This is a genomic window from Sphingobacterium sp. 18053 (assembly GCF_902706145.1).
Lineage (GTDB): Bacteria > Bacteroidota > Bacteroidia > Sphingobacteriales > Sphingobacteriaceae > Sphingobacterium > Sphingobacterium paramultivorum.
Map to the genome: position 1 here is coordinate 1 of NZ_CACSJW010000009.1, position 57,671 is coordinate 57,671.

At 39.0% G+C, this 57,671-nt stretch carries 52 protein-coding genes and 1 rRNA gene (1 of these 53 running past the window's edge); 31 read left to right on the forward strand and 22 right to left on the reverse strand.

The window, feature by feature from the left end; genetic code table 11:
* The first annotated feature begins 43 nt into the window (after positions 1 to 43).
* From rrf to GVK91_RS20275, 3 genes are all read left to right on the forward strand, one after another.
* Positions 44 to 155, forward strand: a 5S ribosomal RNA gene (rrf, locus tag GVK91_RS20265).
* A gap of 139 nt (positions 156 to 294) precedes the next feature.
* Positions 295 to 1,086: a hypothetical protein gene (locus tag GVK91_RS20270; protein ID WP_159731094.1), complete on the forward strand. Its 792-nt coding sequence runs from the start codon at positions 295 to 297 to the stop codon at positions 1,084 to 1,086.
* Between the two features lie 16 nt (positions 1,087 to 1,102).
* Complete coding sequence (locus GVK91_RS20275) at positions 1,103 to 2,044, forward strand: TIGR01212 family radical SAM protein (RefSeq protein ID WP_120333202.1); 942 nt, start codon at positions 1,103 to 1,105, stop codon at positions 2,042 to 2,044.
* 150 nt (positions 2,045 to 2,194) lie between these two features.
* Here the strand turns inward: GVK91_RS20275 and GVK91_RS20280 are convergent, their stop codons facing one another.
* Both GVK91_RS20280 and GVK91_RS20285 read right to left on the reverse strand, forming a co-directional pair.
* A complete protein-coding gene (locus tag GVK91_RS20280; protein WP_159731096.1) occupies positions 2,195 to 2,662 on the reverse strand; it encodes a nucleoside triphosphate pyrophosphohydrolase family protein in 468 nt (155 codons plus the stop codon).
* Positions 2,663 to 2,756: 94 nt separating this feature from the next.
* Positions 2,757 to 4,448 carry a pseudouridine synthase gene (locus GVK91_RS20285; protein WP_159731098.1) on the reverse strand — a complete coding sequence of 564 codons (1,692 nt, stop codon included), beginning with the start codon at positions 4,446 to 4,448 and terminating at the stop codon, positions 2,757 to 2,759.
* Positions 4,449 to 4,690: 242 nt separating this feature from the next.
* Between GVK91_RS20285 and GVK91_RS20290 the strand changes: the two genes are divergently transcribed.
* Complete coding sequence (locus GVK91_RS20290) at positions 4,691 to 5,503, forward strand: lytic transglycosylase domain-containing protein (RefSeq protein ID WP_153847293.1); 813 nt, start codon at positions 4,691 to 4,693, stop codon at positions 5,501 to 5,503.
* A gap of 110 nt (positions 5,504 to 5,613) precedes the next feature.
* On the opposite strand, the gene GVK91_RS20295 is transcribed toward GVK91_RS20290, so the two are convergent.
* Both GVK91_RS20295 and GVK91_RS20300 read right to left on the reverse strand, forming a co-directional pair.
* On the reverse strand, positions 5,614 to 6,267 hold the full coding sequence (locus GVK91_RS20295) for an outer membrane lipoprotein carrier protein LolA (protein ID WP_153847292.1): 654 nt from the start codon (positions 6,265 to 6,267) through the stop codon (positions 5,614 to 5,616).
* A gap of 1 nt (position 6,268) precedes the next feature.
* Positions 6,269 to 9,004, reverse strand: coding sequence for a DNA translocase FtsK (locus GVK91_RS20300; protein ID WP_153847291.1), 2,736 nt, complete (start codon positions 9,002 to 9,004; stop codon positions 6,269 to 6,271).
* Positions 9,005 to 9,276: 272 nt separating this feature from the next.
* Between GVK91_RS20300 and GVK91_RS20305 the strand changes: the two genes are divergently transcribed.
* Positions 9,277 to 9,786 (forward strand): GNAT family N-acetyltransferase, encoded by a 510-nt coding sequence (locus GVK91_RS20305; RefSeq protein ID WP_120333207.1) that lies wholly within the window; start codon positions 9,277 to 9,279, stop codon positions 9,784 to 9,786.
* Positions 9,787 to 9,907: 121 nt separating this feature from the next.
* Here the strand turns inward: GVK91_RS20305 and tyrS are convergent, their stop codons facing one another.
* Positions 9,908 to 11,191 (reverse strand): tyrosine--tRNA ligase, encoded by a 1,284-nt coding sequence (gene tyrS, locus GVK91_RS20310; protein WP_153847290.1) that lies wholly within the window; start codon positions 11,189 to 11,191, stop codon positions 9,908 to 9,910.
* 103 nt (positions 11,192 to 11,294) lie between these two features.
* Between tyrS and GVK91_RS20315 the strand changes: the two genes are divergently transcribed.
* On the forward strand, positions 11,295 to 11,978 hold the full coding sequence (locus tag GVK91_RS20315; RefSeq protein WP_153847289.1) for a hypothetical protein: 684 nt from the start codon (positions 11,295 to 11,297) through the stop codon (positions 11,976 to 11,978).
* Between the two features lie 80 nt (positions 11,979 to 12,058).
* Positions 12,059 to 13,753: an amino acid permease gene (locus GVK91_RS20320; protein WP_159731100.1), complete on the forward strand. Its 1,695-nt coding sequence runs from the start codon at positions 12,059 to 12,061 to the stop codon at positions 13,751 to 13,753.
* Positions 13,754 to 13,841: 88 nt separating this feature from the next.
* On the opposite strand, the gene rlmF is transcribed toward GVK91_RS20320, so the two are convergent.
* Positions 13,842 to 14,753, reverse strand: coding sequence for a 23S rRNA (adenine(1618)-N(6))-methyltransferase RlmF (gene rlmF, locus GVK91_RS20325; RefSeq protein WP_153847287.1), 912 nt, complete (start codon positions 14,751 to 14,753; stop codon positions 13,842 to 13,844).
* 77 nt (positions 14,754 to 14,830) lie between these two features.
* Positions 14,831 to 16,777, reverse strand: coding sequence for a KUP/HAK/KT family potassium transporter (locus GVK91_RS20330; protein ID WP_153847286.1), 1,947 nt, complete (start codon positions 16,775 to 16,777; stop codon positions 14,831 to 14,833).
* A gap of 259 nt (positions 16,778 to 17,036) precedes the next feature.
* On the opposite strand from GVK91_RS20330, the gene GVK91_RS20335 reads away from it, so the two are divergent.
* A complete protein-coding gene (locus GVK91_RS20335; protein ID WP_153847285.1) occupies positions 17,037 to 17,471 on the forward strand; it encodes a T9SS type A sorting domain-containing protein in 435 nt (144 codons plus the stop codon).
* 116 nt (positions 17,472 to 17,587) lie between these two features.
* Here the strand turns inward: GVK91_RS20335 and ispG are convergent, their stop codons facing one another.
* Together ispG and GVK91_RS20345 are read right to left on the reverse strand one after the other, a co-directional pair.
* On the reverse strand, positions 17,588 to 19,597 hold the full coding sequence (gene ispG, locus GVK91_RS20340; protein WP_200845670.1) for a (E)-4-hydroxy-3-methylbut-2-enyl-diphosphate synthase: 2,010 nt from the start codon (positions 19,595 to 19,597) through the stop codon (positions 17,588 to 17,590).
* 45 nt (positions 19,598 to 19,642) lie between these two features.
* A complete protein-coding gene (locus GVK91_RS20345; protein ID WP_075994184.1) occupies positions 19,643 to 20,590 on the reverse strand; it encodes a DUF5668 domain-containing protein in 948 nt (315 codons plus the stop codon).
* Positions 20,591 to 20,836: 246 nt separating this feature from the next.
* Between GVK91_RS20345 and GVK91_RS20350 the strand changes: the two genes are divergently transcribed.
* The 3 genes from GVK91_RS20350 to GVK91_RS20360 all read left to right on the forward strand — a co-directional run bounded on the left by GVK91_RS20350 (position 20,837) and on the right by GVK91_RS20360 (position 23,352).
* The gene (locus GVK91_RS20350; RefSeq protein WP_046671950.1) at positions 20,837 to 21,571 is read left to right on the forward strand and encodes an ABC transporter permease; all 735 of its coding nucleotides are present in this window, start codon (positions 20,837 to 20,839) and stop codon (positions 21,569 to 21,571) included.
* Between the two features lie 9 nt (positions 21,572 to 21,580).
* Positions 21,581 to 22,339, forward strand: a complete 759-nt coding sequence (locus GVK91_RS20355) for an ABC transporter ATP-binding protein (RefSeq protein WP_088162946.1) — start codon at positions 21,581 to 21,583, stop codon at positions 22,337 to 22,339.
* Positions 22,340 to 22,446: 107 nt separating this feature from the next.
* A complete protein-coding gene (locus GVK91_RS20360; protein WP_088162945.1) occupies positions 22,447 to 23,352 on the forward strand; it encodes a class I SAM-dependent methyltransferase in 906 nt (301 codons plus the stop codon).
* Positions 23,353 to 23,431: 79 nt separating this feature from the next.
* Here GVK91_RS20360 and GVK91_RS20365 read toward each other — a convergent pair whose 3' ends face one another.
* From GVK91_RS20365 to GVK91_RS20375, 3 genes are all read right to left on the reverse strand, one after another.
* Complete coding sequence (locus GVK91_RS20365; protein ID WP_159731105.1) at positions 23,432 to 25,210, reverse strand: hypothetical protein; 1,779 nt, start codon at positions 25,208 to 25,210, stop codon at positions 23,432 to 23,434.
* 83 nt (positions 25,211 to 25,293) lie between these two features.
* Positions 25,294 to 26,136, reverse strand: coding sequence for a formyltetrahydrofolate deformylase (gene purU, locus GVK91_RS20370; RefSeq protein WP_153847280.1), 843 nt, complete (start codon positions 26,134 to 26,136; stop codon positions 25,294 to 25,296).
* Positions 26,137 to 26,173: 37 nt separating this feature from the next.
* Complete coding sequence (locus GVK91_RS20375) at positions 26,174 to 28,027, reverse strand: DNA topoisomerase IV subunit B (RefSeq protein WP_120333218.1); 1,854 nt, start codon at positions 28,025 to 28,027, stop codon at positions 26,174 to 26,176.
* A 166-nt stretch (positions 28,028 to 28,193) separates the two neighbouring features.
* Between GVK91_RS20375 and GVK91_RS20380 the strand changes: the two genes are divergently transcribed.
* Complete coding sequence (locus tag GVK91_RS20380; RefSeq protein ID WP_159731107.1) at positions 28,194 to 29,348, forward strand: SPFH domain-containing protein; 1,155 nt, start codon at positions 28,194 to 28,196, stop codon at positions 29,346 to 29,348.
* A gap of 23 nt (positions 29,349 to 29,371) precedes the next feature.
* A complete protein-coding gene (locus GVK91_RS20385; protein WP_153847278.1) occupies positions 29,372 to 30,481 on the forward strand; it encodes a hypothetical protein in 1,110 nt (369 codons plus the stop codon).
* A gap of 72 nt (positions 30,482 to 30,553) precedes the next feature.
* On the opposite strand, the gene GVK91_RS20390 is transcribed toward GVK91_RS20385, so the two are convergent.
* From GVK91_RS20390 to GVK91_RS20405, 4 genes are all read right to left on the reverse strand, one after another.
* Complete coding sequence (locus tag GVK91_RS20390; RefSeq protein WP_159731109.1) at positions 30,554 to 31,549, reverse strand: hypothetical protein; 996 nt, start codon at positions 31,547 to 31,549, stop codon at positions 30,554 to 30,556.
* 35 nt (positions 31,550 to 31,584) lie between these two features.
* Complete coding sequence (locus GVK91_RS20395) at positions 31,585 to 32,694, reverse strand: hypothetical protein (RefSeq protein ID WP_088162938.1); 1,110 nt, start codon at positions 32,692 to 32,694, stop codon at positions 31,585 to 31,587.
* A gap of 10 nt (positions 32,695 to 32,704) precedes the next feature.
* The gene (locus GVK91_RS20400) at positions 32,705 to 33,451 is read right to left on the reverse strand and encodes a hypothetical protein (protein WP_159731111.1); all 747 of its coding nucleotides are present in this window, start codon (positions 33,449 to 33,451) and stop codon (positions 32,705 to 32,707) included.
* A 237-nt stretch (positions 33,452 to 33,688) separates the two neighbouring features.
* Positions 33,689 to 34,186, reverse strand: coding sequence for a cupin domain-containing protein (locus GVK91_RS20405; protein WP_046671961.1), 498 nt, complete (start codon positions 34,184 to 34,186; stop codon positions 33,689 to 33,691).
* Between the two features lie 196 nt (positions 34,187 to 34,382).
* Between GVK91_RS20405 and GVK91_RS20410 the strand changes: the two genes are divergently transcribed.
* The 9 genes from GVK91_RS20410 to atpG all read left to right on the forward strand — a co-directional run bounded on the left by GVK91_RS20410 (position 34,383) and on the right by atpG (position 42,590).
* On the forward strand, positions 34,383 to 36,608 hold the full coding sequence (locus GVK91_RS20410) for a helix-turn-helix domain-containing protein (RefSeq protein ID WP_159731113.1): 2,226 nt from the start codon (positions 34,383 to 34,385) through the stop codon (positions 36,606 to 36,608).
* Positions 36,609 to 36,691: 83 nt separating this feature from the next.
* On the forward strand, positions 36,692 to 36,907 hold the full coding sequence (locus tag GVK91_RS27780; RefSeq protein WP_075994172.1) for an AtpZ/AtpI family protein: 216 nt from the start codon (positions 36,692 to 36,694) through the stop codon (positions 36,905 to 36,907).
* Positions 36,904 to 37,290: a hypothetical protein gene (locus tag GVK91_RS20420; RefSeq protein ID WP_075994171.1), complete on the forward strand. Its 387-nt coding sequence runs from the start codon at positions 36,904 to 36,906 to the stop codon at positions 37,288 to 37,290. The genes GVK91_RS27780 and GVK91_RS20420 overlap by 4 nt, the downstream gene beginning before the upstream one ends.
* Positions 37,291 to 37,395: 105 nt before the next feature.
* The gene (gene atpB / locus GVK91_RS27535; RefSeq protein ID WP_227550270.1) at positions 37,396 to 38,592 is read left to right on the forward strand and encodes a F0F1 ATP synthase subunit A; all 1,197 of its coding nucleotides are present in this window, start codon (positions 37,396 to 37,398) and stop codon (positions 38,590 to 38,592) included.
* A gap of 34 nt (positions 38,593 to 38,626) precedes the next feature.
* Entirely contained in the window at positions 38,627 to 38,815 is a 189-nt protein-coding gene (gene atpE, locus GVK91_RS20430; RefSeq protein WP_021188666.1) for an ATP synthase F0 subunit C, read from the forward strand.
* A 96-nt stretch (positions 38,816 to 38,911) separates the two neighbouring features.
* On the forward strand, positions 38,912 to 39,412 hold the full coding sequence (locus GVK91_RS20435; protein WP_046671966.1) for a F0F1 ATP synthase subunit B: 501 nt from the start codon (positions 38,912 to 38,914) through the stop codon (positions 39,410 to 39,412).
* 29 nt (positions 39,413 to 39,441) lie between these two features.
* Positions 39,442 to 39,984 carry an ATP synthase F1 subunit delta gene (gene atpH / locus GVK91_RS20440; protein WP_159731115.1) on the forward strand — a complete coding sequence of 181 codons (543 nt, stop codon included), beginning with the start codon at positions 39,442 to 39,444 and terminating at the stop codon, positions 39,982 to 39,984.
* A gap of 54 nt (positions 39,985 to 40,038) precedes the next feature.
* On the forward strand, positions 40,039 to 41,613 hold the full coding sequence (atpA, locus tag GVK91_RS20445) for a F0F1 ATP synthase subunit alpha (RefSeq protein WP_153847274.1): 1,575 nt from the start codon (positions 40,039 to 40,041) through the stop codon (positions 41,611 to 41,613).
* Between the two features lie 77 nt (positions 41,614 to 41,690).
* Entirely contained in the window at positions 41,691 to 42,590 is a 900-nt protein-coding gene (atpG, locus tag GVK91_RS20450) for an ATP synthase F1 subunit gamma (protein ID WP_153847273.1), read from the forward strand.
* A gap of 73 nt (positions 42,591 to 42,663) precedes the next feature.
* Here atpG and GVK91_RS20455 read toward each other — a convergent pair whose 3' ends face one another.
* On the reverse strand, positions 42,664 to 43,710 hold the full coding sequence (locus tag GVK91_RS20455) for a 3-oxoacyl-ACP synthase III family protein (protein ID WP_159731117.1): 1,047 nt from the start codon (positions 43,708 to 43,710) through the stop codon (positions 42,664 to 42,666).
* A gap of 78 nt (positions 43,711 to 43,788) precedes the next feature.
* Here GVK91_RS20455 and GVK91_RS20460 point away from each other — a divergent pair, with 78 nt between their 5' ends.
* The 3 genes from GVK91_RS20460 to GVK91_RS20470 all read left to right on the forward strand — a co-directional run bounded on the left by GVK91_RS20460 (position 43,789) and on the right by GVK91_RS20470 (position 47,487).
* Entirely contained in the window at positions 43,789 to 44,070 is a 282-nt protein-coding gene (locus GVK91_RS20460) for an ATP-dependent Clp protease adaptor ClpS (RefSeq protein ID WP_046671971.1), read from the forward strand.
* Between the two features lie 98 nt (positions 44,071 to 44,168).
* The gene (locus GVK91_RS20465; protein WP_159731119.1) at positions 44,169 to 46,610 is read left to right on the forward strand and encodes a TonB-dependent receptor; all 2,442 of its coding nucleotides are present in this window, start codon (positions 44,169 to 44,171) and stop codon (positions 46,608 to 46,610) included.
* 67 nt (positions 46,611 to 46,677) lie between these two features.
* Positions 46,678 to 47,487 carry a DUF1080 domain-containing protein gene (locus GVK91_RS20470; protein ID WP_083663849.1) on the forward strand — a complete coding sequence of 270 codons (810 nt, stop codon included), beginning with the start codon at positions 46,678 to 46,680 and terminating at the stop codon, positions 47,485 to 47,487.
* Between the two features lie 32 nt (positions 47,488 to 47,519).
* Here the strand turns inward: GVK91_RS20470 and GVK91_RS20475 are convergent, their stop codons facing one another.
* Complete coding sequence (locus GVK91_RS20475) at positions 47,520 to 48,224, reverse strand: YjjG family noncanonical pyrimidine nucleotidase (RefSeq protein ID WP_159731121.1); 705 nt, start codon at positions 48,222 to 48,224, stop codon at positions 47,520 to 47,522.
* Positions 48,225 to 48,435: 211 nt separating this feature from the next.
* On the opposite strand from GVK91_RS20475, the gene GVK91_RS20480 reads away from it, so the two are divergent.
* The 6 genes from GVK91_RS20480 (at position 48,436) to GVK91_RS20505 (ending at position 53,248) form a co-directional block, all read left to right on the forward strand.
* On the forward strand, positions 48,436 to 49,311 hold the full coding sequence (locus tag GVK91_RS20480) for a sensor histidine kinase KdpD (protein ID WP_088162930.1): 876 nt from the start codon (positions 48,436 to 48,438) through the stop codon (positions 49,309 to 49,311).
* Entirely contained in the window at positions 49,301 to 50,008 is a 708-nt protein-coding gene (locus GVK91_RS20485; protein WP_070563139.1) for a response regulator transcription factor, read from the forward strand. The genes GVK91_RS20480 and GVK91_RS20485 overlap by 11 nt, the downstream gene beginning before the upstream one ends.
* A gap of 10 nt (positions 50,009 to 50,018) precedes the next feature.
* The gene (locus tag GVK91_RS20490) at positions 50,019 to 50,537 is read left to right on the forward strand and encodes a hypothetical protein (protein WP_227550269.1); all 519 of its coding nucleotides are present in this window, start codon (positions 50,019 to 50,021) and stop codon (positions 50,535 to 50,537) included.
* Positions 50,537 to 51,574, forward strand: coding sequence for a uroporphyrinogen decarboxylase (hemE, locus tag GVK91_RS20495; protein ID WP_153847269.1), 1,038 nt, complete (start codon positions 50,537 to 50,539; stop codon positions 51,572 to 51,574). The genes GVK91_RS20490 and hemE overlap by 1 nt, the downstream gene beginning before the upstream one ends.
* Positions 51,575 to 51,745: 171 nt before the next feature.
* Positions 51,746 to 52,285 (forward strand): CopD family protein, encoded by a 540-nt coding sequence (locus GVK91_RS20500; RefSeq protein ID WP_159731123.1) that lies wholly within the window; start codon positions 51,746 to 51,748, stop codon positions 52,283 to 52,285.
* 75 nt (positions 52,286 to 52,360) lie between these two features.
* Positions 52,361 to 53,248, forward strand: a complete 888-nt coding sequence (locus GVK91_RS20505; RefSeq protein ID WP_159731125.1) for a DUF4476 domain-containing protein — start codon at positions 52,361 to 52,363, stop codon at positions 53,246 to 53,248.
* A 22-nt stretch (positions 53,249 to 53,270) separates the two neighbouring features.
* On the opposite strand, the gene GVK91_RS20510 is transcribed toward GVK91_RS20505, so the two are convergent.
* The 4 genes from GVK91_RS20510 to GVK91_RS20525 all read right to left on the reverse strand — a co-directional run.
* Positions 53,271 to 54,704: an NAD-dependent succinate-semialdehyde dehydrogenase gene (locus GVK91_RS20510; protein ID WP_159731127.1), complete on the reverse strand. Its 1,434-nt coding sequence runs from the start codon at positions 54,702 to 54,704 to the stop codon at positions 53,271 to 53,273.
* 77 nt (positions 54,705 to 54,781) lie between these two features.
* Positions 54,782 to 55,177, reverse strand: a complete 396-nt coding sequence (locus GVK91_RS27785; protein ID WP_153847265.1) for a thiol-disulfide oxidoreductase DCC family protein — start codon at positions 55,175 to 55,177, stop codon at positions 54,782 to 54,784.
* Positions 55,178 to 55,319: 142 nt separating this feature from the next.
* A complete protein-coding gene (locus GVK91_RS20520; protein ID WP_075994158.1) occupies positions 55,320 to 56,534 on the reverse strand; it encodes a bifunctional 3,4-dihydroxy-2-butanone-4-phosphate synthase/GTP cyclohydrolase II in 1,215 nt (404 codons plus the stop codon).
* Between the two features lie 71 nt (positions 56,535 to 56,605).
* A protein-coding gene (locus GVK91_RS20525) for an LptF/LptG family permease (RefSeq protein ID WP_159731129.1) crosses the window boundary here: on the reverse strand, positions 56,606 to 57,671 show its 3' portion. 419 nt of this gene lie beyond the right edge of the window; the window shows 1,066 of its 1,485 coding nt (coding positions 420-1,485); the start codon falls outside the window, past its right edge; it ends in the stop codon at positions 56,606 to 56,608.

A 57,671-nucleotide genomic window follows, 5' to 3' on the forward strand; every position in this document is an offset into this window, starting at 1 on the left:
GAATAAGATGATATGAATATCATAGATCAGCCAATAAAGATTTTTAGGTGCCTATATCGGCGGTGTCTACCTCTTCCCATTCCGAACAGAGCAGTCAAGCCCGCCAGAGCCGATGGTATTGCCGTAACAGGTGGGAGAGTAGGTCGGTGCCTTTTTTTACACGGAAGCCCTTGCTGGAAACAGTCAAGGGCTTCTTTCGTTTAAGTACTTCCATGTGAAGCAGCATCTCGCCTGTTCTAGAACTCCCGTATCTAGGTTTTTTGTATATTGCTGTAAATATTACTTACTGGCCATATGAGAAATTGTTTGATCATCGTCTGCCTTCTCTTGTTTAATTTGAGATCAGGTATTTGCCAAGACGGACAGGATTACATTTTTGTTTCTTACGAAAACTATCTTCCAACCCCCAAGATAGGTATTGTTGATTTTTATAGGCAGTTAAATGAAAAATGGAAACGTGATAAGAATATGCTTAATGATGAAGGACATGTGGGATTCGAGGTTAGTAAGGATAGCACTGTCAGAGTTGTTTCTAGCAATTTTGGCCATGTAGATAAGACTGAAGAAATGAATCAAAAATTTTCATCCATATCAAAGTGGATACCGGCAAATAAAGATGGTAGATCGACCAATATAGCTCGCCAGTATATCATTAATCTTGGGGAAAGATCTTCTATAGGGGAATTGGGGACATATACAGGGAGTAGGGATACAATGGTCGTCATCGATCCTGGTCATATCCAATTTATTGGCGGTAAATGGTTGAATGCACTGTATTATAAAACACTTGATTATTTTTATACAAATGGCAGACTAAAAAAAATTGAGATATTAGTTTCAAGAAATAGGAATAGGTTTTATAGCTATTTGTCATTTAAAGAATTTGAACAATTTTTCGTATTCTATTACGGTTTACCTACTTATTATGATAATTCCCCCAATTTAGCCATTAAAAGAAATTACTTCGATTTGGAGAAAACAGTTAAGGATAGTTCGTATAAATTATCTTGGGAAGATTTTCGTGATGGCCATATCAGTTTAACATTTGATCCTGAGAAAGTAATGGTCACATATGATTTTTATTGAGTAACTTTGCAGCGCAATGGGTACATTATTGGACAACGGAATTAAACCGTATAATCATTACGGGGCTTATTTAAAGCAAAAGTATAACGGACAGAAAGTGTTTAAAGTGATTGTGGATGGTAATTTTACTTGTCCCAATCGTGATGGTAGTAAGGGTTATGGTGGTTGTACTTACTGTAATGTAGATTCTTTTACACCGGATACTGCCCGGAAAATTCCTTCGATACGGGAGCAGGTGGAATCGGGTATTGAAAGAGCACGTAATAGCTATGGCGCCGAGAAGTTTATTATTTATTTCCAACCAAATACAAATACATATGCGCCGACTCATCTACTGAAAATGATGTATGATGAGGCCTTAAGTATTGATCCTGAAAATACTTTGGGGCTTTCTGTTGGCACACGTCCTGATTGTTTGGATTTTGAAAAGATTGCATTGTTGGAGTCTTATACAGATCGTTACGATGTGGATTTGGAAATGGGTATGGAATCTATCTACAACGATACATTGGAGCAGATCAATAGAGGCTGTTCTCACGACGAATTTGTTCAGGCCATGGATATGCTGAAAGATACCCCTTTGGAGCTTTGTGTGCATACAATCTTTGGCTTCCCATGGGAATCTGAAGAAATGATGTTGAAATATGCAGATGAAATCAACCGGTTTCCACAGATTAAATTTGTGAAGTTGCATCACCTACATATTGTAGAGGGATCTATTATGGGGGTTAAGTTCAAACGTGAGCCCTTTGAACTTTTTTCGATGGAAGGTTACACCGAGTTCTTAGCGAAGTTTATTCCTCGATTGCGTCCTGATCTGATCATTCAACGTATTTTCGGGATTGCAGATAAAGAATTGTTAATTGCCCCGAACTGGGGCTTACCGAAATCAGGTATTCAAACATACATCGATAAGGGATTGGAAGCGCGTCAGGTCGTGCAGGGAAGTCTTTTTTAGTCGCCCCTAATATTTTCTACTCTTTTGATAGATCATTGTATGCTATCGCGTTTAATGAATATATTTCGCCCTATAAAAACAGCAAAGGCTTCTCTAAAGAAGCCTTTGCTGTTTACCTGCAAAAAATAGCGTACGATCACCATCTTTTATTTAGCCTTCAATAATCGTTTTTAGATCGGCTGGAGAATAATTGATAGATTTTAACGTTTTATTGTCGGCTGTTCTGAATACCAGAAATTTGCCATCAACTTCTTTATAATAGGATTCTACACCTTTTAATTTATAGTGCTCCTGTGTAGCGATGGCTTCTGCTTCGTCTTTACATGCCTTGCTCATATTGGAACGTTGAACTTCATCAAAAAGAGCGGAGAATTTATCTTTTAAACCAAATTCTAATACCGCTCCAGCAAGTACATATTGAATGTCACATAGTGCGTCTGCAATCTCTACCAAATCCTTATCCTGGATGGCTTCTTCTAATTCTTTTAATTCCTCAGCGATCAATGATACCCGTAAGGCACATCTTTGTTCAGATGGAATAGTAGGGGTGTCTAGGATTGGATGTTGGAATGTTTTATGGAATTCCGCAACGGATGAAAGTGTTTTCGGATCAGTCATATTCTTTGTTGTTTTATTTGAAAGAGCAAATATAAAAAATAAAGGACGGTTAACTGAATGACCGTCCTTTATTTTTATTTATCTTCTTAAGCGATTAAATCAGGTGCTTTAATTGCACGATTTCACGCTCCTCTAAATATCTCCAACGGCCACGTGGAAGATCTTTTTTCGTTAGGTTTGCATAAACCACGCGGTCCAATTTAACGACTTCATATCCTAGTGACTCAAAAATACGACGTACGATACGATTTTTTCCCGAGTGGATTTGGATGCCAACTTCACGTTTTGATCCACCTTGGACATAGCTCAAGTCATCGGGTTTGATTACACCATCTTCTAATTCGATACCAAAGTTGATTTTGTTAAAATCGCCTTGTGTAAGGCTTTTGTTTAACTCGACATTATAGATTTTGCTGATGCTGTTGCGCGGGTGTGAAAGTTTTTCAGCAAGACTACCATCATTTGTCATTAAAAGTAGCCCCGTTGTGTTTCTGTCAAGACGACCAACAGGATAGATTCTTTCTTTTGTCGCTTTAGAAACTAGTTCCATTACGGTATGACGCTCCTGAGGATCATCTGTAGTCGTGATATAATCTTTTGGTTTGTTCAACAAAACATAAACATTTTTTTCACGTTTTAATCGTTCGTTATTGTAACGGATTTCATCTGTTGCAGGATCTACCTTAGTACCCAATTCTGTAACAGGTTCTCCATTTACCCAAATGACACCAGCAGTGATAAGCTCATCAGCTTTACGTCTTGAACAAATACCAGCATTGGCGATGTAACGATTTAAACGAACTAAGCCGTCATCCTCTGCATCCTCTGCTTTTTTCTTTGGACGTTTAATATATTGTTTATCACCAAAGTTTTTGTTGTCATCAAAATTTCTACTTCTTTCGCCATCAAACTTTCTGTTAGAAGGTCTTGAAGAGTCATTTCTGTCTGAACGTTTGAAGCTATCTTTTTTATCGGAAGAACGTTCTGATCTATCAAAAGATCTTGGAGAATCACTTCTGTCTGAACGTTTGAAATTATCTTTTTTATCGAAAGAACGTTCTGAACGGTCAAAAGATCTTGTGGAATCATTTCTGTCTGTACGTTTGAAGTTATCCTTTTTATCGAAAGAACGCTCTGAACGGTCAAAAGATCTTGTGGAATCATTTCTATCTGTACGTTTGAAGTTATCCTTTTTATCGAAAGAACGCTCTGAACGGTCAAAAGATCTTGAAGAGTCATTTCTATCTGAACGTTTGAAGTTATCTTTTTTGTCAAAAGAACGCTCTGAACGGTCAAAAGATCTTGAAGAGTCATTTCTATCTGAACGTTTGAAACTATCTCTTTTATCAAAAGAACGTTCTGAACGGTCAAAAGATCTTGAAGAGTCATTTCTATCGGAACGTTTGAAGTTATCTTTTTTGTCAAAAGAACGTTCTGATCTATCAAATTTATTGAAGGAATCTTTTTTGTCAAAAGATCTTGAAGAATCATTTTTATCAAATGAACGGCTTCCTCTACCAAAGGATTTTTCTGAATTATCTTTTGAACGAAAGGAATTGTTCTCTCCTCGGAAGGGAGGTTTGTCTGAGAATTTTTTAGATCCGAATGATCTGTTCTCACGATTATCATCTTTTCTGAAAGAGCCTCTTTCAGATTGGTCATTTGACCCATATGATTTTTTTCCGAAACTATTATTATTATCGCCTCTAGATTTGAAGCTATCTGAGTTGCCTCGTGACTTTCTGGAGTTGTCATCACGACTGTTCCTTTTATTGCTGAATGGCATTGTGTTTTGCTAAAATGTGAACCACAAAGTTAGGTATAATTTTGGGTTTTGCGAAAAAATCCTTATCTTTTTGTCTTTTCTTGAATTTACTGCGTTTTTACGCTAAAAAAGCCGCTTTAAATTGTCTGTATTGTAACTATTTGTTTTTTAAATAAATAGTGTTTACCTTTGTACCCTTGAATTTGAACCAAGCTATTTTTTGATCGATTAGAGTCGTGGATAGGATAGCATTAAGGGAGTGAATGATAAGAAAGAAAGTTTTATGTAGTAGTTTGATTTTGTTTGCTTTATTGCTGTCAAAATTATACTCAACCCCACACAACAACGCTTCAAACGGCGATAAGATCGTTGAACCGAAGCTCGTAGTAGTTCCCGCTCATCATGGGGACGAAGAAGAAAAAAAAGAAAAAAGCAATTCGTTTGAATCTTATATGAATTCATTGACATTTGCCGAAGATTCATTACCGATGGATCGTCCGCTTGTGGAAAGTAAATTGCGCAAATTTTTCAATCGATTCTCGTTTAAAAAAACAGGATCATACGATATGCACAAAAAGGCAGAGACCTATTTGCCTATGATTGCAAAGATCCTTAAATCACATGGTATTCCGGAAGATTTTAAGTATATCCCCTTAGTGGAAAGCGGGCTTAGTAAAGCTGTTGTTTCATCTAAGGGAGCTGGTGGTTATTGGCAGTTTATGCCGGCAACAGCGCGATTGTATGGATTGAAAGTCAATAGTACAGTAGATGACCGGAAAGATCTTGTCAAATCTACACATGCTGCTGCCAGATACCTGAAATACCTGTATGCCCAATTTGGAAACTGGACCTTGGTAGCTGCAGCATATAATGTCGGTGATGGTAGTTTAAGAGGTTCTATAAGAAGACAAAAAAAGGACGACTATTTTGCATTGAAATTGAATAATGAAACGGGTTCGTATGTTTACAAACTTGTTTCTATGAAGGAAATTATCGAACATCCGCAAAAGCATGGTTATTCGCGTTATGCAAACAAAGAAAGCGAGACGTTGGATAAAGAACCTAATATGCTATAAAATTGCGCAAAGTACAATAACGATTAAAGTACCATAAAAAAGGCTTTCCAATACTGGAAAGCCTTTTTTATGGTACTGCGTTTAATCAGTGTTATAGCGTCGGTAGATTTTTATCTTAAATCGACGATTTCAAAACCTTTGTAATCATTTTTGTTGAATGCGAATAGATTAGCTGAAAAGCCCTTATTGCCCTCTTGCGAAGCTAATGTATAGGTATAGCGATTACCACTTTTATCAAAAACGGTCGTGTCATAGATCAGGTTGCTTGCCTTATTGATACGTAGCTTTATCTTTGAATAGTTTTTTTTGCTATCGAGCGGACTTAATTCAACGACACTTAGCGTAAGCCCCTTTACCTTTTCAGTATTGGTCAAGGTATATTTAAAACCGCTGGTGTAGAAGCTGAATATGTTTGTTGGATTGATCTCGTTGGTCGAATTGCTTGCTTCTGAGATTTCAACTTCCTTTTCTGTTTTCATGATATTCCACTGTGTCTTGGAATCCGATATCAATACTTGATTTTTGGTATTGACCTGGTACTTGTTGTTACTCTTGTCCAGGTATATTGTTCCAGCGTCAGTATGTGAGCCACCATTAGCTTGTTTAATATCTAATGAGAAGTTGGCCTGTATTGTTTTGTATGCACTGTACTTTTGGCTTACTTTCGTCAGTAATGCTTTAGCAGCGGCATCATTTTGTGCATAACTGTTTTGGCTGTATGCAATAATTAGCAAACCTACCATAAACCACAATTGTTTTTTCATCTTAGTTGTCCTTTCTTAACGTCTCCAAAAATTGTTCTAATGAATACTCATCTGGATAAAGTACCTCGCGGGCCTTACTTCCTTCAAATGGACCTACAATTCCAGCAGCTTCCAATTGATCGATGATTCGTCCTGCTCTGTTATAACCCAATTTTAATTTACGTTGGATTAATGAAGTAGAGCCTTGCTGATGCATGACAATCAATCGGGCAGCTTCTTCGAACAACTGATCGCGGTCTTTGGGATCAAAATCCACACTACCAGAACCATCTCCGTTTTCGTCTACGTATTCCGGAAGCATAAATGCCGAAGGGTAGCCTCGTTGTGCACCGATATAGTCGGAAATTTGTTCAACCTCTGGAGTATCAACAAAAGCACACTGAATACGTATCAAATCACTTCCAGTCGCTAGAAGCATGTCACCTCGACCGATCAACTGATCTGCCCCGCCTGTATCTAGAATGGTCCGTGAATCGACTTTCGATAATACACGGAATGCAAGACGTGCAGGGAAGTTGGCCTTGATTGTACCGGTAATGATATTGACAGAAGGACGTTGGGTTGCAATAACCAAGTGAATCCCTACCGCGCGGGCCAATTGTGCCAATCGTGCAATCGGTGTTTCGACCTCTTTTCCTGCTGTCATCATTAAGTCGGCAAACTCATCAACAATAAGAACGATATATGGTAAGAATCGATGACCCTCCTCAGGGTTTAATCTGCGATTGATAAATTTTGCATTATATTCCTTTAAATTCCGTACCTGCGCATTTTTTAACAAATCATAACGTTGATCCATTTCTATACACAGAGAATTTAAGGTGTTGATTACCTTCTTCGTATCGGTGATAATTGCATCTCCGTCGTCAGGCAATTTTGCGAGGAAGTGGCGCTCTACTTTTTTGAATAGAGAAAGTTCCACCTTCTTAGGGTCAACAAGGACAAATTTTAGTTCGGCCGGATGCTTTTTATACAGTAAGGAGGTCAGAATGGCGTTGATACCTACTGATTTACCTTGTCCGGTAGCCCCTGCAACTAGAAGGTGAGGCATTTTAGCTAAATCGGCAATATAGACTTCATTAGAAATCGTTTTACCTAAAGCAATTGGGAGATCCATGTCTGTTTTCTGAAACTTCTCCGTAGCAAGTACAGATCGCATGGATACCATTTCCGGACTGGAGTTTGGCACCTCAATACCGATCGTTCCCTTTCCTGGCATAGGTGCAATAATACGTATACCCAATGCCGCAAGACTTAAGGCAATGTCATCTTCCAGATTTTTGATTTTTGAAATCCGTACACCTGGTTTTGGTATAATTTCATACAAAGTTACCGTTGGACCTATAGTTGCTTTGATACTTTCGATCTCGATGCTATAGTTTCTTAGTGTATCAACAATCCTGTTTTTGTTCGCTTCGAGTTCCTGTTGATTGATGGTAATTTTACCACCACCATAGTCCTTCAATAAATCCAATGTCGGATGTTGGTAGCCAGAAAGGTCCAATTTTGGGTCATATTGTCCGAATTGGGCCACAAGGTCACTAGCAGTGATTTCTTTTTCCTCTTTGATATCTTCAACCACCAGACCAGGTACTGCATCGGGTTCAATGGCAGCTTCTAGCTCTTGTTGAGGTTCTGCTTCGATTTTCGGTGCTTGATATTCCCGGATTAGCGGTAAGTCTTCCGCTCCAAATTCTTCATTCGGCTGATCAATTGTAAAACTGATTGAAGGCGTATTATCTGTTCGTTCCAGCGGACTGTCGTCGAATGAGAGCACCACTTTGTCTTTCGGATCAATTTGTACTTCAGGTACGGGGTGATGTGTAAAGGCAGGGCGCTGAAGTTCTTCCTGTAAATCTTTTTCACGAGCAGATTGAAATCGCTCATTGATTGATGTTGGCCGTTGAATAGATTCCCGTACAGATTGGATGGAATCATCTTCAATATGAATTTTGTTTCTTAGATTGTGTGGAGCGTATTCATCCTCATCCTCTTCGTCCAAATCTTCGGAGAATGACTTGGATTTTCTGTTACTGAATAGGACAAATTTAAAATCGAGGTTGTAAAGTAAGATTAATGTTGTCAGGTAGGCAAAAGCCAATATACAGCCTACGCCGACAATGCCAACTTGTGCTTCCAGTAATTTATTAGTCCAAAAACCAAATTTCCCCTCAAGCATATGCGGTGTATCGGCCATAAATCCATGGAGGAAGCCTAATGTTACCGAGATAAAAACGATTGCAACAAAAGAATAGACTACAGTACGGTATAATGGAAGCAATGATTTCTTGAACAACAAGCGATATCCTAAAATGAATAATACCGGGATAAAAAGAAAAGATGCGACGCCAAACCATTCGTACATGAATTGGTTGGCAAGTAATGCGCCAAATTTCCCTAGTTTATTATCGACAACGGGTAGATCAACAGCTTCATCATGAATTTCTTCTGTAGATCTGAATAATGTCGACCATCCGCCATTGGTTTTTGCGATATAACTTTGATCGTCTTCCCAAGTGAATAGGTAGGAGACGAAAGCTGTAGCAAATGCCAATGAAAGCAAGATCAATAAAATCCCTAATATCTTGACAGCCTTCTGCTGTGCATCGGAATAATCTCTTGGTACACTGTTTTTTTGACTTTTTTCTTTTTTAAATGTTGTTGATTCCTTTTGAGGGGCACGTTTGCCGGAAACCGAATTCCCTGTCTGCCTAAATGTATTTCCTTTGTTTGACATTGAAAAGCTCACAATTATACTGCTTACAAACTTAGTTATTTTGATAGTATTTTAAAGATGCTGATGGCCTATTATTTTAAGTTTGTCGTTTTTTATGAATGAATAAATTTAGATGTAGCTAAAAAGCTTGATAGCTATAATGACTAGCAAATACTATGCCCTGCAAATAGGTTTGATCAAAGAATGTGCATATCTATACAGATTGCTGTTTTGGTGTATTCTTTGGAGTTGCTGTAAAATATGTAGTTTTACGAATAAAAATAACAGATAGGATGAACAAGTTTGAAATACGAAAAGCTACATTGGCTGATAAAGGACGGATTTGGGAAATTATACAACAAGCAATTGCCCTCAGGAAAGAACAAGGGAGCCGACAATGGCAAGATGGTTATCCGAATGAAGATGTTGTGCAGTCGGATATTGATAAGGGCTACGGGCATGTCGTTGAAGTGGAGCATAGGATTGTAGGTTATGTTGCTATTATTTTTGATGTCGAACCTGCTTATAATGATATTGACGGAAAATGGTTAAGTGATGGTCCTTATGTCGGTATACACCGATTGGCCTCGGCGCAGGATCCGCATATGAAAGGTGTGGGAACGGGAATCATGTCTGGGGTGGAGAAGATCGCGGTTGATCATGGGGTTTATAGTATTAAGGTGGATACTAATTTTGACAATGGAGGAATGTTGCATGTGTTCGAAAAGCTGGGGTATCAATATTGTGGGGAGGTACATTTTAGAGGAGCGTCGCGTAAGGCATTTGAAAAACTATTAAAATAACCGGACCGATTTTTTTAGCGGTGCAAGAATAGCTTTGGATTGTATAAAAAAGTCCCTTTTGATTTAATCAAAAGGGACTTTTTTATACTTATGGATTATTAAATCAGGATATTGCTGATCATTAATCTACGATAATCAGGTAGTAATTCTTTTTACCGCGTTGTGCAACAATATATTTATTGTTTACAAGGTGATTTTCCGTAACTGACTCTTCTATATCAGTTGCTTTTTCTCGGTTGATAGAAACTCCGCCGCCCTGAAGCATTTTGCGGGCTTCACCTTTGGAAGGGAATACTTGTGTCTGAACAGCCAGTAAATCAAGAATATTGATGCCTGCTGCAAGGTCTGCTTTAGCGACCTGAAACTGAGGGATGCCTTCAAATACCTCTAAAACAGCCTCGTGGTCTAAGTTGTTCAAAAATTCTAAAGAACCATTACCAAAAAGAAATTCAGAAGTTTTGATCGCAGTTTCGTATGCTTCTTCGGAGTGGGTACGAATGGTGATATCTTTTGCCAGTGCTTTTTGAACTAAACGTAAGTGTGGCGCTGCATCATGTTCTGCAATAATAGACTCTATTTCGTTCTGAGGTTTGAGCGTGAAAATTTTGATCCAGTTTTTAGCATCATCATCTGACGTATTTAACCAAAATTGGTAATATTTATACGGAGAGGTTTTCTTTGGATCTAACCATACGGCACCAGATTCGGTTTTTCCAAATTTCTGACCATCGGCTTTTTTGATTAATTGCGTAGTGATTGCATAGGCCGTTCCCTGATCTTGGCGACGAATCATTTCACTTCCTGTTACAATGTTACCCCATTGGTCGGACCCACCCATTTGAACTTTACAGTTATGGTGCTTCCAAAGGTAGTAGAAGTCATATCCTTGAATCAATTGATAGGTAAACTCTGTAAATGAAAGACCATTGTCGCCTTCCAGACGTTTTTTTACCGAATCTTTTGACATCATATAGTTAACGGTAATCATTTTACCGATATCACGAATAAAATCCAAAAATTTAAAATCTTTGAACCAGTCGTAATTATTAACCATTTGGGCGTCATTTTCACCTTCTCCAAATTCAAGAAATTTGCCTAACTGTTTTTTCAGACAAGCTACATTATGCTGTAAGGTAGCTTCGTCCAACAAGTTACGCTCTGCAGATTTGAAAGAAGGGTCTCCGATCATTCCTGTCGCTCCTCCAACCAGGGCAACTGGTTTGTGGCCTGCATTTTGGAAGTGAATCAAAGTCATGATCTGCGTCAAGTGTCCTACGTGTAGAGAGTCGCCTGTGGGATCAAAGCCGATATAACCAGCGACTTTTTCTTTATTCAGTAAGTCTTCAGTGCCTGGCATAATATCTTGCAACATGCCTCTCCAACGTAATTCTTCTACAAAGCTCATTGTTAAATGGATTTAATTTTTTAATTTACAAGATGCAAAGATAGGAGATTAAGCGTATATTGAGCGAATAATTCCATATAAAAGCACACGCTAATAAGCTGGTATGAATTTTTTATCACATTTCTATTTTGAGCGGTTTGCAACCAATCCCGAGCGTATTGTGGGTGGATTGTTACCCGATCTATTAAAAAATGCTGATAAATCCTTTATGCTAAAACCACGTCAGTATGAAGATGAGCTTTTGGACAACCCTTTACTCGAGCAATTGTATATAGGTTGGAACCGTCATATCGAGGTAGATCGACTGTTTCACAATTCACCTTATTTTTTTCGTCATACACATCAACTGAAACTAAAAATACAGTCTAGTTTAGCGGGGCTGCCTATCCGGCCCTCCTTTATGGCCCATATCGCGTTGGAGCTATTGCTGGATCATATCCTAACACAAAATAAAGCGGTCTCCATCGATAAATTCTACGCTGCACTAATGCATGTCAATGAAGACGCTGTTCGGAAGTTTTTGAAAATTAATCAACTGAATGATATTCCTAAGTTTGAAAAGTTCTATCATCAGTTCATTGAGTGGGAGTATATTTATGACTATGCACAGGTGGAAAAAATTGCAGGTGCACTTTTTAATATTTGTAAGCGATTGTGGCAATTTGAAGTTTCAGTGGAGCAAAGACAGCTTCTGACAGAACAGCTGATTTCCTATTTATATACGCAGATGACCGATTATCAGGAAATTTACCAGTATATTCAATATGAGCTGGTGGACTTTAATTAGTCTATCAGAAAATACCAATAGTATAAGACCTTGAAAATATTTATTTTCGCATAATTTTAAGTATCAAAAACTAAATTTACATGTCACATAGACTTTTTCGGAAGAAAAGTGTTGATCAGATTCTGCATGACTCTCAAAAAGAGGGTGGAACGGGCCTTGCAAAGGTATTGGGGGTAACAGATCTGGTTTCGTTGGGTATCGCCGCTATTGTAGGGGCCGGAATCTTTAGCACAATTGGATTGGCGAGTTATGAAGGTGGGCCAGCAGTCTCACTTCTCTTCGTTTTTACGGCTTTTGCCTGTGTTTTTACAGCATTGGCCTATGCTCAATTTGCCAGTACAGTTCCTGTTTCAGGATCGGCGTATACGTATGCTTATGTAGCCTTTGGTGAGTTGTTTGCATGGATTATAGGTTGGGCATTGGTCTTAGAGTATGCTGTTTCCAATACGGTTATTGCCATTTCCTGGTCGCAGTATTTTGTTTCGATGTTGGAGGGCTTTGGTCTGCATATACCGGCTTGGTTATCCATGGCACCAGGCTACGCTTATGATGCTGTAGACAAGATGAACCAATATGGCGCGGCTGCCCTTACCGCAATCGACCAACATGGTCTGGATGCTTTTAATAGTGCTCCACGAATTGGAAGTCTACCTATTATTTTCGATTTACCAGCCGGTGTTATTACATTTTTGGTCACTTGGTTGGTTTACATCGGAATCAAAGAGTCCCAGAAAGCCAGTATGGTCATGGTGATGATTAAGGTAGCTATTATCCTGGCTGTAATTTTTGGAGGTATATTTTTCATTAAACCAGAAAATTGGACCCCTTTTGCACCGAATGGTCTCAAAGGCGTACTCGGAAGTGTGGCCGCAGTTTTCTTCGCGTTTATTGGATTCGATTCAATTTCGACGACTGCTGAGGAATGTAAAAATCCGCAGCGCGATCTGCCTAAGGCAATGATCTATTGTTTGTTGATTTGTACTGTACTATATGTTGCCATTACTTTGGTATTGACAGGTATGGTAAACTATACAGAATTAAATGTAAAAGATCCACTTGCTTTTGTTTTTAAATATGTAGGCTTTGACCATATGGCCGGAATTATATCGGTGACCTCTGTGATTGCCATTACCAGTGCCTTGCTGGTGTATCAATTGGCTCAACCAAGAATTTGGATGACTATGAGTCGGGACGGTTTGTTGTGGAAAAAATTCGCGACGATCCACCCAAAATATAAAACACCTTCTTTTGCGACTATTATAACGGGTTTGGTGGTTGCTATCCCTTCGTTATTTTTTAAAATGGACTTCTTTGTGGATCTAACGAGCGTGGGTACCTTTTTTGCCTTCATCCTTGTTTGTGCAGGTGTATTGTATATGGATTATTCGGGCTTATCTGCAAAATCCAAATTTAAAGTTCCTTACATCAACGGTAAATATTTAGTTGGTGCGGGACTACTGATCGCTATTGTGTTCATTTTTATCTATGGGCAAGAGACGATACAAGAGTGGAAATCGCTTTCCATCCTTGAAATTATAGAACATAAAATGTTGGTCATTATATTTTGGTTAACCTGGCTTGGATTGAGTATTTATAGCTTTAAAATGAACTTTTCGCTATTGCCTGTCGTTGGTATCCTGATCAATCTGTATTTGATGACGGAATTGGGGGCAAGTAACTGGATAATATTTGTGATCTGGCTCGTAATTGGATTGGCTGTATATTTTATGTATGGCTATAAACATTCAAAGTTAAATAAACAGGCGCAAGTATAGTATACGAGAAGCGTCGTACAATAATGGATCAAAGAAAAGGAGCTATCTGATAAAAGATAGCTCCTTTTCTTTGAATATCAGGGACGTATTAGAATCTCCATAAAAGGATTCGGCTTACCTTATTGCCTTGTTCCATGCGGATCACCTCGGTCTCTTTTACATTTATTTTCTTTAGTTTGTGTTGTAGAAAGCGAATGTCTTCGCGGTGGGCAACTAATGTTGTGAACCATTTTACTTGATCTTTGTGAAATTGACTTTCAAAGATCATGCGTGACAAGAAAGCTTTTTCACCACCATCACACCACAACTCGCTTCCTTGTCCAGAAAATGCTTGTGTTACAGGTTTTTCGTCTATTTTAGCTTCTTTAATGCCTGTGGTCTTACGGATGGACTGCTGTAAAGCCTCGGTTTGAGAGCTAAAAAATGGGGGATTACAGATCACCACATCATATTTCTCACCTGGCAGAATAATATCTTTGAATATGGCTTTCGGGTTATTTTGTAGACGGATTTGTATGCTCTTTTTTAAGCTCATATTTGTCCGCGTTATCTCGATTGCATTTTTGTATGCGCTCTTGATAATTTCAGATCCTACAAAGCTCCATCCATACTCCTGATGCCCGATGATGGGGTAGATACAATTTGCACCAACACCGATGTCGAGTATATGGATATTTCCACCTTTTGGAATCTCACCATTATTATCCCTTGCAAGCACGTCTGCGATATAATGAATATAATCTGCTCGGCCCGGAATAGGGGGGCAAAGATTCTCTTTGGGAATATCCCAGTGTTGAATGTGGTAATATTTTTTTAGAAGCGCCTTGTTTAACGTTTTAACGGCATCGGGATTGTTAAAATCGATGGATTTTACTTTATAAGCATTTTCTATAACAAAATCTTTGAGCGAAGGTTCGACTTTGCTCAATTCTTCAAAATTGTAGTTATCGAGATGTCTATTTCTAGGGTGTAATTTCTTTTTTGGATTAGCGTCTGCCATGATGTATTATTTGCAACAAAAGTAATGCAATTCTATTGAATAAAAAAGGTGATGCCTGAGCATCACCTTGAGGAGTATTAATCTTTCCGTATGAGATGGACCTCTGAAGTCTGTGGAAAATTGAGTGGAACCCGTTCAATTGTAACAAAGCTGGAATCTAAACCGAAACCTTTTTCTTCGGACAGACTCATTTTTTTGAGGTAACCATAGATGTCCATAATTACCTTTTCTATCCATGTCATTTGGTTGGTTTTGGAGAGTACTTTTTCCAAAACAACAAACTTAAAGTCACCTGGAATATTGTGTTTACGTAAGGTGTCGTATTGACTGGTAATATCAATTTCACCTTTTTTTACCATTTCCTCAACTACTTTTCTGAACAGCAGGCTGATGCGCTGTTCTTCTCTAAAGCCAAGTTTAAAATCAACCCGTATTAACTTACCCGGAATAAGCTGATCGATCGAATATTCTTTTGTATGTGGATGATCCATTACATCAACGTGGACCAGCCAATATACATCCGCACGCTTTGGTTTTTTATTAATAATTGAATAAATAATTTTAGCCTCTATCTCGGATTTGAAATTTGCACTTGTCAGATATACCAAATGTGATGCATATGGGGGAACCGATTTGTCCTCACTCAATTCGGAGATAATTGGGTAGTATTTATTGATATTGATGAAATTAACGAAACGATTTTTAATTTTTCGCGCCGTATACCAGCAATACATTGTTCCAAATAACGCAGTTGCAAGCATAAGGGTTAACCAACCACCATGGGCTATTTTGACACCATTTCCTATTAAGAAAGTTAGTTCAATAACAAAATAAGCGACCAAAAATACCGCAATAAGTACACGGTTGACTTTTTTCATGGCAAGGAAATATCCCATTAGGATCGTGGTCATCAATACCGTTAAGTTGATCGCAAGACCATAGGCTGCATCCATTCGGCTTGATTCTTCAAAAACCCAGATGACGATCATACAGCCGACCCATAAAATTAAATTGATGGATGGTACATACAACTGTCCTTTATGCTCGCTGGGGTAGCGGATAGCGACTTTAGGCCATATATTCAAACGTACTGCTTCCGAAATTAGGGTATAAGATCCGGATATCATGGCTTGGCTGGCGATGACCGCCGCAATCGTCGCGATAGCGATACCGTAACCGATAAACCAATCGGGCATGATTGAATAGAACGGATTTTCACCCCCTAGGACACGTCCTTCCTGTGTTAATAACCAGGCTCCTTGTCCGAAATAATTTAGTATAAGTGTGATTTTTACGTAGATCCAGCTGATGCGGATATTGTTTTTACCACAGTGTCCCATATCCGAATACAATGCTTCAGCTCCGGTAGTACATAGAAATACAGCTCCGATCAATAATAGCGAATGTGGATAGGTAATTAAAATATGGAAAGCATAGTAGGGGTTGATCGCTTTCATCACTTCCGGTGCGAGGTGTAGATGGGATAAACCAATAATACCGATGATAGAGAACCAGATGGTCATTAATGGACCGAAAACCTTTCCTACTACAGATGTTCCAAATCGTTGAATAATAAACAATAAGGAGATAATCGTAACTACAATAGGTACTGTAGGTAATCCTGGGAATTTGAGATCCAAACCTTCAATAGCCGAGGATATTGTGATGGCAGGGGTGATCATTCCGTCTGCTAATAAGGTCGCCGCACCAATCATCGCTGGAAAAATTAACCAAGGGGCACGCTTGCGTACCAATGAATAAAGGGATAGGATACCACCTTCACCTTTATTGTCCGCCCGGAGTGTGATCCAAACATACTTTACTGTTGTCTGGAGAGTCAGTGTCCAAAAAACACAGGATAGTCCGCCCAAAACTAAGTCTTTTTGAATGGCTCCTTGTCCCATGATTGCTTTGAAAACATACAATGGAGAAGTTCCGATATCTCCAAAAACGATTCCTAAACTGATCAATAATCCGGCGAAACTCACCTTATTGATACTGTTGTGATGACTGTTGTCTGCCATTTATCAATTATTTTATTTCAAAATATACTGCAAAAATATACTTTTTGCCTGTACTTTAAGTAGGTACATTTCCTGCGCCAAATTTTAGCATTTACTTTGACATGCGCAAGAGCTGTTAAAATTTGTTAAAAGAAACTTATAATGAATCTATTTGCTGAAAAACTTTTAAACAAAATACTAACTTTGTTGTTGATAATTCAAATAGTTAGCGTTATATTTGATTAAACCGTAACCAGTATTTGAAGTCTAATTTAACACTATGGGGAGAAATCTACTTAAAGCAGCTTGTTTAACACTTTTATCCGCACTGACATTGTGCAGCGGGGTGAGTCGGGTGTATGCAAAGTCTCCTTATGACCATACTATTTCGCAACATATTTGGGACGGCAGTGAGGCATTCGGGGAAGACAATAACATCAAGGACACAGAGAAACTTATCAATAATGTGAAGGTTTTCTATAATCCGATTGCGGAACAAATAAATCTTTCTTTCAAATTGGCAAAATCGTCAAGTGTCTCTATTAAAGTAATGGATGCATTGGGCAATGAGATTCTCCAATTAATGAATGGCAACCTAGACTCAGGAATTCAAAATCTTTCCTTTGAGCATGGCGGAAAATTAACGACAGGGTTTTATTTTGTACGGGTAGTCGCTGGTTCAGAAACTGTGGTGAAAAGATTTTCTGTTCGATAAGGAGGTCTGTTCGATAAGAAGGTAAGATATAATGTAAGTGCATTCGTATACATAAAACAGCAAAGGGAATCATTTGATTCCCTTTGCTGTTTTATGTAAAGCTTCATTTGTTAATTCTAGTCTTGTTGTATTTCTTCGATCCACAGTCCATCATCTTGAATGATCTTGATCAATTCGTCTAAGGCATGTGCGGAACTTACATTTTTCTTAACGATCTGCTGACCTCTATATAGCGTCACCTTATCAGGTCCCGCCCCAACATAACCATAGTCAGCGTCCGCCATTTCTCCAGGGCCATTAACGATACAGCCCATAATACCAATTTTTAAGCCTTTTAAGTGATTGGTGCGGCTTCGGATCATCTGCGTCGTTTCTTGGAGATCAAATAAAGTTCTGCCACAACTTGGGCAGGAAATATATTCTGTCTTGGATATTCTGGATCGTGTTGCTTGTAAGATTCCGAAAGAAAGCGAGGCGATGTTCTCCAATGCTGTTGCCGGAGAGTCAATCCAAATTCCGGAACCCAAACCATCGATTAATAATGCTCCTAGATCAGTAGAGGCGTACAGCTGTATTTTTGAAATAGGTTCTTCGGGATTCATAAAATCACCAATGGGTCCTGAGAAATCTTCTTCCAAATAAGAACGTTTGATAATGACAGGATTATCGATACCGATTTCCTGTAGATTTCGAAAGAACTGTCTTTGATCTGCCATACCGTGGAAATAATCGGTTTCTACTATAAATACGACAGTTTTGTCAAGCTGTAAAGATTCAAACAGTGGGGTTAACAAATCTGAATTACAGATTTTGACCATATTCAGGACTTTATCCTTGTTGTCCGACTTTACGAATTCGTCTAAGGTAAAGAGGGGATGAATATTAGTTTGATCGGTAAGTTTTGACCAGGTGTTATAGTTATATACTTGCTTCAGATTTGCCGGCATCGTAAAGGATGGCAAATTGTCTGCGAGATAGACAAAGTCTACAGACTGCTCACCCATGTGGTATTTATCTAATAGGATATCATAGCGATAGCCAACTTTGGAAAGGATCTGAGCGTCTTTCAGATTTTCTTTAGAAATGTCGACCACAATTCGTGGTACCAAAGAACCACCGATGAAGGTATTTACTTCTTGGCTGGTATAAGGAATATGTGGTGTCTCTGGAGAGAGCTGAACAATCTCTTGTTTGGGTTGAATCGCGATGTTTGCCTTTCTTTTACTATATCTATTGACAAGTGCTATAGCGACTGGAGCTTCCCGTTCAGGCTCTTCGGTTAACGATACACGTACAGTATCACCCAGTCCATCTTCCAAAAGTGTTCCGATACCAACGGCAGATTTTACACGACCATCTTCACCGTCTCCAGCTTCGGTTACACCGAGATGTAGGGGATAGTTCATGTTTTCGGAAACCATTTTTTCGACCAGCAATCGGTAGGCTTTGACCATGACCTGTGGGTTGGATGATTTCATTGAGATACAGAGATTGTAGAAACTCAGATCTTCACACATCCGGATAAACTCCATGGCAGATTCGACCATTCCTTCGGGGGTGTCGCCGTAATGACTCATGATCCTGTCCGACAGTGAGCCATGGTTGGTACCAATACGCATGGCGGTACCATTTTCTTTGCAGATATTTACGAGCGGAGTGAATTTTTGATAGATGCGCTCTAACTCACGCTTGTATTCAGCATCGGTATAAGATAGCTGATCAAACTTTTTCTTGTCTGCATAGTTACCAGGATTGACTCTTACTTTCTCGACGATACGAGCGGCAACCTCGGCAGCATTTGGTGTAAAATGAATATCAGCAACTAAAGGGACCTTATAGCCTCTTCTGCGAAGTTCACTTTTTATGTTAGCTAAATTTTGTGCTTCTTTAATACTGGGAGCGGTAATACGAACGTATTCGCAGCCCGCCTCAACCATTCGAATGGTCTGCTCAACCGAGCCCATCGTATCCATTGTATCTACTGTAGTCATACTTTGAATACGAATGGGATTATCGCCACCCATGGGAATATCACCGATCTGAATTTCCCTCGTTTTCCATCTCGAATAATCTACCTTGGAATTGCAATAGATTCCAGGTAATGTCAACATATTACTTGTGTCCATATCTAACACAAAGTTAGCTTTTCTTGGCTAAAAATTGGCTGTCAATTAATATCTTCTAATTTTTATTGACGCGATGCCACCGTTGATGTCGAAATCGAATTTTTGAGCGGCCGAATCGTAATTCGTCGATTTTACCTCGCCTTCGCTTTTTAGAAAATCGCCCTCATAATCTGTTGAGGATAATGCATTGTCGCTTGTAATGCGGCAGGCAGCATTTTTTGGGATGGAGATTTCAATAGAGGAAGCTCCGGCATCCATCGAAATTTTAGTTGTTGCTAGGGGCTGTCCTAATTTTAGCTTTAGGCTAGTCGCTCCAGCATCAATATCCAATGTTTCTATCTTGTAGGGTGAAAGATCCAACTTGGCATCAATTGCACCTACGTCAAAATTCAGATTCCATAGGATGTTAGGGTTTAAAGCGATAAACGTATTGTTGTTTTTGCTGTTAAAATCCTTGTTTTTGAATTTTCCCTTTAAGTTGATATCTAATTTGTCTGCGGACTCTCCATGTACAGTTACGCCCAGTAAATATTCTTTTGATGTGTTAAATGCCGAGAAGATTTCTGTCGTAGTGCTACTATCATTTCTTAATGAAGTGGCCCCCAAATCGAGGTTTAAGGTAGCGCTATGGATTTTATCGTCCAACGGTACATTGAGTTTTTCTGTTGTATAATTTGTTTTGTCGTTAGGGTCGTCGATATTGATGTTGACACCTTTGCTTTTCAATAATTGTGTTAAAATCGGCTCTTTTGGTGTCGACAGCCCTATGTAAGTCAAAAAACCTAAAATCACTACGGTAGAACCAATGGCGACAAACTGTCCAATCTGTTGGTCTTTGGGTACCAGCATACGAATTCCGGCTAGGACAATAAACAGCGGCCAGTATCTAAAAATACCTACCCAGTTGAAAGAAATCGTGTTGAGCTGTGATAATAATAAGACAACTCCTATAAAGAGAATGGTGATACCAGTTGTTATTCTTCGTGTATTCATAACTAATTCCGTTTGTTAATATGTCTCAAAAGTAAGTCGCTTTGAGAGATACCGTATGAATGTTTAGGCTATTATACATAAAAAATCGGTAAATGTGACTAATTGATCGGTAAGTAATTTCGTTTTTCGTATACTTTTTGGGTTTTTGCTTGTTTATATATTTGTTGGAATTAATTACCTTTAATGGATTGCTTGGTTTAGCATAGCCGTAAAATTGGCGTAATACATTGAAATTAAATAGATAATATGATCTTTCATCACATTGGTGCATATCTCATACTCCTGAAATCAGTTTTTAAAAGACCAGAGAAAGGTCGAATTTATTGGAAGGAAACCGTATTGGCAATGACCGATATTGGTATAGGGTCTTTGGGACTTATCGTTATTATTTCCACCTTCATTGGAGCTGTTATGACCATGCAAATTGCCTTTCAGATGGTTTCCGACTTGATTCCAAATTCTATTATAGGTTCGATCAACCGGGATTCAAATATTTTGGAATTGGGACCAACGATCTCGGGACTAGTCTTAATGGGAAAAATTGGGTCTTCTATATCTTCACAGATCGGATCCATGCGTGTTACAGAGCAAATTGATGCCTTGGAAATTATGGGGATCAATGCCCCTGGTTATTTGATATTACCCAAAATATTGGCGGGTATTACCATGATTCCGATGTTGGTTATTATTTCCATCGTATGCGCCTTAGTGGGCGGTCTGTTGGGCGGGTCACTTTCGGGTGCTGTGACACAGGCGGATTATATTTTAGGAATTCAAGATGGCTTCAACGGTTTCACGGTGACAGTTGCCCTTGTTAAAGCTGTTGTGTTTGGGTTTATTATTACCTCGATATCAGCTTATAAAGGGTATAATGTAAAGGGAGGAGCTTTGGAAGTTGGGCAAGCTAGCACAGAAGCAGTTGTAGTTGGCTGTATAACTATTCTTGCAGCGGATTATGTGATAACCGCATTAATGCTTTAAAAAGATTTTATGATTCAAATCGAAGATATTAACAAGTCATTTGGAGACAATCACGTTCTGAAGGGTATCAGTGCAAATTTCGAACCTGGAAGAGTGAGTTTGATTATCGGAGGGTCGGGTTCCGGAAAGAGTACTTTATTGAAATGTATTGTGGGCCTGCATCAACCGGAAAAAGGAAAAGTGATTTTTGATGGCAAGGATTTTACTCGGATGAATTTTGAAGAGCGTGTTCCTATTCGAAAAGAAATAGGCATGCTTTTTCAAAATTCAGCGCTGTTTGATTCGATGACGGTCGAACAAAATATCATGTTTTCGTTGGACATGTTTACGGATATGTCCAAAGCGGAGAAATTGGATCGGGCAAATCATTGTCTGGAACAGGTTAATCTGGAGGGAAGAAATAAATTGTTTCCTGCGGAGCTTTCGGGGGGGATGAAGAAGCGGGTTGGAATTGCACGCGCAATTAGTATGAACCCCAAATACCTTTTTTGTGATGAACCCAATTCGGGATTAGATCCGGAGACTTCGATTGTTATTGATGAATTGGTGCTAAAAATTACACAAGAATTGAAATGTACAACAGTCGTTGTTACACATGATATGAATTCTGTGATGGGAATCGGTGAGTATATTTTGTTTCTCTATAAGGGACAAAAATTCTGGGAAGGTTCCAATAAGGATATGATGCGATCGGATGTGGAAGAATTGAACAACTTTGTTTTTGCAAGCCCATTAATGAAAAGTGCTAAGGCTTCTATGGGGCAATAACACGTGAGAAGAAGGCTTTATTGCGCTTAATTTTATGTGTTTGATCGGCGTTAGCATCGTGCAGATTTCTTTTATATTGAAATTTAGCTTAGTTTTGTCGGAAAATTTTGATTTTGGCAGCAACAAATATACAACTATTGACCCCACAGCATTGGAAGGACTATGAACTCATTGATTGTGGTGATTTTGAAAAACTGGAACGTTTTGGTGATTTAGTTTTAATCAGACCAGAACCTCAGGCTGTATGGCCTAAGGCATTGGGTGATCCAGAGTGGAACAAACGTTATCATATCAAATTCAAAGGTCGTTCGGCTACTTCTGGAGAATGGTTGAAGAAAAATCCAAAGGTCCAAGACCGTTGGCACATCGAATATAAAAATGAGGATGTGGCCATCAAATTTAGATTGGGCTTGACATCTTTTAAACACGTCGGGATATTTCCGGAGCAGGCTGTAAATTGGGATTATATCTCGGAATCTGTTCGCTCATTTAAGACGGAGAAACCGAAGGTTCTAAATCTTTTTGCATACACTGGTGGAGCATCTTTAATAGCAAAGGCTGCAGGTGCGGATACAACTCACGTCGATTCGATTAAACAGGTTGTTACCTGGGCTAATGAAAATATGGAAATTTCCAATTTGGATAACATTCGTTGGGTGGTTGAAGATGCTTTGAAGTTTGTAAAGCGTGAGCTGAAAAGAGGCAATACGTATAATGGGATTATTTTGGATCCACCGGCATACGGACATGGGCCGAAAGGAGAGAAATGGAAATTGGAAGATCACATTATGGAAATGATGACTGAGGTCGTTCAACTATTGGATCCTAAAGAACATTTCTTGATTTTGAATACGTATTCATTAGGGTTTTCTTCTGTTATTGTTGAAAATTTAATTAAGACGGCTTTTCCAAAAGTGGAAAACTTAGAAATAGGCGAGTTGTTTTTACAAGCAACTGCAGGACCAAAACTTCCACTTGGCGTATTTGGTAAATTCCGCAAAATAGCGAAGTAAGACTTGTCAAAAGATTCCTGATAATAACACGGGGCGCTTGTTTAAGCGCCCTGTGTTTGTTTAAAGTTATATTAGGGGGTTACATATGGATGTCTTTTAAACGTAGTGATGCCAGTTCAAGCTGTCTAGGTATCGCTGTGCTGATGTTGTGTGGAATAAGTGATAAGTGCTGGGTAAGTTCGTTGTAATAAGCTATTCCAGCTTGTAATTGTGCTTTGAATTTGGCTACATATTTTATTTTTTTATCGTTCATGATATTTTTATTGTCTGTGACATATTTTTGAATATGATCGATATAAAGGTTGAGTTCGTTGATCATAACAAAAGGTCTGTTTTCATTTTCAAAAACTGATATACGGCCATAGATGTGATCGATCATTTCCCGCAAAGAATATTGTTTTTTGAACCAGACAAGATTTGGACCTGGGCAGATGGATACAGCGGTCTGTTCTTTGCTATTCTGGATATTGTACTTGAGATAGGCGGGTGCTGCGAGCCCTTCACAAAGACAGGTTTTCTCTGTAATGGCGTCAAAGGCTTTATCGTATTCCGCAACGGACAGGTTTTGTTTTTGTAGTTCCTGGATCTTTTGATGTTGATATACGCGTGATGCGGTGCAGATCGGTTTATCACTAAACTCTGTGTTCGAAATAAGGTATTCTTTTTTACAAGGGCTACCGGGGCGCCCTTTTTTTATACGTTCCAATCGTAGGTGCTCCGCGCCACTTTGTCTGAAATTGTTAAAGGGAATTCCCAAGGGAGATGCTCCGCTACAGTAGAAGTCTTCTTGCTTGGCAGTTTCCAATGCTTTTAAGGTTTCTTGATCTACCGTGGTTGCTTCGGGAACCATCAGGAATGGGGAGCCCCATCCTACGGCATCGAATCCATAGTAGTCTAACAAGAACTGATGTTCTGAAGCAGTTCCCACACCTCCTTGAACTGTATATTTGATGATGGGGGGAGTTGTTAATGAGCGCTCTTGGGAAGTCCAATATTCGTGGTATATCTCGAAAAGTTCGGTTTTCAAACTTTCTTTTTTCTCTTTAAACTCTTGAAGGATTGGCCCTAGAAGAAAACCATCGGTTGCGAAAGCATGACCACCACAGTTCAAACCGGATTCTATTCTGAATTCAGACACCCATACACCGCGCTTAGCGAGATATTTTGCCTGGATGAGCGCCGATCGAAAGTCACTTACTTTCAAAACGATCTTTTTGTCAAATAGGCCTTCACTATTGGGGAAGAAACCCGGTAATTCAGCGAGGTAAGCATATAGGTGTGGATTCATCCCTGCGGAAAGAATAAGAGAGGAATGCAGTGTTGAATTTGCAAAACCACGTAAGGCTGCTGAAGCATCAGAATAACGCTGATCCAATAGGTTACTATCCTGGTAATTCATTTTATCTACTTTAGACATAATGTTAACATCGATGTCTCCCGCTTTGAGGTAATTGATCAATAGATCTTGCAGCTCGGTTTTAATCGCGCGATTGCTTTCAATTTCCATCGCATGATAAATTGGTTTTGAAGGGTGTGAATCGGGTAGAAGCTGAAAATATTTGGTAAGTTCGGAATTTTCGGTAAAGGGTTGACGCTTTAAGGCCTCGATTTGTCTATTGACCACAAACTGTACAAGATTGAGATAGGCCGTAATTCTCTTTGCTCGGTAATCGTCTTCTGTTTTAGCGATCGGACGATAGGAGATTTGATATTGTCCGCAGTAATAGCGGCGCATGCGCTCGATTAGTTCATCGTCAACAATAGACATTACGGAGGAGATGCCGTATTGTGCGACCTTAAGTGCGGAGTCGATGGAGAAAGCTAAGCCTAATACGGGGATATGAAAAGTATGCGTCATTCTTAAATATTTCTTTTACGAAATAATGGAGAATAACGCTGAAAAAAAGTAATGATTGTTTTATCGGGAAATGATTGTAATCACTATTCGAATACAATTGTCTTGTAATCGTTGCGCATCACACGATCTTCGCTAAGCAGACGAATTGCTCGGCTCAAAACAGCCTTTTCTATTTCTTTTCCGGCAGTTACCATATCTTTTACAGTATAGGTGTGGTTGACATGTCGTATATCCTGTACGATGATGGGACCTTCATCGAGCTGGTCGGTCACGAAATGCGCTGTGGCGCCTATGATCTTAACGCCTCTTGCATGGGCCTGCTTGTACGGATTGGCGCCAATAAAAGCGGGGAGAAATGAATGGTGTATGTTGACCAGTTTATTTTCAAAGGTACTGACAAACTGAGAAGACAAGATCCGCATGAACTTCGCCAAAATAATATAATCGAAATTATAGTTTTGGATTTGTGCGATCAGTTGTTTTTCGAATGTTTCCTTTGTCAGGTTTTCATGTGAGATACAATGAAATGGAATATCAAACTTTTCCGTAAAGGAGCGTAGTGATTCATAATTACCAATTACGGCCTGCACTTCTGCTCCCCATGTTTCGAAGTGTTGTCGTACCAGGATATCGGCAAGGCAGTGATGCTCTTTGGTCACGAGGACGACGATTTTTTTACGATTATTGGGGTTTATCTGTATTTGAGCGGATGGAGGAAGTACTTCGGCAAGGGAATCGGAAAGCTGTTTCTGCTCTGGCACGAGACCGTTACACACGACACGCACGAAGAATTTGTTGGCTTCTTCATCCACATATTCACGCATGGTGACAATATTGAGTTGAAATTTTGCTAGCGTATTAGAAATGTTGGCGACCAATCCAACGGCATCTTGACATTGGATCAGAATTAAGGTTTGGTTGTGCATGAAAGGTGGTTGTAGGTTGCTAAAAAAGCGGGTTATTTTAACCCGCTTTTTTTGTTAGTTCTTCTTCAAGGTCAACTTCAACACGTAGATTTTCGACAATATGCTTTTGTCGGTCTGGTGTGTTTTTGCCCATGTAATATTCTAATAACTGTTGAATTTTATTGTCTTTGGACAAGATAACCGGGTCAAGACGGATATCTTTTCCGATAAATAATCCAAATTCGGAAGGTGATATCTCACCTAAACCTTTGAATCGAGTAATTTCAGGTTTAGCGCCTAATTTTGCGATTGCTTTTTGTCGTTCTTCATCGGAATAGCAATAGATCGTTTCCTTTTTGTTGCGGACTCGGAAAAGTGGTGTCTGTAAGATGGAAACATGGCCAGCTTTGACAAGGTCTGGGAAAAACTGCAAGAAAAATGTCAATAACAACAGACGGATGTGCATTCCATCGACGTCGGCATCGGTAGCGATTACGATATTGTTGTAGCGTAATCCATCGAGACCGTCTTCAATATTAAGTGCATGTTGTAAGAGGTTAAATTCTTCGTTTTCATAAACAATCTTTTTGGACATACCGTAGGAGTTTAACGGTTTTCCTTTTAAACTGAAAACTGCCTGAGTCTGCACATCCCGCGATTTGGTAATTGAACCAGACGCAGAATCCCCTTCAGTGATAAACAAAGTTGTTTCTTGGTTACGTTCATTTTTATCGCTGAAGTGCACTTTACAGTCACGTAGTTTACGATTATGCAAAGAGGCTTTCTTCGCTCTTTCGTTGGCGAGTTTTTTGATACCGGCGATATCCTTACGTTCACGTTCAGATTGTAGAATACGTTTTTGAAGAGCATCTGCCGTAGCCGGATTTTTATGCAGGTAATCATCCAATGCTTTTTTGATAAAGTCACTAATGAACCCTCTTACTGTAGGACCTTCTGGACCGACACTCTGCGAGCCTAATTTAGTCTTGGTTTGAGACTCAAAAACAGGTTCTTGTACTTTGATAGCGATAGCACCAATGATCGAGGAACGAATATCCGATGCGTCAAATTCTTTTTTGTAGAACTCGCGAATTGTTTTGACAAGTGCTTCACGGAAGGCTGCCTGGTGTGTTCCACCTTGCGTGGTATGCTGACCGTTGACAAAAGAATAGTATTCTTCTCCGTACTGTTGACCATGTGTCATGGCAATTTCAATATCTTCACCACGGAGGTGAATGATCGGGTAGCGCATGGACTCGGCATCGATATTCCGTTCCAATAGATCTTTTAGACCATGCTCGGAAATAAATTTCTGATTATTGAAATTAATGGTAAGACCAGAATTTAAGAAGACATAATTCCAGATCATGTTTTCTACAAATTCAAGTCTATATTTATAATTTCGGAAAATCGAATCGTCCGGATAAAATGTTACTGCTGTCCCATTTCGTTGCGTGGTATCTTTTTGTTCATCGTTGATTAATTCTCCGTTAGAGAATTGGGCGATGCGCGTTATATTTTGACGATATGACTGTACGGTAAACTGACTGGACAAAGCATTTACGGCTTTTGTACCGACACCATTTAAACCAACTGACTTTTGGAAAGCCTTACTATCATATTTACCACCTGTATTGATTTTAGAAACAACATCAACCACAGAACCAATTGGAATACCACGTCCATAATCGCGTACGGAAACTTTATTTTCGTTTACCGTGATATCAATAATTTTACCAGCGCCCATAACAAACTCATCAATCGAGTTGTCAACGACCTCTTTCAATAAAACATAGATACCATCATCATAGGCCGAACCGTCCCCCAATTTTCCAATGTACATTCCCGGACGAAGGCGAATATGCTCTTTCCAATCCAGGGACCTAATGCTGTCTTCGTTATATGTACTCATAAATTAATGTAGAACTTAGCTAACAAAAGTAAAAAAAATAAACTACGATAAGTATTTAAAAGGCTAAATTTTTTAGATATCGATAGTTTGCGTGCTGCTGGAGAAAATTGCTGGTTTGCTGGGAAATGTTTACATTTAGTGTAAGTAATTGTAACGAGAATAATTTATGGGATTATTTGATAAAATCAGGAATGAGTTTGTCGACATTATCGAATGGGTCGATAATAGCACAGATACGATTGTGTGGAAGTTTCCACGGTATCAGAATGAAATAAAAATGGGTGCGCAGTTGACTGTGCGGGAAGGGCAGGCTGCGGTATTTTTAAATGAAGGTGTGGTTGCAGATGTCTTTCAGCCTGGTCGCTATGAATTGACAACACAGAATATGCCGATCATGACAACCATCAGAGGCTGGAAATATGGGTTCAATAGTCCATTCAAAGCCGATGTCTATTTTGTCAACCTTCGACAATTTGTCAATCAGAAATGGGGAACCAAAAATCCGATTATGCTGCGGGATCCTGAATTTGGACCAATTCGACTTCGGGCTTTCGGTAATTTCTCCTTTCAGGTGAAGGACGTTACTGTTTTTATGAAACAGCTGGTTGCGACGACGCCTGTTTTTACTGTTGAAGATATCATAGAGCAGCTTCGAAATATTGCGGTATCGCGTGGGATGGATGCTATTGCTGAGTCGAAGATACCAGCCTTAGACCTAGCATCCAACTACGATGAAGTTTCGGCCTTGATACAACAAAAAATTGGGGTTGATTTTGATGAGTTGGGTTTGAGCTTAACGAAATTCTTAATCGAAAATATTTCATTCCCAGAAGAGGTGGAAAAAGCCCTTGATAAGCGAAGCAGTATGGGGGTCGTTGGTAATCTAGGGGCATATGCCCAATTTCAAGCAGCTAATTCCATGGAGAAAGCTGCTGAGAATCCCAATAGTGGGGGGATCGTAGGTGCTGGATTTGGCGCCGGACTGGGGGCGGGAATGGTTGGTCAAATGGGCAATGTATTTCAGCAAAACAGCTTTGATGGGAATAATCCTGCCGGTACGGGCTCAGCTGCTGTGGCTTCGTCTGCCGGGGCAGTTGGACCGCCTCCATTGCCAAAAACGGCAGCTTATTACCTGGCCATTAAAGGTAAACAGGAAGGGCCATTTGATCCGGAACAGCTACGCGGTCTAGTAAAAGAGGGGACGATGACACTTGCCACCTTGGTTTGGAAAGAGGGACTTGAAAACTGGATTGAGGCTGAAAAGGTAGGCGAATTAAAGGATCTGTTTTCGCAGAACCCGCCACCGATACCAGGAGTTTAGGATAAAACGCACGACCGAGTTTTATGAGTTTTGAAGAAAAAACCTCCGAAATAGAGCAGGGGTTAAAATGCCAGGGCTGTGGTGCTATCTTGACTTATCAGCCTGGTACTTCCTATTTAGAATGTTCTTATTGTGGAACTAGAAATGAAATAGCGGACCCGATAGCGGAAAATGGGCATATTGAATCAACAGATTATAAAGTCTTTGGACAAGCAATGGAAGGAGTCGCCGATGAGCGCTATAGCTATTTGGCTGAAGTTGTGCATTGCAGTAACTGTGGTGCAAACTCGCGCTTGAATCCTCATGTTACAGCAGATTTATGTGCTTTTTGTGCTTCACCTTTGGTAATTGACCATCAGCAAAAGCGTATTGTGAAGCCACATGGTCTTGTTCCCTTTTCCGTTGATTACAAAAATGCTTTTGGGCTATTGACACAATGGGCCGGTAAGATATGGTTCGCTCCGAATGACTTTAAGCGAATTTTTAATTCAAGAAATGATCGTTTAAAAGGCGTGTATATACCATTTTGGTCCTATGATGCAGATGTACATTCTGATTACGTCGGGTCACGTGGAGAGTATTATTATGTGACGCGTACAAGACGCAATTCGGATGGTGAGACGGAAGAATACGAAGAAAGACGAACAAATTGGTATCCAGCTTCAGGTAGTATCTATAGTCAATTTAAGGATATTGTCATTTCGGGATCAACATCTCTTCCCGAAAAGTTCTCTGATAAAATCGGACCTTGGAATTTGGGCTATCTAAAACCTTTCAATGAGCAATATTTAAGTGGCTTTATCGCTGAAACTTTTAGTGTGGATCATGTAAAAGCGGCGGAAACTGCCCGGACTGTTATGGATCGGGAAATCGAACGTCAGGTTGAGAATGACATCGGTGGTGATACGCAGGATATTGATTCCATTGATAGCGATTTTAAATCCATTAAATTGAAGTATATTCTTTTGCCTGTGTGGTTATCTGCTTATCAGTACAAAGGAAAGAGTTATCAGATCATGGTCAATGCATTTAACGGTAAAGTTTATGGACAAAGACCTTATAGCTTTTGGAAAATAGCTTTTTTGGTGTTGGCAATCATTATTATTTTGTATCTATTGAGTTTTATGGGATAACAAAAAAGGTTATAAAAAAAGCGCTGTTCTCAATAAAAGAGAACAGCGCTTTTTTTATGTTAATCGTCTTGACTATTTGTTTAATGAAAGTAGGAATCCGATCGTGAAATTGGCATCCCAATCAAATACGAAGGTGTCGCAATTGGTTGCATCTTTAATTGCTTTATAGATGTTGACACCGCTCTTTGTTTTCACTTTATCTGTTTTGTAAGATGCTGGATCGTTCAAAACCGTAAAACGCTCTTCACCTTGGCGTGTTTGCGATGCTAATTCAAAAGGAACCCCGCCTATAATAAAACAAACTTCTCTTTTATTTGCTGGAATTTTTTCGCCTAATTTTTTTATTTCTGTATAGACCGCATCATCTTTGAGGTCTTTTTCATAATATTTCGCACCAGGTGCTTCTACCGATTTTGTGTCACCGTCGATCCAGGAGATTTTGGTGTTACCGGAGCCAATATCAACAACAAATGAATTGTCTTCGTAAGCTTTCGGAAGAACCGATTTTAACGCTAATTTTCCTTCCTGCTCTGCTGTAACCAGGTTGACCACAAAGCCCATTTTTCTAAGTTCAGCACTGATAATTGAAGTTTTAGGTTCTTTTTGAGCTCCGGAGCTAATAACGAAATGTATGTTTTTGGATTTGACGCCTTTGTCGAGCATCATGCCTATATAATCTTTTAATCCTTTACGGATGTCTTCCGTATTTGCCAATCCTTCGTATGCAAATGACTTTCCAAAGTCTTTGGAAATGATCTCCCAGCGATTTTCTTTGTCCATATTGACGACAAAGGAATTGAAACCCGAAGCGCCCACTTCAACGACGCCCTTGTATTCGCCGTCGACTGGTTTTTCGGGTTGATAGTTGAATGAACGAGTCGTTTCTGAGCCTGATGAAGGTGCGACCGCATGACCATTATTGCTTGTTGAATCTGTTGTTTGGACTGTCGAATTAGCATCAAATTTGCCCGATTGAATGGCCCAATAACCGATTGCGAGAATAGGTAAGGCGATGATAATTGCTTTGATTGGCCATCTTAATCTTGCCCATGTTGATTTTTCTTCCATGATGTTCGTATAATAAGTTTGATTTTAGTTAAATATTAATCGAGTAATGTAAATCCTTTATCTACTTTTTCTTCGGGTTTGAGTTCATAGCTAGCATCTGCCATTTGCGTTACGTTTAATACATTTAGATTACGTTCGTCAACTTTGCGGATAAACTCTTCCAGTTCACCTTGAGTAGGCGTGCCACCCACGGTGATGTTGTTGTTTTGATCCAAGAAATCAAGATTCGATCGGATAGAGGCAATATTTTGACTGATGGCACCTGTTGCTGCATTCATGGCCTCCTGAAATGCCCAGCCATCTTTAATATTGAAAACATCGGCTAGGCCATCGGTGGCATTTTTCATCTTTTGAGTGGCTTCTAGCTTCTTGGAAATGATGGAAATGCTGCTATCCAAGGTGCTGACATAGATACGCGCTGCGCTTTCATTATCTTTTAGGACTTCCAATACTTTTGCAAATTGATTGGCATATTGGACATAACTGCGCGCATTTTGCTCTTCAGATTCACCTTCTTTTCCCAATAGAAATGCTTTGGTACGTGTTTCTTTGGCATCTCTTGCATAAGCATTTGCCTTCTCTGCATTATTTTTGCTCGTTTCCTCTTTTGATTTCTCGTCGAGATTAGCCGCTTCAGCGGTGAAACGTTTCGCATAGGTGTACTTCTCTTCGGCTGTTTTTTGAGCAGTTTCACCGCTTTGAATCATGTCGATGCGGACACCGTCTACATTGCTGATTTTTTCCTTCACACGTTTCAGGGTGTCTTTTGCATCTCTTGATAACAGTTGTAAGGTTTCGATAGGGTTATTTCTAATGATGGATTTTTCACCTTTAAAAAGTAGGACGGTTCCCAATCGGTGCAATAGCGCAATGATCTTTGGAGCTAGCAATAATAAGGTAATCAGGATTATACTGAATATCACAAAAAGTATACTTTTTCCGGCATATTCCAACATAATCGGTAAGTACTTGAAAAAAGCAAAGGCTCCACCAAGTAAAAGTGCCCAAAAGAAGATCGACGAAGCTGTCTTCTTCGCTTCTGGTGATTTTAATTGTGCAGGCAAATGATCGCCCAGTACTTGAAATATCGGAAGTTGCGTCTTTATCTCAGCGGGAATATTAACATACTGATCTTTTCTTTCCATTGATTTATTTTTATGTTATTGATTGATTAATCATCTGCAATGCAGTGTTGATTTCGGTGACCACTTCATCAACGGCCGCGTTGCCGATGTTTATTTTTTGTTCGATATCTTTAATTCTTGGTTCGTACTTTTCATTAATTTGTTCCAAAGCGACTTGTTTTTTCTGTAGATCATCTTGCAATTTGGCGATATTCTCCGTTATTGTTTTGATTTCGGTGTTCAGATTTGCAATCTCCATGGTTCGGTCCTGTTCAGTCTTTTTCTTTTCAGCCTGTTTTTGTTCCGATTCTTTGGCAATGGTTTCTTTCAATTTATTAGCATAATTTGTGCCAGTTGCTACCAGTTTATCCTTGGTTAACGAACTGTCTACAAATTTCAGTGAAGTATAGGCTGCTTTTAATGTGTTTTCCTCTACTTTTCCCATTGCAGCAGCAGCGTTCCACACTTCGAAAAAATCTACACCTTGCTCGTTGAGTTTTTCAAGAATGGCATAGACCTTTAATTTCATTTCTTTGAGATCGGTTGTTCCATCATTGGCTGTTATAGGGATTGGGGGCGGTGTCTTTCCAGTTGGAGCCTGAGCCGTGGGCGATGAATATGCCGGTGGTACATGGAGTCTTTCAGGAGCAGCATTAGTGCTCGGAGTCGGGGGGGCTTGTACCGGTGGAGTTTGCTGCGGCTGATCGTCCTCAAAAATTAATTTCTTTAGACTGTTTAATATACTGGATCCTCTTTTAGTATCGTCGTTGCTCATCATGTCATAGTTGATTATATCTCTACTAAAATAATAAAAATTAATATTCTCTTCTAATGAATTGCGCTATGGAATACCCGAAATGGACATGGGGGTGATAGGAGCTTGAATAAAAGCGATGAAATGCAAAGTAGGGGGAGTGAATTGGCCTCTATGGCACTTTATGTTTAGGGTAAAAACAAAGATTCCCAATTGTTGATTGGGAATCTTTGTTTTGGCGGTAACGGTCCTGTGGGACTATTATCTGCCAAAATCATCTTGTACGCGAACAATATCGTCTTCATCAGAAGGGTTGTTGGCATCTGTGTGCTGCCAGATCTCGGCTAGAATACCGAAGCCATCCAATCCAATTAAACGGTGACGTTGCCCTTGACGCAATCTAATCGTTTCGCCTTCTTTCAATGTTGAAACAACCGATTCTTCATCTGTGTCAGAAACCATAACGCCTACGTTACCTTGGATAACACGCCAGATTTCGGCACGACGGTGGTGATATTGCCATGAAAGTCTTTTCTCTGGTGCAACAATTAAAATTTTTGGACTTAATTTCCCTGAGATTCTTAACTCTTGTACATCCATTCCGCCGAAGTATTCATCGGCAAATTCTTGTGCTTGGGATTCGTCAATAACGAAAAATCCTCCCCAAGGGCGTGCAGCATCTGATTTATCAATACGAAAACCTTTGGATGTCAGCATTTCCTGTACTTTCTCAAACAATGCGATTTTATCTATAGCCATATTAAAAATTCTAAAAATTTGTTATTCGTTAATTCAGTTGCTAAATATAAAAAAAATCCATTAATATTTTAAGTTAACCGTTTTAGCTTTATCTAAATACGTTATAATGGAGCGGTTTTAGGTGTCTTAAGCTATAATGTGTCGCGTGAAGTTAAAAATGAAATTGCTAATTTTGTGATCAATCTAATTTCAGGATATGTCAAACTTTCAAGTCGATCGAGAAAATACTGCATTTATGCAGGCTGTTGCTTTTGTTAACCAAACGAACCAGAACGTATTTATTACAGGAAAGGCGGGTACAGGAAAAACGACGTTCTTGAAGTATATCCGTGAGCATAGCTACAAGAAGATGGCTATTACGGCTCCTACGGGCGTCGCGGCGATGAATGCGGGCGGGACCACTTTACATTCTTTATTTTGGCTTCCTTTTGGAACCTTTATAGAAGATTATGAATTACGTTGGGACGAGCAGGATAGTCATATTTACAATAAATCACGTTTATTCAGTACGATTAAACTGACCAAGCAGCGCAGGGCTATCTTGCAGGAACTTGAGCTATTGGTGATTGATGAGGTTTCAATGGTCCGTGCAGATACATTGGATGCGATTAATGTGATCCTGCAATCTGTTCGTCGCGATATGCGACCTTTTGGTGGGTTGCAGGTTCTGTTTATCGGAGATTTGTATCAGTTGCCACCAGTTGTGAAAGACGCCGAATGGAATGTTTTACGGGATCATTATTCTTCTGTTTTCTTCTTTAACGCTAAAATTTTAAGAGATAATCCCTTGGTGATGTTAGAGCTTAATAAAATCTATCGCCAGCAAGATGAGGGTTTTATTTCCATTTTGAATGCCATACGAAACAATCAGTGTACAAGTGACATGCTCACGACCTTAAATGGTTACTATGAAAAAGACTTCGTCCCAAGCGAAGCTGAGCAGTATATTACATTGACCTCCCATAATCGAAATGCTGATGAAATAAACGGAGCCAAGTTGGCGTCATTATCGGGTAAAATGTTAAATCTTAAGGCAGTTGTAAAGGACGATTTCGCGCAGGGTTCCTATCCTGCTGAAGAAACGTTGTCTTTAAAAATAGGGGCACAGGTGATGTTTATTCGAAACGATTCGGGAGATGAACGTAAATATTACAACGGAAAGATCGGTACGGTAAAGGACATCGATACTGTGCAGGGCACAGTAACGGTTACATTTCCTGATGGGTCGGAATCTGTAACGGTAAAAAGGGAGACCTGGGAAAATATTCGGTATAATTACGATAAGGGGCAAGATCAGATTAAGGAGGAGATATTGGGTACATTTTCGCAATTTCCACTTCGACTGGCTTGGGCTATCACCATTCATAAAAGCCAGGGCTTAACTTTCCAAAAAGCAATCATCGACGCGGGGACCTCTTTTGCCGCGGGACAGGTATACGTTGCATTGAGCCGTTTAACGAGTTTGGATGGACTTGTATTAAAATCGATCATCCCTTCTTATGCCATCCGTACAGATTATCAAGTTGTTGAATTTGCGCAGCGTACTCAGGGTCAAGCTGATATCAATGAAATTCTAGAGCAATGCCAACGGAATTATCTTGGCCAGATTTTAATGCACGGTTTCCGTTGGGACGGTCTATTGGCCGAGACTTCTGAGTTACTGAAATCACTTGAGGAGCGTAATATTGATGGAAAGGAACAAGCATTACTATTTTTTCAACAATTGGTCAAGCACCTTCAGACCCAAGAGAAAGTTGCACATAAGTTTATTGTTGTACTGTATGATTTGTTGCGGGATAAAAACGCGATCGATTATGACGTAATCTGTGAGCGTTCTACTGCTGCGGTCAATTGGTTTTTACCGAAAATGGATGTAGATCTGATTGAGGCTTTAACCAAACATATCGAAGAGTACCAGATACGAAAACGTACGAAGAAATATATTGACGAGTTAAAAGCACTATTGCTTGATTACAAGCGAAAACGCGAGCAGTTGCAACATTGTCTGCTTATTGCTGAAACGCTTTCAAAACGGGAAGATTTTCAAACAGCGATGCTCGATGTTGCTGCCAGTGTGAAGACCAAAGAAAAAGATGAATTGGCTGCGCAAAGTGCAGATGAAGAAGGACCTAAGAAGTTGGATACAAAGGATATTTCCTTAGAAATGTTTAAGGATGGTATGAGTATTCCTGATATAGCGGTTAAGCGTGGGATGGTTGCGGGTACGATATATGGACATTTAATTAATTTTGTTGGTACGGAAGTGGAAGCAACAGAGTTGATCGAACAGGAGAAGTTGGATCGTATTCTTGGTGTTATTCGTGCAAATCCGGATAAGTCTTCTTCGGAACTTAAAATGCTTTTGGGGGCGGATATTGATTATCCGGATATTAAAATTGGACAAAAAGTTTTGGGATTGTAGGCAATAAAAATTTATAGCGTATATTTGTAACAAATTGTGTGATATAGTTTGTTGAAAGCCCATTGATAACCTTAAGATTGCTTATGGAAAACAAGAAAGATCCTAACAAGTGGCTTGTGCTGACGACTATTTCAACCCAGATGGTTTTTACCATTTACGCATTTTATTTATTGGGGGATTGGCTGGACGGTAAGTTTCATGCTGAGAACCAACTATGGATGAAGATCTGTACCCTTGGAGGGATTGGAATTTCTCTATATCAAGTCATTAGACAAGTGAATCGATTAAACGATAGATGATAGTATATATAAAGCAGGCCCTTATTTTATTTTTTGTTGCGGTATTAATTTTTGCCGTTCATTTCTTTTTGTTAAAGTCTTTTGATGGTATACATTCCCTGGAAGATCTACATTTTCCATTGTATGAAATTTATATTTTTCAACTGATATTATCCGTGATCATCATGGTGGGGATAAGTTACTGTTCGCAGAAATTTCCGCAATATGTTGGTTTTGTTTTCTTGGGACTATTGACTTTAAAGTTTGTCCTGAATTATGTATATATCCATAATGGGTTGGCAAAACCGCAGGCTGATATTTTAAAATATAACTATTTGATCGTTGTCGTTTTATTCCTTTTTTACGATGTTATATTTGCTTACAAGGCTTTAAACAAATCCTAAGGGAGAAAACGATAGTTTTTTCAAAAAAATGTAATATTAAAGTAGCTTTTGTGCTTTATATATAGTATTTTCGCAAAAAATTTTAAATAACATAATAGTAGTATCGTGAGTCTTAAAAGAACACTTCAATTTTTAGCAGTTATTCTGTTTGCAGTTGCGCCATTTTTAACAAAGGCGAATGAGGATGCACACGGAGAAAAATCGCAGGCTGAGGAAATCAATAGCCATATTGAGCATCACTTACAAGATGATTATTATTTTAGCTTCTTTTCGGATGAAGAGACAGGTAAACATTATGGTTTTTCATTGCCGGTAATTTTGATCGATAATGGCTTGAAAGTTTTTATGGCTTCGGCATTCGATCACGGTAATAAAGTTGCTGAGGTTGATGGCCAATATTATGCATTGTATCACGGGAAAATTTATAAGACTGATGCTACTGGTAATTTGACTGGTCATGAGTATCGTAAAAATGCTGATGGTAGTTATGTTATGACTATAAATGAAGATGGAAAAGAAGAGAAAAAGGAATTTGAAACTTCTTATGTGATTGGTTCTCATGAAATTCATGATGCTGTTGATTTTCATCCATCTGTAGCGATGCCTTTAGATTTTTCGATCACTAAAAGTGTTGTTGGTTTGTTTTTGGCTGCATTTTTAATGTTTTGGGCATTTATTAGTTTGGCTAAAACATATAAAAAAGGCGCTAACAATTTACCTAAAGGTGTTGGACGTGTATTGGAGCCTTTGGTTATCTATGTACGTGATGAGATGGCTATTCCAAACATTGGTCATCGTTACAAGGAATTCATGCCTTATTTATTGTCTGTATTCTTTTTGATCTGGATTTTAAACTTGGTTGGTTTGACACCACTAGGGTTTAACGTTACAGGAAACATTACAGTAACTTTATGTTTGGCTCTTTTTACATTCTTAATTGTTAATATCAAAGCAAACGCAAACTACTGGAAGCATATTTTTTGGATGCCAGGAGTTCCGGTTCCATTTAAATTTGTTTTAGCGCCAATTGAGGTATTGGGATTGTTTACAAAACCATTCTCTTTGATGGTACGTTTGTTTGCAAATATTACAGCTGGTCACACGGTCGTAATGGGACTGATTGCAATTGTTTATTTATTGCAACACCAATTGACAGTAGTGGGTAGTATCGGTGTTTCCATGTTCTTGACAATCTTCTTGATGGTTATCGAATTATTGGTAGCATTCTTACAAGCATTTATTTTTACGATGTTGTCATCCTTATTTATCGGTATGGCTGTTGAAGAACATCACGATCATTAATTAGTAAATTTTTTAATTATTCAAATCATACATTATGTACAATTTAATTGGAGCCGGTTTAATCGTTATCGGTGCAGGTTTAGGTTTAGGTAAAATTGGTGGTTCTGCAATGGAAGCTATCGCTCGTCAACCAGAAGCAGCATCTAAAATCCAAACTGCAATGATTATCATTGGTGCCTTACTTGAAGGTTTAGCATTCGGTGCTTTATTATTAGGTAAATAGTCACAACGGTTTTATGGTATAACCTGCAACGGTTGGTTGCAGGTTATATTATTCCTGAATCTTAAAAAATAAGAATTATCATTATATAGTATAACAATGGATAAATTAATACATTCGTTTTCGTACGGTTTGTTTTTTTGGATGGTCATCGTCCTTGTGGTTATTATCTTTTTATTAGGTAAATTCGCATGGAAACCAATTGTTGATGCCCTAGACGAACGTGAAAAAGGTATTGCAAGTGCTTTGGAGGCTGCTGAAAAAGCTAAATTAGAAATGGCTCGTTTAACAAATGAGAACGAACAATTACTAAAAGAAGCTCGCGCAGAACGCGATGTTATCCTTAAGGAAGCAAAAGAACTTAAAGATAAGATTGTAGCTGAGGCAAAAACTCAGGCACAGGCTGAAGGTGCAAAATTGATTGCACAAGCAAAAATCGAGATCAACGAACAAAAGAATAAAGCTTTGGCTGAGGTTAAGTCTCAGGTCTCTTCTTTGTCTTTGGATATTGCTCGTAAAGTGTTAAACAAAGAATTTGAGGACCAAGGAAAGCAAGAAGCTTTAGTAGCAGATTTGCTTAATGACGTTAAATTGAACTAATCCGGTCACTCAAATTACGAAATAGAATTATGTCAGTATTTAAAGTAGCATCAAGATACGCTAAGTCATTAATCGACTTGGCTAGCGAGCAAGGCTCACTGGAAACAATCAAGGCGGATATGGATTCATTCATTGCTGTTTTGAAATCCAGTACAGAATTGCAAGCGGTTTTTGCCAATCCTATTGTTCCTTTGGACAAGAAGAAAAACATATTGGATGCGCTATTTAAAGATAAGATCAATCCAAATATCTTGGCATTCTTTAAGATCATGATCAATAAAGGTCGTGGCGAGATTGTTTATGCCACTGCTCAAGAATTTATTCGTGAGTACAACGAGGTAAAAGGAATTGTGAAAGCTACAGTTACATCTGCAGCGCCGCTTTCTGAAGCTAATTTGGTAGCGATGAAAGATGTACTTGCGAAAGAAACCAACGCTCAAGTGATATTGATCAATAAAGTTGATCATAGTTTGATCGGTGGATTTGTAGTCAATATCGGCGATCGCCAAATTGATGCAAGTATTGCTGGTAAGTTGAATAAATTGGAAAGATATTTGAATCAGAATAATTAATTTGTTCTGATACTTGAAGTAAAATAAATCAAAAAACCCCTTATAATAATTAAAATGATAGAGGTAAGACCAGATGAAGTTTCGGCAATTCTAAGAGAGCAATTGTCGGGCTTTAAATCAGAAGCCGAACTAGAGGAAGTGGGTACCGTACTTGCTGTAGGTGACGGTATTGCTCGTATTTACGGCTTAACTAAAGTTCAGTCCGGTGAGTTGGTTGAATTTGATAACGGATTACAAGGTATTGTATTAAACTTAGAAGAAGACAACGTTGGTGTTGTACTTTTAGGTCCTTCTGATGAAATCAAAGAAGGAGATACTATTAAACGTACCAACCGTATTGCATCCATCAAAGTTGGTGAAGGCTTGTTGGGACGTGTTGTAAATACTTTAGGTCAGCCAATCGATGGTAAAGGGCCTATTCAAGGTGATTTGTATGAAATGCCTATCGAGCGTAAAGCTCCTGGTGTTATCTACCGTCAACCGGTAACTGAACCATTACAAACAGGTATCAAAGCGATCGATGCGATGATTCCAGTTGGTCGTGGTCAACGTGAGTTGGTTATTGGTGACCGTCAAACAGGTAAAACAGCTGTTTGTATCGATACAATCTTGAACCAAAAAGAATTCTATGATGCAGGAGAACCTGTATTTTGTATCTACGTTGCCGTAGGTCAAAAGAATTCTACAGTTGCGAATATCGTGCGTACATTGGAGGAAAGAGGTGCTATGGCTTATACAGTAGTTGTTGCTGCATCTGCTGCTGATCCAGCTCCACTTCAGTTCTATGCGCCAATGTCGGGTGCTGCTATCGGCGAGTTTTTCCGTGATACAGGCCGTCCAGCATTGATCGTTTATGATGATTTGTCTAAACAAGCGGTAGCGTACCGTGAGGTTTCTTTATTGTTACGTCGTCCACCGGGCCGCGAAGCATACCCAGGTGACGTATTTTATCTACACAGCCGTTTGTTGGAGCGTGCAGCGAAAATCAACTCTTCAGATGATATCGCACGCAACATGAATGATCTACCTGAGTCGATCAAACACTTGGTGAAAGGTGGTGGTTCATTAACTGCACTTCCGATCATCGAAACTCAAGCTGGTGACGTTTCTGCGTATATCCCAACCAACGTAATTTCAATTACAGATGGTCAGATCTTCTTGGAATCTAACTTGTTCAACGCAGGTATTCGTCCAGCGATCAACGTAGGTATCTCTGTATCTCGTGTAGGTGGTAACGCGCAGATCAAACCGATGAAAAAGGTATCTGGTACATTAAAGTTAGATCAAGCTCAGTACCGTGAATTGGAAGCTTTTGCGAAATTCGGTTCTGATCTAGATGCTGCTACTAAATCTGTCTTAGATAAAGGTGTTCGTAACGTTGAGATCTTGAAACAAGGTCAATACTCTCCAGTTTCTGTAGAGAAACAAGTTGCGATTATTTATATCGGAACAAAAGGTTTATTGCGTAATGTTCCCGTAAACAAGGTGAGAGAATTTGAAGAAGAATTCTTAACGCATTTGGAGCAACGTCATCCAGAAGTCTTGTCAGCTTTTAAAGCTAATAAGTTCTCCGATGAATTAACTGCAGTATTAGAAACAGTAGCTAAGGATTTAGCATCAAAATATTAATAGTAATGAGTATTTGGTATTGAGTCTATTGACAAGGCTCGATACTCAATACTAGATACTTAATACTTAAAACAAATATGGCAAATTTAAAAGAAGTAAGAAACCGGATTACCTCGGTATCATCAACACAGCAGATCACGAAAGCTATGAAAATGGTTTCGGCTGCTAAATTGAAGCGCGCTACTAACGCTATCTTACAATTGCGCCCATATGCGAATAAACTAAGAGATATTTTGGCGGATGTTTCTGCGAGTGTTGAGGGAAGTAACTCTCCTTTTACAGTAGACCGCGAGCCAAATAAGGTGTTGATCGTTGTTGTTTCTTCTAACAGAGGTTTGGCTGGAGCATTCAACGCAAATGTTATCAAAGCGACTAATAACTTGATCTTTAACAAATATGCCGAGCAACATGCAAAGGGTAATTTGAGTATCATTGGTATTGGTAAAAAGGGTTATGACTTCTACTCGAAACGTAACTTCAATGTGGTAGCTAATCACTCTGATTTGTTTTCTGATTTAAATTTTGGTTCTGTATCTGTGGTGACTGAATTTATCATGGAACAATTCAAAGAAGGTAATTTTGATCGTGTTGAAGTGGTTTATAATCAGTTCAAAAATGCAGCAGTTCAAGAGTTGACTGCAGAGCAGATTTTACCATTATTACCTGCGGAGGAAAACAAACAACATACGCATAAAGCAAAAATAGAAGCTGAGGTGGATTATATCATCGAGCCTTCCAAAGAGAAGATTATCGAGGAGTTGATTCCTAAAGCAATCAAGATTCAATTATACAAAGCTGTTTTAGATTCGAATGCTTCTGAGCATGGAGCACGTATGACGGCAATGGATAAAGCTACAGAGAATGCTGGTGACTTAATCAAATCACTTAAGCTATCTTACAACCAGGCACGTCAAGCTGCAATTACAACAGAATTGACGGAGATCGTATCTGGTGCAGCAGCATTATCAAACGGGTAATTTTTTTATTCGGGAATATATAGAAAAAGGGCTAATCATACATGATTAGCCCTTTTTCTATATACGCTATTATCTACCATCGAATTAAGGCTGAACCCCACGTAAATCCTGCTCCGAAAGCAGCCAAACATACGAGATCACCTTCTTTAATCTTTCCTTCTTCCCAAGCCTCGCATAGTGCTATCGGTACAGAGGCAGCAGTGGTATTACCATATTTCTGAATATTGTTGAATACCTGATCTTCCCTTAATCCAAGAGTTTTCTGTACAAATTGCGAGATGCGAAGATTGGCCTGATGTGGAATCAATAAATCGATATCACTGGTTTTTAAATTATTTTTTGCTAGTGCTTCATGAATGACCTCAGGAAATTTGACAACAGCTTTTTTGAAGACGGCCTGGCCATCCATATTTGGAAACGCAGTTCCATCTTCGAGCATCTCTTTGGTCATCAATAATCCGCCCAATTCCTGATCCGGCCAGTCGGGCATTTTATCCAGCCAAATTCCACTAGAAGCTCCGGGGTAATACATCGCTAGCTTTTCAGCATCGGCTCCGTCTGAATGTAAGTGCGTGCTCAGGATTCCTTTGCCATTTTCGGTTGTGGGTTGCACAACCACTGCTCCAGCACCATCGCCGAAAATCACGGAAACGGCTCGTCCTCTCGTAGAAAAGTCAAGTGCAAAAGAGTGTTTTTCGGAACCAACCACTAGCACATTTTTGTACATCCCTGTTTTGACAAATTGATCGGCAATGGAAAGCGCATATATAAAACCTGAACATTGGTTTCTAATATCCAGTGCCCCGACCTCCTTCATTTCCATTTCCCGTTGCAGTAGTACGGCGCAGCCCGGGAAATAATAATCTGGTGATAAGGTGGCAAAGATGATGAAGTCGACATCTTCGGGTGTAATATGGGCTCGTTCGATGGCAATTTTAGCTGCTTCGACACCCATAGTGGTGGTGGTTTCGCCTATTCGGTCTGCATATCTACGTTCTTTAATGCCAGTTCGTTCTTGAATCCATTCGTCACTGGTATCCATAAAGCGTGTTAGGTCATTATTGGTATATACGTTTTTTGGAACGTAGTAGCCAATTCCTGCAATTTTTGACTGTAACATAATAAATTCCTCTAATTGATTGTATTCTTCCCTTTTATATTATCGTTAATTTAGAAAAAAATATTCTATTTTTGCAGAATGGGTACCCAAACTGCTGAAGAAACCTTTACGTTAGAAGAGATATTAGCCTCTGTCAAAGAGTCTAATCGACTCATTTTGTGGAATGATGAAACCAATACGTTTGAACATGTGATTCATTGTCTCATCTATCATTTACAATATACCGAGAAGCAAGCTGAGAAGATTGCCTGGAAAGTGCATACTGAAGGGAAATGTGCTGTATTGGAGGGTACTTATACGGAGATGGAGATCTATCGTAAAATTCTGAAAGCCGAGGGATTGACTGTTTCTGTGGAGTAATTTGCTATTCTTTTGTTACCGTAATAATATGGTTACGCTTCAATTTTGTCTGTAAGTTTTAGTTTTCTTTGCACTATAACTATAAACTAAGCTGAAGCATGTTTTTTTACGCTAAATCGTTTAAATCTTTCTTATTCGTATTCTTTTTACCTGTTGTCCTTTTTGCTCAAACAGGTCAAATCAAAGCTATTTTAGTCGATAGCGAAACTTCTAAACCTATTTCATCGGCTAGTGTCGCGCTCTTGGACGTCAATAGTAACGTCTTTGTTAAGGGCGGACAGTCTGTATCCCAAGGATTCCTTTTGTTGTCTGATATTAAACCTGGTAAATATAATGTCCGTATCACTTATGTTGGCTACGAGACACATACTATTGATAGTATAGAGGTATTAGGGGATAAAAGTAAGGACTTAGGTCGAATCGCTTTGAAATCTACAGGTAATATGTTGAACGAAGTTGTTATTGAAGGAAGAGCTCCAGCTATGCAAATTGGTATAGACCGTAAAACCTTCAATGTAGGTGAGAGTTTGGTCAGCGCGGGTGGAACAGCGACCGATGTGCTTGCGAATGTTCCCACTTTGCAAGTTGATCAGGATGGATCGGTCAGTTTGCGTGGATCAAGTAGTGTGAAAATTTTAATCGACGGCCGAGAGTCTGCTTTAGCAGGAAACGATGTAACTTCTTTGCTTCAGAGTCTACCTGCCAATTCAATTGAAAAAGTTGAAGTTATCACGAACCCTTCCTCGAAATATGATGCGGAGGGGCAAACAGGAATTATCAATATCGTTTTAAAGAAGAATATTAGGACGGGATTAAATGGATCTGTAAATACTTCTGCAGGATCCTATGATAACTATATGGCGGGATTGACCTTGAATTATCGTGATCGGAAATTCAATTACTTCGGATCCTATAACTTCAATAAACGAAACATGGTGGGAAGTGGGAAAACGGACAACACGTTTTTTGGTGATAGCACGCGTAATCATAGCGAATCCGAATCGTCAAGAAAGGGCAATAGCCATACGGTAAAAGCTGGGTTTGATTATAATATGTCAGACCGTACTTCATTGAGTTTTTCGGGTAATTTAAGTATACGTGATAACAAGCGAATAGAAGACTTGAATTATGAGTTCTTTAAACAGTCACAGATGACAGGAACGAGCGTTCGAAATTCAACACAATTTGAAGACGATCTTGGTTATGAATTAAACGCCGATTTTAGACATCAATTTAAGCGAGAAGGAGAGGAGTTGACGGGGAATGCGAGTTATGGGAGAGATAAGGAAGATGGTACAAATGATTTTTCTCAAAATTACACCGATGGACGGAAGGCCACCTCACGGAAGAATGTTACGTCTGAGGATGGCAAGAATATCAACCTTCAATTGGATTATGTTTTACCTTTCTCCGAGGTAAGCAAATTCGAGGCGGGCTACAGGTCTCAAATCAGAAAATCATTTGATACCCAGTTTTCCAGATCACTCGATTCTATAGGTACCTATGTGCCGGACTATAGAATCAGCAACGATTTTGATTTCACGAGTACTGTCCATGCGATCTATGCGAATTATCAAAATAAATTAACAGATAAAATTGGTTATCAAATCGGACTCCGGGGAGAGCAATTTGAACTCAAGTCCACCTATTTCTCCAAGGATCCAGCTGCTGTGGAAAAGGAATCCAATGCTAAACAGAAATTTTTCAGGTTATATCCAACACTGTTTTTAACCTACGATGTTGGTGAAAATGGGGATAAAGTTCAATTTAGCTACTCGCGCCGTGTCCAACGGGCTCGTGGTTGGCAAGTTAACCCATTTTTAAATGTATCCGATGATTTGAATTATCGTCAGGGAAATCCGAATCTGAAACCGGAAGATGTGCACAGCTTGGAAATGAGCTTTGCCAAAACCTTTGGTAAAGTAAACCTGATATCTTCGGCTTATTTCAATCACGCTAGTGAGGTTATTCAGCCATTTGTTTACAAGATAGAGGATGGAAGAACATACAGTAGATGGGAGAATATGACCAGTCGTAATCTTTCGGGTTTTGAGTTTATTTCAAAAGTCAACGCAACGAAGGATTTTGACTTTACATTTAATCTCAATTTGATCCACATTCAGTATAATGCAAACCCGGACTACGATATTACAGAACGAAAGGATTTCGCTTATAATGCCAATCTGACCGCTAATTATCGTTTTACATCAACGTTTTCTGCTCAAATGAGAGGCGAGTATAATTCTTCGCGTGTAATGGCTCAGGGACAGATGAATGCAATGAAAGGTATGGATCTAGCCTTGAAAAAAGATGTGTTCAAGAAGAAATCTTCTATTATGTTGAATGTGAGAGATGTATTTAATTCGCGAAAAATGAATGGTGTGACAGAGACAGCTCAACTTATATCAAATTTTGAGTACCGTTGGATGAAGAGGATGGTAACCTTATCACTTTCCTATCGGTTTGGTAGCCAAGATTTAAACAAATCAAAGAAAAAAGTGTCGAATACAAATGAAATGGGGGGCGGAGAGGAATATTAAAAAATATTCCTCTTTATACACTCAAATGCTTAAATTTAATTTTAAAACAAACCTAAAACTAAAAAGAATGAAGTTATTAAAAACAGTTCTTGCGGTATCGGTGATTGCTTTTTCAGCACATCTTAATACTGCCGTAGCGCAAGCAAAAAAAGAGGTTCCTGCTTACAAAATCTTAGATTTACCCCGTGTAGATATCAAGAAATTTAAAAAGAATAAAGCTGGAGCCTATGTTATTTTTGATGGTACTTCGATGGAAGGCTGGAGAGGATATGATAAGACGGTAGTCCCAAAAAGATGGGTTATTAACGAAGGGGCGATCAAATTTGATAGTCAGGCCAATGTTGGTAAAGAAGAAGGTGGTGACTTGGTCTTTGCCCATGATTTCAAGAATTTCGAATTGGAGATGGAATGGAAAGTTGCTAAAGGAGCAAATTCAGGTATCTTCTTTTTAGCGAAGGAAGTGGAAGGACAACCGATTTATATCTCGTCTCCAGAATGTCAGGTTTTGGACAATGAGAACCATCCTGATGCTAAAATGGGTGTAGATGGAAATCGTAAATCGACATCATTGTACGATATGATCCCTGCTAAGCCTCAGAATGGTAAACCGTATGGCGAGTGGAATAAAGTTAAGATCAGAGTAAACAATGGCAAGGTAGAGCATTTTCAAAATGGTGTAAAGGTTGTTGAATATACATTATGGGATAAGTCCTGGATTGATTTATTGCAAAAAAGTAAATTCAGTGAAGAAAAATGGCCTTTGGCTTTTGAATTGTTGAGCCATGTTGGTGGCGATAGCAAATCGGGGCTTATCGGTCTTCAGGATCATGGAAATGATGTATGGTTTAAGAATATTACCGTTAAGGTTCTAAAATAGAAAAAGCAGCTTTAAGCTGCTTTTTCTATTTTCTATAGTATCGATTGTAGTTCTTTTAAGTCGATAATCATATGTGATACATCGTCTGGTTTTTCAATAACATTTGGGTTAAAGAAAATGGCGTCCATGCCTACATTTACGGCTCCACGGATGTCGGCATCAAGATTATCTCCGATCATCAGTGATTGCTGGGCCTGCGCTTGAGCAGTCGTCATAGCAAACTCAAATATTCGGGGATCCGGTTTATTCACACCGATGACTTCGGAAATAAAAATGTGTTTGAAATATTTGTTTAGGTTGCTCTTTTCCAGTTTGGTCTCACAGGCCTCTTTAAAACCATTAGATATCAAGTGAAGATTGTATCTGTCACCCAAATAAGCCAAGGTTTCATGTGCATGGGGAAACAGATTTGTTTTTTTGGGACAGATAGTGAGATACTCCAGTTCGAATTCTTCAGGAAACAACTCTGGATCCACACCGAGCTCAGTAAAGGTATCTGCAAAGCGAGCTTTCCTGAGTTCTGGTTTTGAAATCTTTCCGTGATGATAGAGTCCCCAAAGTCGATGATTGTTAACCGTATAAGTTTCTATAAAACGAGTGGATGACTGTTGATTAAACAAGTGATCAAACTTGTATTTAAAATATAGCTCGTGCAGACTTTCTTCGGCATTTTTATCAAAATCCCATATGGTATGATCTAGGTCGAAGAAAATGTCTTTTTTCTTGTGATTAAACATATGCAAAATTAAAACAAATTAACCTGAAATTCCAAGTCAGTTGGGTTATCTAGTGATGAAATTAAAGGTCACTTTTATCGATATGGGGTCTCCGATGGTTTATATGACTGTTTGGTGATTTTAGTCTTATTGCGAATCGGTTAATTTTCTTCTTTGTGTCATAATCCTTCTGATATTTCCGAATACATGGGTGAATACCTATTTTTGTCACATGAAGAAAGCGCTGTTACTCTTTTATTTTCTATTGTTCTATGCGGTTATGCAACTGATATGGTGGGGGGTGATGTTTATCCGTTTTGATCCGAGTAAAAAGAACATGATTATAGGAGAGGGAATATTCTTCTTGATTATTTTCTTGTGGGGTGCATGGCGGTTGAAGCGGCTGGTTGAAAGGGAGCAGAAGCTGCTTCAACAACAGCAGAACTTTCTCTTGGCTATTACGCATGAACTTAAATCGCCATTGGCTTCCGTCAAATTGTATATTCAAACTATTTTGAGACGTGATCTTGACAAAGAGCAACAACAAACGTTCTTGAGAAACTCGCTGAAGGATATCGAGCGTTTGGATGATCTGGTGGAAAATGTATTGATGACAACTAAGTTGGACAGCCGAAATTACAGTATGCCTAAAGAGGATTTTAATTTTACTGCTTTGGTAGAACAGGTTGTAGATAGGCTTCAGAAGAATTCCTGTAGTTCACAAGTTTTGAAACCTTATTTGGAAGCGGATATCATTATTCATGCGGATAAGTTTGCGATTAGTAATGTGGTTACTAATCTGATAGAAAATGCAATTAAGTATTCGCCGGCATGTGCTATGGTGGATGTGAAATTATATACGGAGAATAATAAAATAATTTTTTCTGTTGCTGACCATGGTATCGGTATCAGTGATGAAGAGAAAAAACTTATCTTTAATAAGTTTTATCGCGTGGGAAGTGAGGCAACACGAAAAACCAAAGGCACAGGTTTGGGGTTATATATCGTGAAAACCGTATTGCAGAAGCACGACGCGACCATAAAAGTTAAAGATAACACTCCTAAAGGGAGTATTTTTGAAGTAACATTTGAAAGAAATGCAAAGTAAACAAAGAATATTACTTGTCGAAGATGAAGAACACTTGTTAGAAGCTATCAAGTTGAATCTCGAAATGGAAGGTTACCGTGTTACTACGGCTACCGATGGAAAAAAAGCACTAAAAGTCTTCAAGGAGGAACGTTTCAACTTGGTGGTTTTGGATGTGATGATTCCAGAAATTGATGGATTCCAAGTGGCTGAAACTATTCGACTGCAAAACACTGAGGTTCCTATCATGTTTTTAACTGCGAAAAATAGCAGTGAGGATCGAATTACGGGTCTTAAGAAAGGGGCGGATGATTATCTGGTAAAACCTTTCAACTTAGAAGAATTGATCCTTCGTGTTGGAAATTTGGTGCGTCGTGGCATGAAACCGGATGATTTGAAAGAACTAAATTCTTATCAAATAGGTGATAAAACGATCTATTTTAATTCGTATGAGCTACATCATGCGGATGGCACGATCACTTCGTTGACAAAGAAGGAAACCATGCTGTTGAAACTGTTGATTGAGCGACGTAATGAGGCTGTATCCAGGGAACAAATATTGGAGACCGTATGGAATTACGATGTTTACCCATCTACACGTACCATCGACAATTTTATCTTAACCTTCCGAAAATATTTCGAACCAGATCAAAAGCATCCGATTTATTTCCATTCTATCAGAGGTGTTGGTTATAAGTTTACCGACAATAACGCATAGGTAGAAAGAGATGATGACAATCAGGGCTAGAATAGCCGTTATTTTTATTGCTGCATTATTTTTGGGCTATGGCTTATATGAAGGGCATTATCAGACGGCTGTTCTGATAGCTGGTGGGATAGGCTATTTGATTTGGAGCCATTTTAGAGAAGGCTCCGTTTTTTTGGCAACGCAGGCTTTTCATAGGCAAGATTATGAAAAGACAAAAAATTTGCTCAATGAGATCAAGAACCCTGATGCCCTTCGCAAGGGTAGACGTAATTTCTATGAATTTATGATGGGAAATATTGCGCTTAAAGAAGAACGTGTCGATGAGGCCGAATATCATTTTCAGCTAGCTTCACGTCTGCCTTGGAAAAAAGATAATGAAAAGGGCATGGTCATGATTAATCTGGCAAATATAGCGCTGCGAAAGTTGGATTATGAAAGAGCGAGAGCGTATACAGATGTTGCCAATAAGTTACATCTGACCGCTAGACAGAACAGCATTATTACAAAAATAGAAAACGAAATTTCAAAACATTTATAGTGAGTACTACTTTACAAAACGACTTATTGATTAAAGCTGCATTCTCGCAGCAAACGGAAAGACCCCCTGTGTGGATGATGCGTCAAGCTGGACGCTTTATGAAGGAATATTGGGATATCAAGAATAAATATTCCTTTTTGGAAATGTGTAAAACGCCAGAAATCGCTGCGGATGTCACTATGCTTCCGGTAGATTTGCTAGGTATTGATGCAGCTATTTTATTTTCTGATATTTTAGTTACAGCTGAAGCTATGGGAGGGGATCTGTCCTTTGAACAAGGTGTAGGCCCTCGTTTTTCTAATCCTGTTCGTTCTGTAAAGGATGCAGAAGCTTTGTCTACCAATTGTTTGGATAAATTGCAGTATGTTGCTGATGCAATCAAGGTCATTCAACAACGTCTTGACAGCCGTATCCCCTTGATTGGCTTTGCGGGAGCACCATTTACAATCTTAAGTTATCTGGTTGAAGGTGGATCTTCAAAAGATTTTAAGTTAACGAAGTTGATGTTGAATAATCAGCCCGAGTTGGCACATATGATCCTTCAAAAGATTGCAGATGTAACGGTTGAATATTTGAATATGCAGATCGCAGCTGGCGTAAATGCGATTCAATTATTTGATAGCTGGGCCTTGGCTTTATCATGGAATGATTACCGTGATTTTTCGCATTATTATAATAAGCAGATTATCGCTAAGTTGAACCGTAAGGATATTCCAGTCATTTCCTTTTGTAAAGGATCTTCTGTTTTTGCACCAATGATGGTCGAAGCGCAACCTGATGTTGTTTCTATCGATTGGAACGCAGATTTAAAAAATATTAAACAATCTCTGCCACAGGGTATTGCTGTTCAAGGAAATTTGGATCCATTTGTTTTGTATGCAGATAAACCTGTTATCAAAAAGAAGATTATCGAACTATTTGAGCGCATGAGAGGTGAAAATGGTTTTATCTTTAACTTGGGACATGGTATCATGCCAGATATTCCTTTTGATAATGTAAAATATGCCATTGAGGTTGTAAAGGAATTTAGCTATTAGTTTGCTATCCGCTTCAAGAACAAAAACGACTTGCCAAAGGCAAGTCGTTTTTGTTTTAACAAGATCTAATCTATTTCGGTTGATATAGCACTTTTGTATATTGGATGTAAGATTTGCGCAATTGATGTTTGGACGTATTGAATGCTATTAACTTTTCTTATTTTTGTAACTATGGTCTATTTATATGCAAAAGCAGTTCATATTATCTTTGTGATTTGTTGGATGTCAGGTCTGTTTTATATGCCTCGACTCTTTATATATCATACAGAAGCTAAGGACAAGAGTCAAGAAGCGTTTGATGTTTTGCATAAAGAATTCAGTAAGATGGAAAAATTACTGTGGTGGGTTATTACTACTCCTGCGATGTACATCACAGTCCTTTCTGCACTAGTTATGTTATGCTATTCCCCTGGTTTATTATCCATGGGGTGGATGCATGTAAAACTGACATTCGTTCTGGGGATGATTATCTATCATTTTAGCTGCCAGAAGATTATGTTCAAATTGAGTCGTCAAGAATCCAAATTAACCTCAACAAATCTCCGTTTGTTTAATGAAGTCGCAACAGTTTTATTATTCGCGATTGTTTTTACTGTTGTCTTAAAATCGGCACTGAACTGGATATTTGGCGTTTTGGGGCTCTTAATTTTATCCATCGCTTTAATGATGGCCGTAAAACTTTATAAGAAGTACCGGAACAAGAAAGCATAACAAAATGTTAAATTCTTTGGTTTCTTAATCCTTTTTTATTCTGTGTAGTCGAAGGATTATTAATTGAATCGGATTATGTACAGGAAAATTTTGGTTATGGTCTCGTTGCTTATTGTCGCAACGGCTGGGTTTGCGCAGCGATACAGACCTTTTGGAGGGGCATTAAATATCTATTCTACAGATGTTCCATTTTTTCTTTATATCAACAACGTTTTGTATAATAATAGGGCTTCCACGGATATTAGGGTATCCAATTTGACGAGTCGTCGTTATGATTTGCGTATTGTATTTGCTGACAGACAGCAACGCACATTGAATGGCAGTGGCGTGCAACTTGTCAATCGAAATGGGCAATATATGAACGTTGTATTTTCTGTCAGTAGCAGAGGCGGAAATAGGGGGATTATCTTGGAATCCATGAATCCTGTTGATCGGTATAACAATGGGAATTATCGTGAGGATTTACCCTATGATAACCTGGATAGATATAATAATGAACAAGGTAATGAGCGATACAGACAATCAGAAGATCGTGACGATTTACCGAATAATAATCGAGATGGATATAATACTGGTTGGGGTAATGATCGCAGTAGACAGACAGGGGACTCTCAGATTTATCGCAACGGTGTAGAGGATCATCGTGGATATAATGAAAATAGTGGTCAGTCTGATAAAGGAGGAATGAATAAAACGAATTCCAATCGATTGAACGATCTATTAAATCAGAAGGAAAACGATCAGGATAGACTTGCTGTAGCTGCTCAGGAATTAAAAAGTATGCGTCTAAGTGTTACTGAAATTGTTGATTTAATGGAACTTTTTATACGAGATGATAATAAACTGGCCTTTGCTAAATATGCTTATCCGACCTGTGTGGATAAACAGAATTATGAGAAAGTAGGGGACGCCTTATCGTTCAGTTCAACAAGGGAAAAGCTAGTGGATTTTTTAAAAAAATAAAAGGAGCATTTTGCTCCTTTTTTTATTCACCGCCAAAGCAGATATATTTTAATTCCATATATTCATCCAAACCGTGTTTAGATCCTTCACGACCTACACCAGATTGTTTTACTCCACCAAAAGGAGCTGCTGCATTTGAAATAAGGCCTGTATTGACACCTACCATGCCAGCTTCTAGCTGTTCAGCGACACGAAAACAGCGATTTATATTTGTACTATAAAAATAGGAGGCTAGTCCAAATTCAGTCGTATTGGCCATTGCTATTCCATCTTCTTCTGTTTTGAAACTGAAAAGGGCGCAAATCGGACCAAAAGTCTCCTCGCGGAATATAAGCGCTTCTTTCGGAATGTTGGTCAGCACAGTTGGCTGGAAAAATAGATCTTTGATGACCTTTCCTCCAGTAGCCAATTCGGCACCATGATTTAATGCGTCTTGTACATGATGCTGTACTTTTTCTAGCCCTTTTGCATTGATTAAGGGACCTACCTGGACGTCTTTGTCAAGTCCGTTGCCAACTTTCAATTTACTGACAGCATGGCTAAGTTTCATCGAAAATTCATCATAGACATCTTCTTGGATTAGAAACCTATTGATGGAAACGCAAGTTTGCCCTGAGTTTCTAAATTTTCCGGCAATGGCTCCTTCGACAGCAGCATCAATATCCGCATCGTTAAAAACCAAAAAGGGAGCATTACCACCGAGCTCCATAGATACTTTTTTAATGTTAGAGGCTGATTGTTCTATGAGTGTTTTTCCGACTTCGGTTGAGCCTGTAAAGGATAGTTTTCTTATCAGGTCGTTCGTAGCTAGTTCTTTGCCTATACCAACACTGTCTTTTCCTGTAATGACATTAAAAACACCCTTCGGGATCCCAGCATCTTCAGCCAGTTTAGCCAATGCTATAGCGGAAAATGGGGTTTGGGAGGCCGGTTTTAGCACAACGGTACAACCAGCTACCAAAGCTGGAGCAACCTTTCGGGTGATCATCGCTAATGGAAAATTCCAGGGTGTAATTGCAGCTACGACCCCTACACCTTGCCTAATTGTAAGCATTCTCGTTCCTTTTTTATGAGAGGGTATCGTTTCGCCATAGGCCCTTTTTCCTTCTTCTGAAAACCATTCTACGAAAGAACTACCGTAGTCAACCTCTACCCTCGATTCGCTTAGCGGTTTGCCGCTTTCTAGGGTCATGATTTCCGCAAGATCGTCTTTATAGTGTTGAATAAGATCGTACCATTTGCGGACGATGTTGCAACGTTCCAGTACAGTTGTGTTTTTCCAGCTTTTCCATGCCTTGTCAGCATCAATTATGGCTTTAGTACAGTCAACAACTTTTAGATCTGGCAACGAAGCAATAACTTTTCCTGTTGCAGGATTTACCACATCAAAGGTGTGTTTTGACTTGATAAATTTCCCATTGATATAGGCACTGTCAATTAAAAGTGTATTTTTCATCGATGTAAATTTAATTGTCACAAGTATAATTAGAAGATTTCTGAACAAAACTTCACTTTAATATGATTGTTGTTTGTTCAAATGAATCTTTCTCGTTCAGATTTTGAAGGTATCGTACAAAACTCATTTTTTCCAAACCATCGATAGCGGTTTTTAGCAAAATAATCATAAAGCACATCTCTCCACTTGAGTGGTAAAATCTTCAGTAAATAACAAGTAATGTAGGGGAAGCCCAACTGCTTACAAATCTTTAAAACAGCTTCACTTTTGAGATAGGTACCGGCTGGAGATAGGAAAACGATGGAATCAGTATTTTTGGGAATATTTGTTAGCGCGGCCCGGGCAAATTCAGACTGCAAGGAACTAAATAAGAATTTCTTTCTGCGATCTATCCTTAATAATAGTTGAACAAAGCGATTACAGATCAAGCAATCACCATCGAAAAAGATGATATATCTCCCTTGTTGTTCCATATTATAAAGTTACTTCTATTTATTGAAAGTACTGCCATAACAAGATCATAAATGGGAGTGATTTTATCATCATCGGAGTTTAATTCTCTATGTTAAAAAAGGCGGTGTTTCCAATAGAAACACCGCCTTTTTTAATTCCTTTTTATAGATTTTTCATGATTGTATGTCCCATACGATCCCTTTTAGTTTTTAAGTACTCTTCATTAAAGGGATTTGCCGTTATTTCAATAGGTACATTTTCTATGATTTCAAGACCATAACCTACTAGGCCAGCACGTTTTGTCGGATTATTTGACATAAGACGCATTTTTGTGACACCAAGATTTCTAAGAATCTGGGCTCCTACACCGTAGTCTCTTAAATCTGCCTTGAACCCTAACTGCACATTGGCGTCTACCGTATCCAAACCATTTTCTTGTAATTTGTAAGCATGTAGCTTATTGATCAGTCCAATACCACGACCTTCTTGATTCATATAGACAATAACGCCTTTACCTTCTTGCTGGATCATTTCCATTGCTTTGTGCAATTGAGGGCCACAGTCACAACGGCAAGAACCAAAAATATCACCGGTAACACAAGAGCTGTGCACTCGTACTAAAATAGGTTCATCTTCATTCCACTCACCTTTGTAAAGCGCTAAATGTTGTTCGCCAGTGTCCTTTTGTGTAAAGGCTTTCATTTTAAAATCACCATATTGCGTAGGCATATTAACAGTGACTTCTTCATTGATTAAAGAGTCGTGCTTAAGACGGTATTCAATCAGATCTTCAATACTAACGATCTTTAAATCAAATTTTTTAGCAACTTCCATTAGTTCCGGAAGTCTGGCCATTTCACCATCTTCTTTTAGAATCTCAACCAATACACCCGCTGGTTCAAATCCTGCTAATCGAGCAAGGTCAACTGTAGCTTCAGTGTGTCCTGTGCGACGTAATACACCACCATCTTTCGCTATGAGCGGGAAAATATGTCCTGGTCTACCTAATTCTTCATAATGAATATTAGGATCGATCATTGCTTTAATTGTTTTCGAGCGGTCCGACGCAGAAATTCCGGTTGTACAACCATATCCCTGTAAGTCAATGGAAACTGTAAAGTTCGTTTCATATACAGCTGTATTCTGTCCCACCATTAAGTCAAGATGTAATGCATCTGCTCTTTCTTTTGTAATTGGGGCACACACTAGTCCACGACCGTGAGTCGCCATAAAGTTGATGATTTCGGGGGTTGCATTGCGGGCCGCAGTGACAAAGTCTCCTTCATTTTCGCGATCTTCGTCATCCACGACGATTACTACTTTTCCTGCTTGTATATCAGCGATCGCTTCTTCGATCGTGTTTAATTTGAAATCCATTTATTGATATATTGTAATTGGTACAAAGTTAGTGTAGAATCTAAATTTATTTATAATAGCGTTGTCACAATCTAATGTGATTCTTTTAATTTATTCTTTTTTGCAAGCTTTTCCTTAATCCACTTCCAAGCGGCTTCTATTTTTAATTTATATTGATCAATATCAAATAAGGCAGAATCAGTCGTCGACTTGTACGTTAGAAAAGCGGCTAATGGTGTTAAGACAATAATGGCCATCCACATACCTACGGCTGATGATATAGCACCATCTTTCGCTGTTTTTTCTGCAACTGTAGAGATAATGTGATAGATCAGAAAGAAAATGATGGCCATCACGACCGGAAGACCGAGTCCACCTTTTCTGATAATGGCTCCTAGTGGAGCTCCGATTGCAAATAGTAAAAGACAGGAGACAGCTAGAGTAAACTTGCGATGCCATTCAATACGATAGCGTATATCTTTCGATTTGTAATCTTTAAATTCAAGTGTACGGCCATTCAGATCTTCCTTTAAATAATTCAACTGGTTTAACGCATTCATGGTGATCTGTGCCCGTTGTTCTTGGGGAACCAGATCGGTAAGCAAATTTTTAAAAGGTTTGATCTTAGCTTCTTTGACTTTTGGCTGTCCAGGTTGATTCGCACTAAAATATTTCGAATAGATATTATATCGGGTGTCTAATGTACGGACGATTGCTTTTCCCATACTGTCTATCTTAATATGGTTGGAATCGATGTACATGTCTAACTGTTTCAGGTTTAACATTGCATGGTGGCTCTTGAAGAGATTTTCATCCGTTTTACCTTGTTGAAAACTTCCCATATCAAACTTTTGCTCTGTTTCCTTGAACTTAAATCGCGTAAATTGCTGACGTGGATCGTAGGTTTTTGAGTTTTTAGTCCGTGCTTCCTCATAGCGTATACCATCCTTAAGTTTTAGGATCATATAATTGTTGTCAGGAGAGTTATAGATATACCCTTCTTTAGCCATAAGTACATTATTGGCTGTATTTCCGCCACGATGATCATAGATCATCAAGTCATAGAGAATTGTTCCCGCTTTGTTTTTTCCTCTAGCGCGGATCGAGTAACCTGGAATGGTGTTGTTAAAGATTCCGGGTTTGATGAGGAAATCTGCC

Bases quoted from the DNA above. Each gene is read 5' to 3' on its own strand.
- GVK91_RS20485 (WP_070563139.1), top strand. From the start codon at position 49,301: ATGCAAAGTAAACAAAGAATATTACTTGTCGAAGATGAAGAACACTTG.
- GVK91_RS20320 (WP_159731100.1), top strand. From the start codon at position 12,059: ATGTCACATAGACTTTTTCGGAAGAAAAGTGTTGATCAGATTCTGCAT.
- GVK91_RS20405 (WP_046671961.1), bottom strand. From the start codon at position 34,186: ATGGCTATAGATAAAATCGCATTGTTTGAGAAAGTACAGGAAATGCTG.
- GVK91_RS20385 (WP_153847278.1), top strand. From the start codon at position 29,372: ATGAGTTTTGAAGAAAAAACCTCCGAAATAGAGCAGGGGTTAAAATGC.
- GVK91_RS20510 (WP_159731127.1), bottom strand. From the start codon at position 54,704: ATGAAAAATACACTTTTAATTGACAGTGCCTATATCAATGGGAAATTT.
- GVK91_RS20275 (WP_120333202.1), top strand. From the start codon at position 1,103: ATGGGTACATTATTGGACAACGGAATTAAACCGTATAATCATTACGGG.
- GVK91_RS20345 (WP_075994184.1), bottom strand. From the start codon at position 20,590: ATGAATACACGAAGAATAACAACTGGTATCACCATTCTCTTTATAGGA.
- GVK91_RS20350 (WP_046671950.1), top strand. From the start codon at position 20,837: ATGATCTTTCATCACATTGGTGCATATCTCATACTCCTGAAATCAGTT.
- atpG (WP_153847273.1), top strand. From the start codon at position 41,691: ATGGCAAATTTAAAAGAAGTAAGAAACCGGATTACCTCGGTATCATCA.
- GVK91_RS20335 (WP_153847285.1), top strand. From the start codon at position 17,037: ATGGGGAGAAATCTACTTAAAGCAGCTTGTTTAACACTTTTATCCGCA.
- GVK91_RS20375 (WP_120333218.1), bottom strand. From the start codon at position 28,027: ATGAGTACATATAACGAAGACAGCATTAGGTCCCTGGATTGGAAAGAG.
- GVK91_RS27785 (WP_153847265.1), bottom strand. From the start codon at position 55,177: ATGGAACAACAAGGGAGATATATCATCTTTTTCGATGGTGATTGCTTG.
- GVK91_RS20455 (WP_159731117.1), bottom strand. From the start codon at position 43,710: ATGTTACAGTCAAAAATTGCAGGAATTGGCTACTACGTTCCAAAAAAC.
- GVK91_RS20380 (WP_159731107.1), top strand. From the start codon at position 28,194: ATGGGATTATTTGATAAAATCAGGAATGAGTTTGTCGACATTATCGAA.
- GVK91_RS20270 (WP_159731094.1), top strand. From the start codon at position 295: ATGAGAAATTGTTTGATCATCGTCTGCCTTCTCTTGTTTAATTTGAGA.
- GVK91_RS20355 (WP_088162946.1), top strand. From the start codon at position 21,581: ATGATTCAAATCGAAGATATTAACAAGTCATTTGGAGACAATCACGTT.
- GVK91_RS20330 (WP_153847286.1), bottom strand. From the start codon at position 16,777: ATGGCAGACAACAGTCATCACAACAGTATCAATAAGGTGAGTTTCGCC.
- GVK91_RS20475 (WP_159731121.1), bottom strand. From the start codon at position 48,224: ATGTTTAATCACAAGAAAAAAGACATTTTCTTCGACCTAGATCATACC.
- GVK91_RS20420 (WP_075994171.1), top strand. From the start codon at position 36,904: ATGATAGTATATATAAAGCAGGCCCTTATTTTATTTTTTGTTGCGGTA.
- GVK91_RS20500 (WP_159731123.1), top strand. From the start codon at position 51,746: ATGGTCTATTTATATGCAAAAGCAGTTCATATTATCTTTGTGATTTGT.
- GVK91_RS20460 (WP_046671971.1), top strand. From the start codon at position 43,789: ATGGGTACCCAAACTGCTGAAGAAACCTTTACGTTAGAAGAGATATTA.
- GVK91_RS20300 (WP_153847291.1), bottom strand. From the start codon at position 9,004: ATGTCAAACAAAGGAAATACATTTAGGCAGACAGGGAATTCGGTTTCC.
- GVK91_RS20395 (WP_088162938.1), bottom strand. From the start codon at position 32,694: ATGGAAAGAAAAGATCAGTATGTTAATATTCCCGCTGAGATAAAGACG.
- atpE (WP_021188666.1), top strand. From the start codon at position 38,627: ATGTACAATTTAATTGGAGCCGGTTTAATCGTTATCGGTGCAGGTTTA.
- atpA (WP_153847274.1), top strand. From the start codon at position 40,039: ATGATAGAGGTAAGACCAGATGAAGTTTCGGCAATTCTAAGAGAGCAA.
- atpH (WP_159731115.1), top strand. From the start codon at position 39,442: ATGTCAGTATTTAAAGTAGCATCAAGATACGCTAAGTCATTAATCGAC.
- GVK91_RS27780 (WP_075994172.1), top strand. From the start codon at position 36,692: ATGGAAAACAAGAAAGATCCTAACAAGTGGCTTGTGCTGACGACTATT.
- GVK91_RS20465 (WP_159731119.1), top strand. From the start codon at position 44,169: ATGTTTTTTTACGCTAAATCGTTTAAATCTTTCTTATTCGTATTCTTT.
- GVK91_RS20280 (WP_159731096.1), bottom strand. From the start codon at position 2,662: ATGACTGATCCGAAAACACTTTCATCCGTTGCGGAATTCCATAAAACA.
- rlmF (WP_153847287.1), bottom strand. From the start codon at position 14,753: ATGGCAGACGCTAATCCAAAAAAGAAATTACACCCTAGAAATAGACAT.
- GVK91_RS20285 (WP_159731098.1), bottom strand. From the start codon at position 4,448: ATGCCATTCAGCAATAAAAGGAACAGTCGTGATGACAACTCCAGAAAG.
- GVK91_RS20470 (WP_083663849.1), top strand. From the start codon at position 46,678: ATGAAGTTATTAAAAACAGTTCTTGCGGTATCGGTGATTGCTTTTTCA.
- GVK91_RS20390 (WP_159731109.1), bottom strand. From the start codon at position 31,549: ATGGAAGAAAAATCAACATGGGCAAGATTAAGATGGCCAATCAAAGCA.
- GVK91_RS20295 (WP_153847292.1), bottom strand. From the start codon at position 6,267: ATGAAAAAACAATTGTGGTTTATGGTAGGTTTGCTAATTATTGCATAC.
- GVK91_RS20410 (WP_159731113.1), top strand. From the start codon at position 34,383: ATGTCAAACTTTCAAGTCGATCGAGAAAATACTGCATTTATGCAGGCT.
- ispG (WP_200845670.1), bottom strand. From the start codon at position 19,597: ATGGACACAAGTAATATGTTGACATTACCTGGAATCTATTGCAATTCC.
- GVK91_RS20305 (WP_120333207.1), top strand. From the start codon at position 9,277: ATGAACAAGTTTGAAATACGAAAAGCTACATTGGCTGATAAAGGACGG.
- GVK91_RS20315 (WP_153847289.1), top strand. From the start codon at position 11,295: ATGAATTTTTTATCACATTTCTATTTTGAGCGGTTTGCAACCAATCCC.
- purU (WP_153847280.1), bottom strand. From the start codon at position 26,136: ATGCACAACCAAACCTTAATTCTGATCCAATGTCAAGATGCCGTTGGA.
- GVK91_RS20520 (WP_075994158.1), bottom strand. From the start codon at position 56,534: ATGGATTTCAAATTAAACACGATCGAAGAAGCGATCGCTGATATACAA.
- GVK91_RS20435 (WP_046671966.1), top strand. From the start codon at position 38,912: ATGGATAAATTAATACATTCGTTTTCGTACGGTTTGTTTTTTTGGATG.
- GVK91_RS20290 (WP_153847293.1), top strand. From the start codon at position 4,691: ATGATAAGAAAGAAAGTTTTATGTAGTAGTTTGATTTTGTTTGCTTTA.
- tyrS (WP_153847290.1), bottom strand. From the start codon at position 11,191: ATGAGCTTTGTAGAAGAATTACGTTGGAGAGGCATGTTGCAAGATATT.
- GVK91_RS20480 (WP_088162930.1), top strand. From the start codon at position 48,436: ATGAAGAAAGCGCTGTTACTCTTTTATTTTCTATTGTTCTATGCGGTT.
- GVK91_RS20400 (WP_159731111.1), bottom strand. From the start codon at position 33,451: ATGATGAGCAACGACGATACTAAAAGAGGATCCAGTATATTAAACAGT.
- GVK91_RS20505 (WP_159731125.1), top strand. From the start codon at position 52,361: ATGTACAGGAAAATTTTGGTTATGGTCTCGTTGCTTATTGTCGCAACG.
- GVK91_RS20365 (WP_159731105.1), bottom strand. From the start codon at position 25,210: ATGACGCATACTTTTCATATCCCCGTATTAGGCTTAGCTTTCTCCATC.
- GVK91_RS20490 (WP_227550269.1), top strand. From the start codon at position 50,019: ATGATGACAATCAGGGCTAGAATAGCCGTTATTTTTATTGCTGCATTA.